The sequence below is a fragment of the Blastococcus goldschmidtiae genome, from assembly GCF_031845325.1.
Classification (GTDB): domain Bacteria; phylum Actinomycetota; class Actinomycetes; order Mycobacteriales; family Geodermatophilaceae; genus Blastococcus; species Blastococcus goldschmidtiae.
Map to the genome: position 1 here is coordinate 1 of NZ_JAVREI010000017.1, position 55,898 is coordinate 55,898.

The following is a 55,898-nucleotide window of genomic DNA, read 5'->3' on the forward strand; positions in this document are numbered from 1 at the left end:
GCGCAGGGCTCGTGGATGCGGGCCGGGTGGAGATCCGTCCCCGCGGGGCGCCGCCTGGCGTCGGGGAAGAGCGTCAGGTGGTGCCCCGCGGGGCCGGGAGGTCGCCGGGGCCGGATCCGCCGGGAGGCGGAGCCGGTCGCACCCGCCGGAGCGGGACTCTCGGGAGCGGGGACCCAGCAGCGGGGAAGGCGGCTGGGGCCTGGACCCGGTCGAGCCGCGGGGAAGGCGGCTCGTTCGGGGGCTTCCGGGGCCCGGGTGGGGGCGGGTGGGGCGGCCTGGGATCACGACAAGGTCGGCATCCCCTCGCTCTCCAGGTCGGCGTACGCGGCCTCCAGCTCGGCCACGTAGGCCTCCCAGTTGGCGGCGTCCCAGATCTCGAAGCGGGTGTCCACGCCGACGACGACGACGTCGCGGTCCAGCCCGGCGTACTCGCGGAGGCTCGCGGGGATCGTGATGCGGCCGGTCTTGTCCGGCTCGATCTCGACCATCGAGCCGAAGCTCATGCGGGCGGCCATGCGCGCCCGCGCGGTGTCCGACGGCGCCATCGCGGCCATCGCGGCGCTCTGCTCGGCGACGCGGGCCATGGTGAGGCCGTAGACGCAGCGCTCCTGGCCCTTCTTGATCACCATGCCGTCGGCCACCTGGTCGCGGAAGCGGACGGGGAGGGCGAGCCGGCCCTTCTCGTCGAGCCGCAGGGGGTAGCTGCCGACGAACACCGGATCACCCCCTGCATCTGTCCTCCACTGGCTCCGCAGCGACCCCTGAGCGGTCCCTGCCTCCCCACCAGGCGACACAGTAACCCACTAGCCCCCACCAGACACCACTCGACGCCGTGTCGTGGCCGGGCTCCCCACTCCCCTCCCGTCGCGTCGCTCAGCCCGCCCCCGACCGGGACGGACGCCCCCTCCGGAGCGCCCGCGGCCACGTACCGTGGGTGGCGTGACGGAGGCGACGCGCACGACCGGCGGAGTGAGCGATCCCCCCGTCGACGTCGCCGCGGCCGCGGGCCGCATCGCGGCGAACGTGGGCCGGGTCGTGCAGGGCAAGGACGCCGTCGTCCGGCTGGCCCTGGTGACGCTGCTCGCCGAGGGGCACCTGCTCGTGGAGGACGTGCCCGGCGTGGGCAAGACCACGTTGGCCAAGGCGCTGGCGGCGTCGATCGACGCGACGGTCCGCCGCATCCAGTTCACGCCCGACCTGCTGCCCAGCGACGTGACCGGCGTCGCCGTGTACGACCAGGAGTCGCGCGAGTTCGAGTTCAAGCCCGGCGCGATCTTCGCCAACGTCGTGGTGGCCGACGAGATCAACCGCGCCTCCCCCAAGACGCAGTCGGCGCTCCTGGAATGCATGGAGGAGCGTCAGGTCACCGTGGACGGCGTCAGCTACGAGCTGGCCCGTCCCTTCCTCGTCATGGCGACGCAGAACCCCCTGGAGATGGAGGGGACCTATCCGCTGCCCGAGGCGCAGCGCGACCGGTTCACGACGCGGGTGTCGATGGGCTACCCCGACCAGGACGCCGAGCTGGCCATGCTCGACGACCGCGCCACCACCGACCCCCTCGCCGGGCTGCTCCCCGTCGCCGACGCGGCCTCGGTGCGCGACCTGATCACCGCCGTCGGCGGGCTGCACGTCTCGGAGGCGGTCCGCCGCTACGTCGTCGACCTCGTCGGGAGCACCCGCCGCTCGCCCCACCTCCGCCTGGGCGCCTCTCCCCGGGCCGGCCTGCAGCTGCTGCGCGCCGCGCGGGCGTCGGCGGCTCTCGCCGGGCGCGACATGGTGCTCCCCGACGACGTCAAGGACCTGGCCGGCCCGGTGCTCGCCCATCGGCTGCTGCTGGCACCGTCCGCGGCCGGCGGCGGGCGCACCGCCGAGCACGTGGTCGCCGACCTGGTCGCCACGCTGCCGGTCCCGCGGGGGCGCTGACGCCGGTGCGCAGAGCCGGAGCGGCACGGACCGCGCTGACCCGCCGCGGTCGGTGGCTGCTCGCCGGCGGGGCGGCCCTGCTGCTCTCCGGCGCCCTGCTGGGAGAGCAGGCCGTGGCGCAGTTGGCCGTCTTCGTCCTCGCCCTGCCCGTGGTCTCGGCGCTGATGGTGGCGCGTGACCGCTTCCGCCCGACCGTCGTACGCACCGTGGCGCCGGTCAGGGTCCGGCGGGGCGAGAGCGCCGACGTCGCACTCGAGATCACCAGCGCCGGCCGCAGCACGGGAGCCACCTGGCTGCTCACCGAGCAGATGCCCCCCGCGGTCGGCCCCGACCAGCAGTTCACCGTGACCCGGCTCACCACGGGGCGCCGGACCGCCCTGCGCTACCGGCTGGTCCCGCGGCGCCGCGGCCGCTACGCCCTCGGTCCGCTGCGGTCGCGGGTCGTGGACCCCTTCGGGCTGGTGGAGCGCAGCAACCCCGGCGCCGGCACCGAACCCCTGCTCGTCGTCCCCCGGGTGCAGCCACTGGGTGCGGCGGGGCCGCTCGACGGGCACGGCGGCGAGGGCTCGCGGCGATCCATCGCCGTGCACGGCGAGGACGACGTCAGCATCCGCGAGTACCGCCGCGGCGACGACCTGCGCAAGGTGCACTGGCGGGCCACCGCGCGCACCGGCGACCTGAAGGTCCGCCTCGAGGAACGCCCGTGGCGGGCACGGACGACCGTGCTCCTCGACGCCCGCAGGCCCGCGCACCTGATCGCCGCGCAGCACGACCCCGACCCGGCCGACAGCCTGGAGTGGGCCGTGGAGGCGACGGCCAGCATCGCCGTCGCGCTCGGCGGCCGCGGCCACGAGGTGCGGGTGGTCACCGAGAACGGCGAGCTCGAGGGCTCCGGCCGCGTGCCGGCCGGACCGCTCGGCGCCGCGCCCGAGGAGCTCCTCGACCGGCTGGCCACGCTCACGCCCTCGGCCGGCACCGAGCTGACCGCGGGGGTCGAGGTGCTGCGCCGCATCGCCGGCGACGGCCAGGTCGTCTGCGTCCTGGGCGCGGTCGGCCCCGACGACGTCACCGCGCTCGTGCGCGCCCGGTCCGGACCGTCGGCCGGTCTGGCCGTGCTGCTGGACCTCGGCAGCTTCCTGCCCGGCGTCCGGGGGCACCGCCCGGACCCCTCCGGAGCCTCCACGGCCCTGTCCGACCAGCGCGACGAGGCCGCCGGGGTCCTGCGCGCGGCCGGCTGGCGGGTGGCCGTCGCGCGCGCCGGCGATCCCGTCGCGCAGGCATGGGCCGCCCTCTCCGGCGGGCCGGTCGCGGAGCCGGCCCGATGAGGCGCACCGACGTCCGCACACCGGTGGCCGCCGCAGCCGCCACGGTGCTGGGGGCGCTCGCCCTCTCGCCGGTCCTGTCGTCGGGGACTTGGGTGCGCCCGGCCGTCGACGCCGTCCTCGTCGTGCTGCTGACCGGGCTGGCGCTGCGGTACGCCGGGCAGGCGATCGCCGCCCGCGCCTTCCCCCGGCGGCCGGTGCCCGCCCCGCTGGCGGCCCTCGGCACCGTGCTGGTGCCGGCGGGACAGCTGACCGCGCTGACCGGCTACCTGATCGCCCGCTTCACCTCCCCCGGAGGGATCCGGGCCCTCGTCCCCACGCCGGACGGGATCGAGGCGCTGCTGGCGGTGCTGCGGGACGGTGCCGACGAGATCCGGGAGCAGACGGCCCCCGCCCTCCCGGTCGCCGCGCTGATGGCACTGATCGCCCTCTTCGTCGGGCTGGTCGCGGTGGTCGTCGACCTGCTCGCCGTCGGAGGGCGGCAAGCCGCCTTCGCCGGGCCGACACTGCTCGTGCTGTTCGGCGTGCCGGTGTTCACGCTCGGCGGCGACATCGGGCTGGTCCCCGTCGTCGGGCCCGCCGCCGGGCTGGCGCTGCTGCTGTGGGCAGACCAGTCCCGCCAGCTGGACGGCGCCGCGCGCAGGAGCGGCCGGCACCACGCCGGTGGCGGCACGGCGGTGCGCATCGGCCTGGTGGCGGTGCTGATCGGCGTGCTCGGGGGCGGGATGGTCCCGACGCTGGCGGAGGGATCCCTGTCCGGCGGGCCCGGCGGAGCCGGATCGACGGGGACGGCGCTGGACCCGGTGGCGAGCATGGTCGGGGAGCTGACGCGGAACAACCCCGTCGACCTCCTGCGGGTCGAGACCCCGGTGCCGGATCCCGGCTACCTGCGCTCGGTCACCGTCGACCGGTACGACGCCGACGCCGGCTGGTCGCCGGGCGCCTCGGGAGCCCTGCTGCCGCTGGACGCCCAGCTGCCCGTCACCCACGACCAGACGACCGGCCGGCCGCTCACGGCGAGGATCGAGGCGCTCGGGCACGACGACCGGTTCCTCCCGGTCCCCGTCGCGCCGCTGGCGGTGCAGCTGCGTGACGACGGGAACCGCTGGCGCTTCGACCCCCTCTCCGGGACCGTCGTGGGGTCCGACGTCACGAGCGAGGACCGGGTCTACGAGGTGACCGCCTCGGAGGTGCGCCCGACGCCCGAGCAGCTGGCCGCGACTCCGCCGCTGCGTCCCGGCGACCTCCAGGAGCGCTTCCTCGCTCTCCCGCCGCTCGATCCGCGCGTCACGGCCCAGGTGGACGAGCTGGTGGCCGGGGTCGAGGGCGGATACGCGCGCGTCCGGGCGATCCTGGATTTCCTGACCGACCCGGCCAGCGGCTTCGACTACGCCCTCTCCACTCCCCCGGGCACCAGCGGTGACGACCTGGTCGACTTCCTGACCGAGCGCCGGGGGTACTGCGAGCAGTACGCCGGGGCGATGGCGGTCATGGTCCGCGCGGCCGGGATGCCGGCCCGGGTCGCGCTGGGCTACACCCCGGGCACCGTGCAGGACGACGGCAGCCGGCTGATCACCAGCGACGACGCGCACGCCTGGGTGGAGGTCTACTTCTCCGGCCTGGGCTGGGTGCCCTTCGATCCCACGCCGATCGACGTCGACCGCCGGGCCGACCTTCCGTGGGCGCCCCGGGTGGTCGCCGAGGAGCTGCCGGAACTGGAGCCCGACCTGTCGGCGCTGCCCCCCGACCTGGCCCTGCTGGACCCGGTGTCCCCCCTGGGCCCGGACCTCGGCTCCACCGACCCGACGGCCACCGACGCGGCGCCCGCGGACGAAACGTCCTTCCCTGCCCGCGCCGGTCTGGTCCTCCTGCTCGCGGCGGTGGCCGGGCTGCCGGCGGGGCTGCGGCTGCTCCAGCGGCGCCGCCGGCTGGCGCTCGGGACGGCGGGCGCGCTGTGGGACGAGCTGACCGCGACCGCCGACGACCTCGGCGTCCCGCGCGATCCGTCCTGGACGCCTCGGGAGGCCGGCCAGGCGCTGGCGGAGCGGACGGCCGGCTCCGAGGGCGCGGAGGCGATCCAGCGCCTGGCACGGGCCGAGGAGGTGTCGAGCTACGGGCCGGGTCCCGACGTCCAGGACGACGGTCTGGTCGCGGCGCTGCGCACCGCCCGGCGGCAGCTGGTCGAGGGGGCCGGCCGGCGGACCCGGTTGCGGGCGGCGTTCTTGCCGACGTCGCTGCCCGGCGCGGTGCGGGCGGCGCTGCCGGGCTGGGCGGTCCGTCGCCCGGTGCTGCCCGGGCCGTGGCGCGGGAGCCGCCGGGCCTGAGCCGGTCGGGCGTCCCGGAAACACCGCCCTGAACGCGCGCAGCCGCCGTCCCGGAGGACGACGGCTGCGTGTGCTGCGGGCTGCAGCTGAGGGCTACTGGTCGTAGCGGCGGCGGAACCGCTCCTCGAGCCGGCTCTTCAGCGGCTGGCGCCCGCCCCGGCTGCTGCGGCTGCCGCGGGCGGGCCCGGACGGGTTGCGACCGCTCGTCGGAGCGGGGCCGGGCTCGACCGCCCCGGTGGCGACCTTGTAGTTCAGGACGGCGAGCGCCGCGCCGCCGAAGGCGACGAGGGAGCCCAGCGCGCCGATGAGCCACTCCTGCGCGACGGCGCCGCCGACGAGGATCGCGAAGCCGACGACGACGAGGACGGCGCCGATCTGCAGTCGTCGGCGGGACTTCTGCCGACGGTCACCGGTGCGTACGGAGGAGGCGAACTTGGGATCGTCATCGACGAGGGCGCGCTCGATCTGCTCCAGCAGCCGTTGTTCGTGCTCGGAGAGCGGCACGTCGACCTCCAGGTGGGCGGAGCCATTGCCGTCGGAGGCTCCCGCCGACGGTGACTTCGAGGATACGAGCCCTTTGCGGGGCGCGAAAGCTGACGATACGGCGAGCCGCGGGCGAACCGCCGGTGGTCATCCCTCCGGGTATTCGACGGCTGATCGGCCGTGAAGGTTCCCCGCACTCCCGGGCAGCCGTTCGCCGGGTGCCGGACCGGTTCCGGAGGGCCGTCGCGCCCGCCCCGGACGCCCGTCGCGGTGCAGCAGCGTGGCCGGGCGGACCGCACCCGCGCCGAACCGGCGGGCGGCGCGGTCGGCGGCCAGCTCGGCGTCGCGGCGGCCGTGCTCGCGGGCGCCGAGCTCCAGCTGCTGGGGCGCCGACACGGCCTCCACCAGCCGTTCGGCGCGCACCCCCACCAGCCGGATGCGGGCCCGGTCGAGGCCGAGCGCGTCGAAGAGCGCCCGGGCGGTGTCGTAGAGCTCCTGCCCGACGTCGGTCGGGACGTCGAGGGTGCGGCTGCGGGTGATCGTGGCGAAGTCGGCGAAGCGGACCTTGATGCTCACCGTGCGGGCCAGCCACCCGCCCGAGCGCAGCCGGCCCGCCGTCCGCTCGGACAGCAGCAGCAGCTCGCGGTGGATGACCTCCGGGTCGTCGACATCGGTGCCGAAGGTCTCCTCGTGACCGGTCGACTTCTCCGGCTCGTCGGGGACCACCCGGCGCGGGTCGCGCCCCCACGCCAGCTCGTGCAGGTGGGCGCCGGCGGCGGGCCCCAGGGCCCGCTGCAGCGTCCGGGCCGGCACGTGCGCGAGGTCCCCCACCGTGCGCATGCCCAGCCGCAGCAGCTGCTCCTCCGTCTTCGGGCCCACGCCCCACAGCGCCCCGACCGGCAGCGGGTGCAGGAAGTCCATGACCTCGGCCGGGCGGACGATCCGCATCCCGTCGGGCTTGGCCGAGGTCGAGGCGAGCTTGGCGACGAACTTGCTGCCCGCCACGCCGACCGAGCAGGTGATGCCCTGCTCGTCGAAGACGCGGGCGCGGAGGTATTCGCCGATCTCGGCGGCGTCACCCAGCCGACGGCCGGCGCCGGCGACGTCGAGGAACGCCTCGTCCAGGCTCACCGGCTCCACCAGCGGGGTGATCGAGCGGAACAGGGCCATCACCGACCGGGAGACCTCGCCGTAGAGCGCCAGGTCGCCGGGGAGCACCGTCGCCGTCGGGCACAGCCGCAGCGCACGGGCGGTGGGCATGGCCGCGTGCACGCCGTAGCGCCGTGCCTCGTACGTGGCCGAGGTGACCACGCCCCGGTTGCCCGCCCCACCCACGATGACCGGGGTCCCGGCCAGCTCCGGCCGGCGTCGCACCTCGACGCTGGCGAAGAACGCGTCCATGTCGACGTGCAGGACCGTGCAGCCCCCGGCGCGGCCGGCCTCCGTACCCACCGACCCTCCTCGCACGTCGACCCCCGATCGAACGAATGTTCGATCCGAGGTCGACGATAGCGGGTGGCCGGCACGTCAGCCGGCGGCGACCCGCTGACGCTCGGCGTCCGTGCGGCTCGGCCACATCTTGGCGCCCAGGACCCCGCCGAGTGCCGCGGCGGTGATCCCCAGCCCCAGGCCCAGGACCGCCCAGGCGGCTGCGTCGGTGGCCACCTGGGTCGCCTGGCCGGCCGCGACGTCGGGCAGGTCGGCCTGCTCGATGCCCGTGACGTCGTTGACCACGCCGGCGAACGAGCCGAGCAGGGCGCCGCCCCCGAACAGCGTCAGGAACAGGATCGACACGACCGACAGGGCCCAGACGAGGATGCCGTGCAGCAGCCCGTCGCTGAAGCCGCGCCACACCGCACTGGCACCGGCGGTCAGGCCGCCGAGGAACAGTGCGATCAGCCCGTTGATCGCGCTGAACCAGTCGGCGTTGTTGCCGGCACTGCCCCCGGGGCCGACCTCCCACCACTCGAGGGCCAGCGTGGCCAGCTGGAGCAGCATGAACGTCGGGACGGCGACGATCAGCCCCGCCCAGACCGGCCCCCACCGGACCCGGTCCTGCCGGGGCGGTGCGGCCCTCATCGGCGTCACCGCGGAGGCTCCCTCGGCCGGTCTCCCGACGGCGATCCCGTCGTGGGTGGTGTCCTCGTGGGTGGTGTCCTCGTGGGCGGTGCGCTCGTGGGCGACGTTGTCCTCGAACGTGGTGTCGGTCCGCGTACGGCTCTCGGTCATGGCTCCACTCCTCCGGATGCGTTCAGCTGACTCGTCTCGTGCAGGACCTCTCTCGCGCAGGGCTGTGGTGTTCCCACCTGCAGGAGGGGGGTTCCCCTGCCGGGCGGCGGTATCGCCCGCTCCATCGATCCGTGACCTGATCGTCATGTACTCGTGCAGGTGTCAGAGCGCCGGGCAGGAGGTACTGCCTGACCAGGGCCGCTGTCCGGCGGCAGGGGAACGAGACGAAGCGGAGGAGCCCATGGCTCTGGACGACATGACCAGCGGCGACGGCGGGGCCGACGGCGGCGCCGACGGCGGCGCGCACGGTCCGGCCGACGGCGCCGCGGGCGCGGCCGACCACGGAGCTGCCGGCACCCCCGGCGGTCACGACGGCGGTGCCGATGGCGGTGCCGATGGCGGTGCTGACGGCGGTGCCGACGGCGGTGCCGACGGCGGTGCTGACGGCGGCGGTTCGGACGGCGGCGCGGACGGCGGTGCCGACGGCGGCGCGGACGGCTCGGCCTGAGCGAGGACCCCGCCCCGCAGGGCCGGGCCGAGCAGCCGCTCCGCCCGGCCCTGCGGCGGTGCACGAACACCGACCCCGAGGTCTTCGCCCGGGATCACTGGGGCCGGCACCCGCTGCTGACCCGCGCCGCGGACACCGGGAACACCTTCACCGACCTGCTCGACCTCACCGCGGTCGACGAGCTGCTCTCCCGCCGCGGGTTGCGCACCCCGTTCCTGCGCATCGCCAAGGACGGTCAGGTCGTCGACGCCGCGCGCTTCACGACCTCCGGCGGCGCCGGCGCGGAGATCGCCGACCAGGTCAGCTCCGATGCCGTGCTCCGGCTGTTCGCCGACGGCAGCACCGTGGTCCTGCAGGGCCTGCACCGGCTCTGGCCGCCGCTGATCGAGTTCGCCGACCAGCTGGCCGCCGACCTCGGTCACCCGACGCAGGTCAACGCCTACGTCACCCCGCCGTCCTCCCGCGGGTTCGACCCGCACTACGACGTGCACGACGTGTTCGTGCTGCAGGTGGCCGGCCAGAAGCACTGGACCATCCACGAGCCGGTGCTGCCCGACCCGCTGCGCACCCAGGTGTGGACCGACCGCCGCGAGGAGGTGACCGCCGCCGCGACGCGCGAGCCGGTGATCGACGCCGTCCTGGAGCCCGGCGACGTCCTCTACCTCCCCCGCGGCTTCCTGCACTCGGCCGCCGCCCTCGGCGAGATCAGCGCGCACCTGACCGTCGGCATCCACTCGGTGACCCGCTGGGGCGCGGCCGAGTCGGCGCTCGACCTGGTGCGGGTCCTGGCCGCCGAGGATCCCGGACTGCGCGGCTCGCTCCCGCTGGGCGTCGACCTCGCCGACCCCGACGCCCTGCGCGAGGACCTGTCCGCCGTCATCGCGGGCCTGCGCGACTGGCTGGACCGGGTGGATCCCGTGGAGGTGGCCGAGCGGCTGCGGGCCCGCACCTGGGCGCAGGTGCGCCCGGAACCCGTCGCGCCGCTGGCCCAGTCGGCCGCGGCCGCCGCGATCACACCCGACACCGTTCTCCAGCTGCGCAGGCGGCTGCGGTGCGCGCTGCGCGACGCGGACGACGGCGGGGTGACGCTGCTGGGCGGACGGCGGTCGCACGCCTTCCCGGCATCGGCCCGCCCGGCGCTGATTGAGCTCCTGGCCGTCGGCGAGCTCACGGTGGGCGATCTGCCCGGCCTGGAGCAGGACGAGCGGATCGCGCTGGCCCGCCGGCTCGTCACCGAATCGGTCGCGGTGGTCCCGGACGCCGCAGTACCCGGGCCGTGACTCCCGCAGCCCCACCGCCCGCGGACGACTTCTGCCGCGTCGAGGTCCCTCCCCGGCCGGCGGGGCGCCTGGACCCCACGCGCTGCTCGGTCCAGGCGCTGACCCGGGGTGACTCGGGCATCGCGACGGCCTCCCCCGTGCAGCGGTGGCTGCTGGTCGAGCAGCCGGGCCCGTGGGGTCGTGACGCGCTGTCGCAGTCGCGGTTCGACCCGGGCGTGGCCCCGCTGCTGGCCGAGCGGGCCCGCCAGGAGGACGTCCGGGTGCTGCTCGTGCGTCGTCCCGGTGACCGGCTGGCCGACGCCGGGGGCCGCTGGGCGTACGCCGACAGCCGGCCCGGCCGGGAGGGGCTGTGGTGGTCGGTGCGGACCTCGGACGCCGACCTGCTCACCGCCGCCTGGGACGGGTCGGTCGGCGAGCCGACCGACCGCCCCACGTACCTGGTGTGCACGCACGGCGGGCACGACGCCTGCTGCGCGCTCCGCGGCCGGCCGCTGGCCCGCGCCATGCCCGCACCGGGCCCCGCCGACGTGTGGGAGTGCAGCCACCTGGGCGGCGACCGGTTCGCGGCCAACGTCGTCGTCCTTCCCCATGGCTTCTACTACGGCCAGGTGCCGGGCGACGGCGCGCTGCTGGTGGCGGCCCACGAGCGGGGCCAGGTGGCGCTGGCGTGGCTGCGCGGCCGCGCGGGGTTGCCGGCGCACGTGCAGGCGGCCCAGCACGGCGCGCGCGAGGAGCTGGGGCTGCTGGGCATCGACGACCTGGCTCCCCTGGGCGCCACCCGGCTGCCGGCGGCCGAGCGGGACGCCGAGCGGTGGGAGGTGACGCTGGCCGGTCCCGGGGGCCCCGTCACCGTCGTCGTCGAGAGCCGGCCCTCGCCCGAGGCCGTGCACCTGACCTGCTCCGCGGCGCGGCCCGGCCGGGTGCGCACCTGGCACCGACTGTCGGTCAGCCCGGCGCCCGGCGGCTGACCGGCGCGGCCGCCGGCGTCAGGTCAGGGACGAGCCGCGCGCGGCCAGCAGCGGGATGGCCAGCTCGGTCGCCGTGAGCGAGCCGTGGAAGGCGGTCAGCCGGCTGGGGCCGGGCTCGCGCTCGGACGCCGTGAGCGCCCAGGTCCCGCGGGCCAGCGCGACGACGTCCCCGATCCGGGCCGCCATCCCCGGGTCGACGGCGCCGAAGACCCCGCTGGCGACCGCCTCGTCGCGGGAGACGACCCAGACGCGCTCCCCGAGCACCCCCCGCCACCGGTCCAGCACGTCGGCGGCAGCCCCCGGGACGGCGTGCACGTACCGGGCGCGCGGTTCACCGGCCAGCAGGCGGACGCCGTCGGCGAGGCCGGGCACCGCGTCCAGGTCCAGCCGGGTCCCCGGCGGCACGTCGAGCATCCCGTGGTCGGCGGTCACCAGCAGGGCGGCGTCGCCGGGCAGCCCGGCCACGATCTGCTCGACCATGCGGTCGACGAGCTGGAGCTGCGCCCGCCAGCTGCCGGAGTCCACCCCGCGGACGTGCCCGGTGAGATCGAGGTCGGCGAAGTAGCCGTAGACGAGTGCCCGCGGGGTGGCGTGCAGCGCCCGCAGGACCAGGGCGGCGAGGTCACCGGCGCCGACGGTGCCGGTGTAGGTGGCGCCGCCGTACGCCGCCCGGCTCAGGCCGCTGCCGGTGTAGGCGTACGGGGCGACGACGGTGGTGGGCACCCCGGCGGCCGCAGCCCGCGCGAAGACCGTGGGCTGCGGCGCCCAGGAGCCGGGGTCGGGGTCGTCGCGCCACTTGGTGTGGTCGAGGGTGCGGTCCTCGCCCGGGACGTCGGTGACGAAGCCGAGGATCCCGTGGCTGCCGGGCGGCAGGCCGGTGCCGAGGGTGGTGAGGCTGACCGGTGTCGTGCTCGGGCACGGCGCGGACAGGTCGCCGGCCGGAGCGGCCAGCCCCGCCAGCGTGGGGGCGAGCTCGGCGTGCCGGCGGACGAGGTCGGCGCCGAGCCCGTCGATCAGCAGCACGGCCACCCGGCGGGCGCCGGCGAGCGCGGTGGTCAGCCCCAGCGGGTCGGGAGGCAGGTCGCCCCGGTCCAGGGGGACGCCGAGCGCCGCCGCCACGCCGGGCAGCACGTCGGCCAGGGTGGCGGCGCCGTAGTCGGGGCGCTGCAGGTCCGGTGGCAGCAGCTCCATCGGGGCCATCAGGGCGCGGAGGCGAGGACGTGCAGGCCGGTGGCCACGTCGCGGTAGGGCGAGGTGCCGGCCAGCGCCAGCTCGAGGGCGCGCACCGCGTCCTGGTCGGCGCCGGAGGAGGCGTCGAGCAGGTCCGCGACGACCGAGACGCCGCGCCACGGGCCGGGCCGCAGACCGGCGCCCTCGACGAGCGCGAGCAGATCGGCCGGGGTGAACCGGCGCCGTGCCGTGGGGCGGGCGCGGGCGGCCGCGGGATCCCGGTCCTCGAGCAGGGCCAGCGCCTCGACGGGGTGCCCGGCGACGGCGCGGGCCAGGACGGCGCCGGCGCGGTTGGCCGCCGCGACGCTCACCTGGCCGCCGGGGCGCAAGGCGCCGGCGATCTCCCGGAGGGTGACGGCGGGGTCGTCGACGACCTCCAGGACGAAGTGGCAGAGGGCGAGGTCGTAGCCGCCGTCGTCGGGGGTGAGCGTGGCGAGGACCTCGCCGAGCAGGTCGCCGTCGCCCTGCACGCCGCGGACCCGGTCACCCACGCCCGCCGTGGCGGCACGCCGGCCGAGGGTGGCCAGCGCGTCGGCGCTGGGGTCGACGACGGTGACCTGGTGGCCGAGCCGCGCGAGCGGGACGGCGAACATGCCGCTGCCGCCCCCGACGTCGAGCACCCGCAGCGGGGTGCCGGCGCCGGTGACCGGGTCCAGGGCCGCCCAGACGGCCGCCCCGCGGGGCGGGAGCTGCTCGGCGGGCGACGGAGCGGACGGAATCGGCACCTGCCGGAGCCTAGTGGCGGCCTCTCCCGGGCACCGCTGCGAGCCTGCGAGTGGCGGGGAGGAGGAGGTGTTCCTCAGGCGGGGACGCTGTCGGCGGCGCGCCTGATCTCGGCGAGATCGATCCGGCGCATCTGCAGCATCGCCTCGGTGGCCCGGTGGGCCCGGGCCGGGTCGGGGTCACCGAGCAGGCTCATGAGCTCGGTGGGTATGGCCTGCCAGGAGACGCCGAAACGGTCCTTGAGCCAGCCGCACATGCTCTCCTCGCCACCGCCCGCGAGCAGCCCGTGCCAGTAGTGGTCGGCCTCCTCCTGATCGGCGCACATGATCTGGAAGGAGACGGCCTCGGTGAACCGGAACTGCGGCCCGCCGTTGAGCCCCGTGTACCGCTGGCCGTCGAGCGTGAAGTTCACGGTCACGACGTCGCCCTCCGTCATCGGCGGGGGCAGGTCGGGCCCGTAGCGGGTGACCTCGTCGACGTGCGAGTTCGGGAAGACCGAGGTGTAGAGCGCCGCGGCCTCCTCGGCCTGGCCGTCGAACCACAGGCACGGGATCTGCGTGGGCATGGTGGGTCCTCTCTCGCGTCCTGGTCGCTGTCAGGTGCTGGGACCCCGGCGCGCACCCGATCTCATCGGCCGGCCGGAGGAATCGAGGTGCCGGTCCGAGCGGGCCCGCCCTACCGTGCCGGGGTGCGCGCCGCCCCGGAGGTCGTCCTCGCCTGGCGGGGCCCGGTGACCGACGGCGAGATGGTGGACCTCGTCGCGTCCCACGGCGGGGCCCCGGTGGCCGGCTGGTGGGACCGGATCCGCCCGCACAGCCTCGGCTGGGTGACGGCCCGGGCGGGCGGGACCCTCCTCGGCTTCGTGAACGTGGCCTGGGACGGCGGTGACCACGCCTTCCTCCTGGACACGAAGACCCGGGGTGGTCACCAGCGCGAGGGGATCGGCGCGATGGTCGTGCGCGCCGCGGTCGAGCGGGCGAGGGAGGCGGGGTGCGAGTGGCTGCACGTGGACTTCCGGCCGGAGCTGCAGTCGTTCTACCTCGACGCCTGCGGGTTCCGGAGGACCGACGCCGGGCTGATCCACCTGCCCGGCACGGCGCTCAGCCGGTGATCCACCGCTGCCAGTGGGGGCGGACGAGGCCGGCGAGGACCGCGTAGCCGTCGGTCCCGGGATGGGCGCCGTCGCCGGCGGCGACCTCCGCCGTCCAGGTGGGGTCGGCGGCCAGGGCGGTGACGACGGCGACGTACGGCACCCCCCGGCGGGCGCAGGCCTGCGCGAAGCGGTTGTCCAGCTCCGCGATCCGCTCGTTCTGGGCGGCGTCGGCGACCGCCGGCGGGCCGACCACGAGCAGCGGCCACCGTGCGTGGGCCGCACCGGTGAGGATCTCCTCGAGCGCCGCGACCGACCGGTCGGGCGCCAGCCGGGGGGCGCCGTGCTCCTCGGTGGTGTCGTTGACCCCGGCGGAGAGGACGATCCGCGCCTCCCACTCCCCTCCCGCCAGGCGGGGACGGCACTCGGCGGCCCAGCGACCGGCGATCTCGGCGGTGGTCTGCCGCCGGACGCCGAGGACGTAGCTGGTCAGCGCGAGGCCGTCGCGCGCGCTGCCGGCGGTCAGCCGGCCGGCCCAGCCGAGCTGCTCGGGGTCGCCGACGCCGGCCACGAAGGAATCGCCGATGAAGCAGATCCGCAGGTCCCGGGGCACGTCGCCATCCTGCCGCGTGCTGCACGCGTCCCCCCCGACGCCTGCGGGGCCGGTGCCGGGCCGCTGCGGCAGCTCCCGGCCCCCTGCTCACCGCTCGGTCGTTTGCCGGTGCGGGGTCAGCGGGCAGACCTGCTCCGACAGGTACCGCACCGACCGAGGAGTCGCCATGACCAGGTCCACCCGCATCCGCCCGCTGCGCGCCACGGCGGCCGCGTTCTTCATCGCCGCCGCATCGCTGACCACCGTGGCCTGCGGGGACGACGTCGTCGATGACGGGGTCGAGCAGGAGGTCGAGGAAGGCGTCGACGACGCCGAGCAGGAGATCGACGAGGGTGTCGACGGCGAGGACGAGGAGGGCTGACCTCGGGGCCGAGCACGTGCAGCACGAGCTCGGCTCCGCGGGCAGCGGCCTGCCCCGTCGCTCAGTGCCCGGAGCTGCCCGGGCTGGAGTGCCAGAGCTTGCGCGGTGGGGCGGCCGCCGCCCGCCGCCCTGCCGTGGTGGCGTCCTCCCCCGCCGGCTTGATGTCGGCGTAGGGCGACATCCGGAAACCCGTCGGGTGGACGAGTACCGGCTTGACCACCACCGGCCGCGAGGCACGTGAGGCCGCGGCCCCGGCGATCGCCTGCTCCGTGTACTCCCCCGGCGCCGCCATCAGCTCGCGGACCGCTTCGAGTCCGCCGGCCTCCCACGCCTCGTGCAGCGCCGGCAGCTCCCATGCTCCGGTGGCCCGGATCGAGACGCCGCGCGGCCCGGTCCGCCGCAGCACCCCCCGGACCACCAGCAGCCACGAGTGGAACACCGTCGCTGCGTAGGGCCCCTGCACGTCCTCGAAGAAGGTGGAGTCGGTGCAGCCCGACCCGTCGTCGAGGGTCACGAACACCACCCGCCGCCCCGACCGGATCGGCGGGGTCTGCGTCGCCACCTTCACCCCGGCGACCAGCAGCTCCGAGCCGCTGCGGCAGCCGAGCAGGTCGCCGGCCGGCACCGCTCCGAGCGCGGCGAGGAACGGCTTGTAGAAATCGACGACGTGCCGGCTGGCGTCCAGGCCGAGCACCTCGAGCTCGGCGCGCACCAGTTCGGCGTCGGTGAACTCCGGCAGCCCGCTCCCCTCGGCCCAGCCGGGGCCGGCGCCGAGCCCGCCGGCGCCCTCCTCCTGCCCCGGCACGTCCTCGAGCGGGAACAGGCCCTCCTGCCCGGCGTCCTCCAGCCCTAGGAGGTCCAGGCTCAGCTGCCCGGCGGAGCTCGCCCGTGCACCGCTGCGGCTCCACCGGTCCAGCTCGCCGATCTGCAGCAGCAGGTCGCGGCGGGTCAGCTGGCGGCGACGGTGCGCGGGCCGGCGCGACTCGCGGTCGCGCATGCCGAAGCCGTAGAGCGAGTCGAACCCGCCGGCGAGCACCAGCCGCTCCACCACCGGGCGGGACACCGATGCCCTCGACCAGAAGTCGGTCAGCGACCGGTAGGGCTGCCCGGTGACGATGCGGGCGACCTCGTCGTCGGAGATCCCCTTCACGTCGGCCAGCGTCAGCCGGATGCCGTACCGGGAGGGGTCGGGCATCGCCGTCGGCATCCACTCCGGTCGCCGCCACCCCCCGGCCCCGCTCGTCGCCGGGGTTTCGTCACACCCCTCTTCCCGGTCGAGGCGCTCGACCCGGTAGGTCGCGCCCGAGGCGTTCACGTCGAGCCCGAGCACCCGGATGCCGAAGTTGCGGGCGTCGTCGAGGATCAGCCGCTTCGGGTACATGCCGGGGTCGTGGGTGAGCACCCCGGCCAGGAACGCCGCCGGGTGGTGGGTCTTGAGCCAGGCCGACTGGTAGGTGGGCAGCGCGAACGCCGCCGCGTGGGCCTTGCAGAAACCGAAGGAGCCGAAGGCGACCAGCACCTGCCAGACCTGCTCGGCGACCTCGGCCGGGTAGCCGGTGTCCAGCACGCGGGGCATGAACCAGGCCCGCACCTCGGGATGGGCGTCCTTCTCCCCCAGCGCCCGGCGCACCTCGTCGGCCTCGGCCAGCGTGCAGCCGGTCATCCGGGAGACCACCTGCAGCACCTGCTCGTGGAAGACCACCACGCCGGCGGTCTCCTCGAGCGCGAACGCGAGGTCGGGGTGCGGGTAGACCGCGTCGCGCCAGCCGTTCCGGGCCATGAGGAACGGGGTGACCATGTCGCTCTTCACCGGCCCGGGCCGGAAGAGCGAGATGTCGATGATGATGTCCTCGAAGGTTTGCGGCCCGAACTTGCCGACCAGCTCGCGCTGACCCGGCGACTCGATCTGGAACATGCCGAGGGTCCGGGTGCTGCGGATCAGCTCGAAGGTCGTCGGGTCGTCCCGCGGGACGGCGTCGATGTCGACCTGCTCGTGGTCCACCCGTTGCACTTCGGAGAGCGCGTGCGCGATCGCCGACTGCATGCGGATGCCCAGCAGGTCGAGCTTGAGCAGTCCGAGCTCCTCGACGTCGTCCTTGTCGAACTGGCTCATCGGATAGCCGAGGTAGCTGCTCTCGACGGGTGTGCGGTCGAGCAGGGTGGCGTCGGACAGCAGCACGCCGCACGGGTGCAGCGCGATGTGCCGGGGCAGCCCGTCGAGCCGGGCGACCAGGTCGAACAGCAGGTCGAGATCCCCCGAACCCCCGGCCCGCTTGGAGCCGTACCGGCTGGCGCGCAGCTCGGGCAGGTCGCGCAGCGCGGCGTGCACCTGGTTGGCCCGGATGTGCGGGAAGGCCTTGGCGACGGCGTCGATCTCGGCCTGCGGAAGGCTCAGCGCGGCGCCGACGTCGCGGATCGCGTGCCGCACCCGGTAGGTGTCCATCATCGAGATGCAGCTGACCCGGTCGGCGCCGAAGCGGTCGAGGACGGCGTCGTAGACCTCCATCCGCCGCGCGGACTCCACGTCGATGTCGATGTCGGGCAGCTGGTGGCGCAGTGGCGAGAGGAACCGCTCCATCAGCAGGCCGTAGCGGATCGGGTCGACGTCGGAGATGCCGAGCAGGTAGGTGACCAGGCTGCCGGCACCCGAGCCGCGCGCCGCCGCCCGAACCCTCAAGCTCTTGATGAGGTCGACCACGTCGGCGACGGTGAGGAAGTAGGAGGGGTAGCCGAGGGAGTCGATCACCGCGAGCTCCTCGTCGAGCCGGGTGCGCACCCGCTCCGACGGCGCCATCCCGCGCCGGCCCAGTCCGGCCTCGCAGCGGGCCCGCAGCACCTGCGAGGAAGTCATCCCCCGCTCGGCGGACGTGGTGACGACGTCGAGCTCGGGATAGCGGACGCTGCCGATGCCGAGGTCGTCCCGCGGATCGACGGCGCACTGCTCGGCCAGCCGCGCGGTGCGCTCGAGCAGTCGCAGGGCGGCGTCCCGGTCGGGGCCGACGAGGTCCTCGGCGACCTGCGCCATCTCCTTGCCCGACTTCAGGTAGCCCTCGGCGGTGCGCCGGTCGACGTGCCGCAGGTCGAGCGGGACGAGCCGGCGTGCGGCGTCGAGGACGTCGGCGGTCGGCGCGTCCAGGGCGTCGACGTACCGGACCGCGTTGCTGAGCACCACCGGCACGCCCTGCTCGGCGGCGAACCGGAGCATCGCCTGCGCCCGCTGCCGGTCGCCCCGGCCGCGGTGGTGCACGACCTCCAGGGCGAGGTCCGTCCCGAAGACCGCTCGCCAGGTGTCCAACTGCGTGGCCGCGAGGTCGGTGCGGCCGGCGACCAGCGCCCGCCCCACCGGGGAGTCGGGACCGAGCAGGGCGACCAGCCCGGTGGCGTGCTCGGCGGCCATGGCCAGCGAGCTCACCGGCTCACCGCGGGTGCCGCGCAGGTGGGTGCTGCTGGTGAGCCGGCACAGCGACGACCAGCCGGCGCCGTCCCGGGCCAGGAAGGTGGTGCGCGGCAGCCGGAGGTCGACCGCCGCCCCGCCCCGGGCCGGCGCCCGGCGGGTGCCCGGCGGGGTGGATGCGTGCAACCGGGGCGCCCGCGCGCCGGATGCCGCGCCGCCGAGGGCGTGCGCGAGCGCCGGGGGCACGGTGGTGTCCAGCGCGGGGGCGACGGCGAGGTCGACCCCGAAGATCGGCCGGATCCCCGCCGTACGGCAGGCCAGGGCGAACTTGACCGCCCCGTAGAGGCCGTCGCGGTCGGTGAGGGCGAGGGCATCCATCCCGTGCTCGGCGGCGCGCGCCACCAGGTCGGCGGGGTGGTTGGCCCCGAACCGCATGGAGTAGCCCGACGCGACGTGCAGGTGGACGAAGGGGTCGCTCACGTCGTCGCCTCGCTGGCGCTCGTCGACTTCGTTCGCGGGACTGCTGTGCTCCCGGGTGAGCTCGCGAGCTCGCTCACCTCCGCGGCTCGGACGAGGTGCCGCCGACGACCCGGGGGCGCGGGTAGGTGGGCTCGGCGCGGACGCCCAGGCACCTCTCCACGACCGCGAGGAAGGTGCCGACGTCCCGGACGAGGTCGTCGGCCTCGCGCTCGCTCACCGCGGAGGACAGCCCCGCCTCGGCGGCGGCCCTCTTCGCCGCGCCGGCAGCGAAGAACGTCGCCCACTCCCCCAGTTCCGGGGCGACCTGCTCGAGCAGCACCCAGGCGCTGCGCGGCCGGCGGCGTCCACCCTCGGGCCGGGTCCGGGCGGCCAGCACGGCAGCCGCGCCCCGCAGCGCCCCGAGGTGCGCGGTGGCATAGCGCTGCCGGACGTCGGCGCAGCCGGCGGCCTCGGCCAGCCCGCGGTGCGCCTGGTCCAGCAGCGTGACGGCGGCGGCGGGCAGCGCCGGGGGCAGGGGCAGCTGATCGGCCATCAGGGGTCGCGCGCCCATCAGTCGTGCACCCGGACGAGCCACCAGCGGTTTGCCGCGGCGTCCCAGGACAGGTCGAAGACGCCGGCGAAGTCCGTCCGCGAGCGCCCGGCCCGCACCGCCTCCACCCGCCACACCTCGCGCGGTGCGACGAGATCGGCCGACGCTCCCCCGCCCCCGGAGTCGCGCTGCCACCAGGGAGAGGTCTCCACCCACGAGTCGAGCAGCTCCCCCACGAGGTAACGGGACTGCCCGCGCCAGAACTGCAGCGGACCGAGTGCGCCCCGCTCCACCTGCACCTCCTCGCCGACCCGATCGACGGCCTCACCGAGCACCCGGCTCATGACGGACCTCCCCAACGTCTCCAGCGCCCCGCCGTCCGCACCACCCCGTGGGGAAGGCCGGGGATCAGTGCGAACGGCGTCTCCTCGTTCGAACGCGTGTTCGAACGAGGACCAGTAGACCGGAGCCCGGAGACGTCGTCAAGACGGCTGTCGCGTGTCACGCGTCCGTGCGGCGGGAGGGGTTCCGCACGACGCCGGGACCGGTGGCAGGATCAGCGCATGCCCTCGCCCGCGCACCCCCGGGCCGCCGCGGTCGGCCGGCTGCTGCAGGAAGCGGGCGCGACCGGCCGGGTGCGCGTGCTCCCGGCCGAGGTCCGCACCGCCGCGGCGGCGGCCGCCGAGCTCGGCGTGCCGGTGGGCGCGATCGCCAACAGCCTGGTCTTCGTCGCCGCCGGGCAGCCCCTGCTCGTCCTGACCAGCGGCGCGCACCGGGTCGACGAGTCCAAGGTGGCCACCCTGCTCGGCGTCGGCTCCGTCTCCCGCGCGCCGACCGAGCTGGTCCGCCGGGTGACCGGCCAGCCCATCGGCGGCGTCGCCCCGATCGGCCACCCCGAGCCCCTGGGCACCCTCGTCGACGTGGAGCTCGCCCGTCACGAGCAGGTCTGGGCGGCCGCCGGCCACCCCGCCACGGTGTTCCCCACCACCTACGACGAGCTCCTCCGGCTCACCGCCGGCACCCCCGCCGAGGTCGGTGCGGACGCGGAGCACGCCGCGGAGGCGGTCGGTCCATGACCGACACCCGGCCCGACACCCGGATCGTCGAGCTGCCGATCCCCTGGCTGCGCGACCACATGCACGAGGCGCTGGCGATCTACGGCCTGGCCATGGGCTACGAGTCCGCGGTCGTGGCGGGCCGCTACGGCTACGCCATGCAGCACACCGACCGCCCCGGCTTCCGTGCCGTCGGCGCCTTCGCCGCCACGGCTGACGGCGAGCAGCTGGTCGGCTTCGGCTACGGCTACCGGATCGCCCCGGGCCAGTGGTGGCACGACCAGGTCCGCGCGGCCCTGGACCGGCGGACGGCGAAGAAGTGGCTGCCCGGCGCGTTCGAGGTCTGCGAGCTGCACGTGCACCCCGAGCACCAGAGCCGCGGACTGGGCCGGCAGCTGCTGCACGCGCTGGTGGCCGACGCGGACGCCCCGGTGGCCCTGCTCTCCACCCCCGATGCCGACACGAAGGCGTTCCGGCTCTACCACGCCGACGGCTTCGTCGATCTCGCCCGCGGCTACCACTTCCCGGGCGACCCCCGGCCGTTCGCCATCCTCGGCGTCCCGCTCCCCATGCATCCGCGCGACCCGCACCCGGCGAACAGCTGAGGTGACCTCCCTCCCCGACACCGCCGTCGACGTCGTCGTGATCGGCTCCGGTCACAACGGCCTGGTCGCGGCCTGCTACCTGGCGCGCGAGGGGCTGGCGGTCGAGGTCGTGGAGTCCGACGACGTGCTCGGCGGTGCGGTGTCGACCGTGGAGCGCTGGCCGGGCGTCCGGGTCGACCGCGGCTCGAGCGCGCACGTGATCATCCGGCACAGCGGCATCGTCGAGGAGCTCGACCTCGCCGCGTCCGGTCTCCGCTACCTGGACTGCGACCCGTGGGGATTCGCCCCCGCCCCGGCCCCCGGGGACCCCGGGCCGGACGGTCGGCCGCTGGTGTTCTCCGTCGACCTGGACGCGACCTGCGCCTCGATCGCGGCGGCCTGCGGCGAGGACGACGCCGCCGCCTACCGCGAGTTCGTCGCGGTCTGGGGCCCGCGCAGCCGCGCCGTCGTCGCCTCGTTCGGCCGCCGGCCCAGCGCCGGCGGCCTGGTCCGCTCCTTCTGGCCGCTCGGCGCACCCCGGGAGGGCCGGGCGCGCACGCCCGGCGGCGATCTCGCCGTCGACTTCCTCGGGTCCGGCGACGCCCTGCTGGACCGCTGGTTCCGCAGCGAGCGGCTCAAGGCGGCCCTCGCGTGGTTCGGCGCCCAGTCCGGGCCACCGATGTCCGAACCCGGCACCGCCGCCATGGTCGGCTGGGTCGCGCTGCTGCACGACGTCCCGCCCGGGCACCCCGTCGGCGGCTCCGGCGGGCTGACCGCGGCGCTGCGACGACGCCTGGAGGACGACGGCGGACGGGTGGTGCTCGGGGACGGCGCCGCCCGCCTGCTGGTCGACGACGACGGCACCGGCCCGCGGATCACCGGTGTCGAGACGGAGTCGGGACGCCGCATCTCCACGGGCACCGTGGTCGCCGCGTGCCACATCGGGGTCACCCGGCGCCTGGCCGGCGAGGACGCCCCGCCGACGCTGGCCGAGGCCGACCCGCCCGTGGGCAACGGCTTCGGGCTGGTGGTGCGGGCGCTCACCACCGCCCCGCCGAGCTATCCGGGCGCGACTTCCGAGGAGTCGCTACAGGGACTGCAACTGCTGTGCACCGACCGCGCCCAGCTGGCCGCCGCCCACGGCGACTGGGGCGCCGGGCGGGTCCCGCGCGAGCCGGTGCCGCTGGCGATGTCCTTCTCCGCCAGCGACGACACGCTCGCGCCGGCCGGTTCCCACGTCGTGACCATCTGGGGCCAGTGGTACCCCTACGCCCTGGCCGACGGTGCCGACTGGGATGCCCTCGCCGACGACGAGGCGCAGCGCCTGGTCGAGGCGGTCGACCGGTCCGCGCCCGGCTTCGCCGACTCGGTACAGCGGCTGTACGTCCAGACCCCGCTGGCCCTCGAGCGGGAGCTCTCCCTGCCCCGCGGCAACGTCATGCACGTCGAGATGGGGTTGGCCAGCATGTTCGGGTTCCGCCCCACGCCTGCGCTGTCCGGGTACCGGGTCCCCGGGCTGCCCGGGCTCTACCTGGCCGGCGCCTCCACGCACCCCGGCGGTGGGGTCTCCGGCAACTCCGGCCGCAGCGCGGCCCGGGTGGTGCTCGGCGACCGGTCGCGGGCCGCCCGCGCCCGCGCGGCGGCCGGCCGTGCCGTGCGGCGGGTCGCCGGCCGCGTCCGGGGCGCACGGTGACCGCGGTGGCCGAGGCCCCGGGGACGCCGGTCCTGCACGGATCGGGGGCGCGGCGGGCAGCACCCCTCGCGCTGGCGGCTGCGCTCGTGAGCACGGCGATCGCCTATCCGCTCACCAGCGGCGACACCCGGAACGCGGTCAGCTGGGCGATCGTGCTGCTGGGCGCGACGCTCTCGGTGCTGCACGCCTGGCTGAGCCGGGGACCGCGTACCGGCGTCGGCGTGCTGGCGCTCGTCGGCGTCGTCGCGGTGGGGTTCGAGAGCATCGGCCTGGCCACCGGCTTGCCCTACGGCAGCTACTCCTACAGCGACACCCTGGGCCCGACCCTGCTCGGCGTCCCGTTCCTCGTCCCGCTGGCCTGGCTGATGATGGCCTGGCCGAGCTGGCTGCTCGCCGTCCGGCTGGCCGGTCCGGTGCGCGCGGCGCGGCGGCGGCCGGCCCGCATCGCCTGGGCCGCGGCTCTCTTCGCCGCCTGGGACGTCGTCCTGGACCCGCAGATGGTGGACGCCGGCTACTGGACGTGGGCGGACCCCGATCCCGGGCTGCCGGGCATCGACACCGTGCCGCTGACCAACCTGGCCGGCTGGCTGCTGGCCGGGGCGGTCCTCATGACGCTGCTCGACGTCCTCGTCGAGCGCACCGCCGCTCCACCGGCCGTCGGCGACGCCGCCCCGCTCCTCGCGATGGCCTGGATGACGCTCGGTGGTGCGCTCGCGCACGCCGGCTGGCTGAAGCTGCCCGGGTCGGCCGCCTGGGGCGCCGTGCTGGGTGCCGCGGTGCTCCTCGTCCTCGTCGTCCAGCGGCCCCGGCACCGGTGAGCGGCCGGCTGCTGCGCGGGCTGGCGGCGCTGTCCGTCGCGGGCGCGGCGCACGCGGCGCTGAACGTCGCGCTGCTGCGCCGCCCCCCGGCCGCCCCGGCGCCGGTGGGCAGGACGGTGGCCCTGGTCGTCCCGGTGCGCGACGAGGCGGAGAACGTCCTCGACTGCCTCGCGGCGGCGCTGGACCAGCGCGGGGTCCCCGACCTCCGGGTGGTCGTCGTCGACGACGGGTCGACCGACGGCACCGCCGCCCTCGTCGCGGCACATCCCGACCCCCGCGTGCGGCTCTTCTCCGCCCGGCCGCCGGAGCCGGGCTGGCTCGGCAAGCCGAACGCGTGCGCGCAGGGCGCGGCCGAGACCGACGCCGACGTGCTGGTCTTCCTGGATGCCGACGTCCGCCTGATGCCCGACGCGGTCGCCGCGGCCGTCGCGGTGCTGGACGACGCCGGGCTGGACCTGGTCTCCCCCTGGCCACGGCAGCTGGCCGGCAGCGCGGCGGAGCGGCTGGTCCAGCCCCTGCAGCAGTGGCTGTGGACCACGCTCCTGCCGCTCCGGCTGGCCGAGCGCTCGGCGCGACCCTCCCTGGCGGCGGCCAACGGGCAGTTCCTCGTCGTGCGGCGCGCGGCCTACGAGCGGGCCGGCGGGCACGCCGCCGTCCGCGGCGAGGTCGTCGAGGACGTCGCCCTCCTGCGTGCCGTCAAGACGGCCGGTGGGCGCGGGGTCGTCGTCGACGGGTCGAACCTCGCCGTGTGCCGGATGTACGACGGCTGGGCGGGCGTGTGCGAGGGCTACGGCAAGTCGCTGTGGGCCGCGGTCGGAGGCTCGCCGGCCGCCGGGCTGGCCGCGGCCGGCGTGCTCACCGCGGTCTGGGTGCTGCCCGCGGCCGCGGCACTGCGCGGCTCCCGGGCCGGGCTGGTCGGCTACGCCGCCGGCGTGGCCGGGCGGGCCGTCAGCGCCGCCTCGACCGGCGGCCGGGTCTGGCCCGACGCGCTGGCCCACCCCGTGTCGATCCTGGCCCTGGACCTGCTCGTGCTGCGCTCGGTCGCCGGGCACCGGCGCGGGACGCTGCGCTGGCGCGGCCGTGGGGTGACCGCGCAGCCGCCCGCGCCGCCCGGCCGCGCTGCGGCGAGGATGGGCGGGTGACCCAGCCGGCATCGCGCGACCGCGTCCACTTCGACCCCGATGCCATGGACACCGGCGCCTTCTACCGGGTGCTGAACTCCGTCGTCGTCCCCCGGCCGATCGCCTGGGTCTGCACCCGGTCGGCATCCGGCGTGCACAACCTGGCGCCGCACTCCTTCTACACCGTCGCGTGCGTCGCGCCGCCGGTCGTGCAGTTCACCTCGGTGGGCCGCAAGGATTCGCTGCGCAACGCCGAGGCGACCGGCGAGTTCACCGTGAACCTCACGCCCGAGGCGCTGTTCGAGCAGGTCAACGCCACGGCCACCGACTTCCCGCCGGACCACAGCGAGGCCGAGCACACCGGTGTGCGGCTGGAGCCGGCCGAGACCGTGGACGCGATGCGGGTGGCCGACTCCCCCGTGTCGATCGAGTGCATCCTGCACGGCACCGTCCGGCTCGGGGACAGCACCGTGGTGTTCGGCCGGGTGCGGCACATCAGCGTCTGGGCCGAGGCGGTGCGCGACGGCCGGCCGCGCATCGAGCACCTGCGGCCGCTGGCGCGGCTGGGCGGCAACGAGTGGTCGACCCTCGGTGAGGTGCGCGAGATCCCGCGCATCCCCTACCGGGCCTGGGCCGCGGACCCCAGCATCGGCGAGCGCCTGCGCGACGACCAGGAGTAACGTCCCCACCCCTGGTGGACGGCGTCGAGGAGCTCCCTGACGGGATCCTTGCCCCGACCACCCGGGATTGCGCCCTGCTGGGAATCGACGGCGTCGGTCCAACCGCGGATCATCGAAGCCGCCGAGGCCAGCGACGCCCGGGCGTCCGACGGCGGCTGAACATCCGGCTCCCGGCGGGTGTTCGGTCCTCCCTCAGTGCCGTGCCGCGCGAGAACGGGGTCGTCGCCGTTGCACGGTCACCCGCAGGGAGGCGTCGGCGCGCCGACCTTGACCGCGCGCAGCTCGTGGGTGCTCGGCGTGATGTGCAGGAGGATGTCGTTGGGCTGCTGCCAGGTCAGCGCGGTGTCGGCTGCCGCACCGAGCAGGGCGCGGGCCAGCATCCGGCCGATCATCTCGTGAGAGACCACCAGGGGTCGGCGGGCGCCAGAGGCGGCGATGACGGACAGGGCGACCGAAGCCCGCCGGTCGGCGTCGGCATAGCTCTCACCACCAGGAAAGGCCCACCGGTAGAGGTTCTGCCGCCTGGCGGCCAGCGCCCCCGGGAAACGGGCGTCGATCTGCGTTCGGGTCAGGCCCGCCAGCTCGCCGTGGTGCACCTCGGCCAGCTCGGCCAGCACCGTCACCGGCAGGTCGAGCCGGAGCCCGGCCGCTGCAGCCGTGTCCAGCGCCCGGCCCAGTGGGCTGGAGAACACCCCGTCGATGGGCAGAGCGGCCACGGCTTGGGCCGTCGCTGCGGCCTGCGCCTGCCCCAGTGCCGTCAGCGGAGAGTCCAACTGGCCCTGTCGACGACCCGCCGCGTTCCACTCCGTCTGCCCGTGGCGAGCCAGGACGACTACCTCGAACGCCGGCGCAGCCATCCCCCGAGCCTCCCTGCGGCATCCTTCGCGCCGCGTACGCGCCGGTCCGTCAGGCCGGCAGGTGCGCGGCGATCTCGTCGGCGGCCTCGGTGCCGAACGCCTCGGCGAACCGGCTCAGGAAGCTCTCCCGCGGCAGGTCGTACTCCTGCGTGCCCACGACCTCGACGGCGGCGGTGGCGACGGCCGAGCCGAGCTGGGTGGCCCGCTCCAGGCTCAGACCCCACATGCGGCCGGCGATGAACCCGGCGCGCAGGGCGTCGCCGCCACCGGTCGGCTCGACGGGCCTGGTCTCCGGGACGGCGATGACCTCGATCGGCTCGGCCCCGGCCTGGCGGACGAGCACGCCGTCCTTGGCGCGGGTGGTGATCCACGTGCCGACCCGTCCGAGCACCTCGTCGGCGCCCCAGCCGGTCTTCTGCTGCAGCAGGTGCGACTCGTACTCGTTCGTGAACAGCAGGTCGGCGCCGTCGACGAGGTCGCGGATCATCGCGCCGTCGGCCCACGCCAGCTGCTGGCTCGGGTCGGCGACGAAGGCGTACCCGCGCGTCCGGCACTCGTCGGTGTGCCGGACCATCGCCGTGGGGTCGTTCGGGCCGACGACGACGAGGTCGGGCTCGCCGACGCGGTGGGCGACCGGCGCCAGCTCGATCTGCGAGGCCTCGGCCATGGCGCCCGAGTAGAACGACGCGATCTGGTTGTTGGCGGCGTCGGTGGTGCAGACGAACCGGGCGGTGTGCTTGAGCTCGGACCAGTGCACGCTCGCGGTGTCGACGCCGTGCCGGCCGAGCCAGGCCTCGTAGTCGGCGAAGTCGTTGCCGACGGCCCCGACGAGCACCGGTGCCAGGCCGAGCAGGCCCATCCCGTAGGCCATGTTGGCGCCCGCGCCACCGCGGTGCTGGACGAGGTCGTCGACCAGGAAGGAGAGCGAGACGTTCTCCATCTGGCCCTCGACGAACTGCTCGGTGAACTTCCCCGGGAAGGTCATGAGGTGGTCGGTGGCGATGGACCCGGTGACGAGGACGGGCACGGCTGCTCCTGGGGGGTGTGGCTCCGGAGGGGCGCGGGCGCCCGGCTCGCGAGCGGGCCTGGGTGACGGAGGGGGGAACGGGGGAGGTCGAGCGCACACCCTAGGCGGCGCGCGGCGGAACGGGAGTGCCTAGGTACCCCGCCGGCGACGGCCGCCCCTCGCTCAGCCCCGGCCGGCGCCGCCCGGCCCGGCCAGTTCCGAGCGCAGCCACCAGCCCAGCTGGGCCGTCGCCAGCACACCCAGGAGCGCACCCACTGCCGCTCCCGCCGTGACCGTGAGCACGTCCCCGCCGATGCCGCCCAGCTCCAGGCCGGAGACGACACCGGCGCCGCCGAGGGTGAAGGCGGCCATGACGACGCGGGCGGGCCGCTCCCACAGCGAGATCGGACCGGTGCGGTCCACGCCCGCCTGACCGGCGCGGGCACGCACGTAGTCGGGCAGCCAGCACATCGCCCCGAAGGCGACGGCGAGCCAGCCGGGAGCGCCGGCCGTCCACAGCGCGACGGCGTAGGCCACCTCCGTCAGCCGGTCCACCACGGAGTCCAGGACGAACCCGCGCTGGGACGCCCGTCCGGCACCGATGGCCAGCGCCCCGTCCAGGCTGTCGAGCAGGCCGGAGAGACCGACGAGCAGTCCGGCGGCGACGAGCCAGGCACCCCCGGCAGCGGCGGGCGGGATGCAGGCCGCGGCGACCAGGAGCCCCGCGACGGTCGCGACCAGGGGCGGCAGCCCGGCGAGCGGCCGGGCGAGGGCGTGGGCCAGGCTCAGCCACCCCCGCACCAGCGGGGACGTCGTGTCGCTGCCGCCGTGCCACCGCGACCAGGCGAGCAGGTACTCCTCGCGGTCGAGCATCCCGCACCTCCCCGTGCCCGGCGCCCAGGGGGCGCCTCCGCTCCGGAGGATAGGGCCGGTCCGCGGCGGGGCCGCCGCACACCTCACGCGTGCCGGAGCCCCGTCCGGGTTACCGCACGGGACATGGCAGCCCAGATCAGTGACGCCGTCGTCGTCGACGTCCTCCGCCGGGTCGACCGGCTGGCCACCCCGCTGGTGACCCGGCTGGGGCGCCCGCCCTCGCTCCCCCAGGCCGAGCGGGACCGGTGGTGGGCCGACCGCGTGTCCCGCATCGCGGCCGCCGTCTCCGCCGCACCGCGCTTCGCCGGCAAGCTCGCCGACCTGCTCCCGCTGCAGAACACGGTGGGCACCGCGGTGCAGTCGCTCGTCGTGCTCGGCGTCGCCGGGGAGTACGGCGTCACCGCCCCCGCGGAGCGGGTCTCGCTGCTGGCCCGCGTGCTGCTCGACCGCCGGCTGGCACCGGCCGCCGTGGAGCCGCTGCTGGCCGGGACCGACGGCGCCTACCGGGAGGCGGCCTTCGGCGCCGCCCAGGACCGCAAGGGCGCCCGCGGCGCCGTGCGCACGGTCTGGCGCGTCGCCCGGCTGCTCAGCCGCGTCGACGACGCCCTCGACGCCCGGCCCAAGGGCAGGTGGCGCCACCGGATGCTCTCCAACATCCCGGTCGTGGGCGTGGCCGGTGGCTACGCCGCGGAGCGGGAGGGGCTGCGCCGCGCGGCCGCCGAGGCCGCGGCGGCGCTCGCGAGCCGGGTCAGCGAGCGGTGACCGGCTCGGACGCCGAACCCACCAGGTTGGCGTGCACCTCCCGCGTCGCCGTCGACCGGTTCATGGTGATGAAGTGGATGCCGGGCACGCCCTCGTCCAGCAGCGTGCGGCACAGCCCGGTGGCCACCTCGACGCCGTAGGCCCGGACGGCCGCCTTGTCCTCGGGGCGGTCGCCGTCGAGGGCCTCGAACCGGGCGGCGAGGTCGGCGGGGAACGCCTGGCCGGACAGCTGGACGATGCGCTTGATCTGCTTCGCGTTCGTGACCGGCATGACCCCGGCGATGATCGGCACCTCGCAGCCCCGGTCGGTCACGCGGTCCCGCATCCGGAGGTAGTCCTCGGCCCGGAAGAACATCTGCGTGATGGCGAAATCGGCGCCGGCCCGGCACTTGGCCACGAACATGTCGACGTCGGTGTCGAAGTCCGGCGAGCGGGGGTGCCGCTCCGGGAAGGCGGCGACGCCGACGGAGAAGTCACCCATCGACTTGATCAGCTCGACCAGCTCGGCGGCGTAGGACAGCCCCTCCGGGTGGGCCACCCAGTCGGCCTGCGGGTCCGCACCCGGCGGGTCCCCGCGCAGCGCGATGATGTTGCGGACCCCGGCGGCGGCCAGCCGGCTGACCACGTGCCGCAGCTCGGCGATGCTGTGGTCGACCGCGGTCAGGTGCGCCAGCGGCGTCATCGTCGTCTCGGTCGCGATCCGCTCGGTGACCGACACCGTGCCCTCGCGCGTGCTCCCCCCGGCGCCGTAGGTCACCGAGACGAACGAGGGATGGAGCCGCTCGAGCTCGCGCAGCGCGCTCCACAGCTGCTGCTCGCCCTCGGGTGTCTTCGGCGGGAAGAACTCGAAGGACCACGTCGGCCGCTCCGAGGCCAGCAGCTCACGCACGGTCTGGGTCACGGGCATCGAGGGTACGGACGACGGCGGACTCCCTGCCCACCGACCGCATCCGGATGCGCCCGTGGCGACGAAGAGGCAGCAGCGGACGACCCGGGAAGGCGGACACCCATGAACGGCAGCACTCTCCCAGCCCTCGCCGGAGCAGCCCGTCCGGCGCTGCACGGCGATACTGACCTGGTGAGCATCGGGATCCCGCAGCGGACGGCTGCCGTCCATCCGTCGCCGTCGCTGCCCGCCGCCGACCTCGACCGGCTGCATGCCGCGGTGACCGCGTCGCTGACCGAGTTCCTCGACCGGCAGCGCACCACGCTGGCCGGGATGGCCGCCGGCCTGGTGCCGGTCGTCGACGAGGTCGCCGCCCTGGCCGCCGGCGGCAAGCGGCTGCGCCCCTCCTTCGCCTACTGGGGCTGGCGGGGGGCGCGCGACACCGGTCCGGGCGCCGGTGAGGACGACGCCGCGGTGCTCCGCGCGGTCTCCGCCCTGGAATTCGTGCACGCCAGCGCCCTGGTGCACGACGACGTCATGGACGGCGCCGTCACCCGCCGCGGGCGCCCGGCCACCCACGTCGGCTTCGCCGCGCGGCACGCCGCTGACGGCCTCAACGGCGACGGCGAGCTGTTCGGCACCGGCGCGGCGATCCTCGTCGGCGACCTCGCGCTGGTCTGGTCCGACGAGCTGCTCCGCTGCTCCGGCATCTCGGAGGGCGCGCTGAGCCGGGCACGGGCGGTCTGGGACACGATGCGCACGGAGGTCACCGCGGGGCAGTACCTCGACCTGCTCCGCGCCGCCGGCGGGCTGCCGGGTGCCGAAGGCGCGCTCACCGTCGCGCGCTACAAGAGCGCCGGCTACACCGTGCAGCGGCCACTGCAGCTCGGCGTGGCCATCGCCGGCGCCGGCCCCAGGGTCGTGGAGGCGACCACCGCCATCGGCCTGCCGCTGGGCGAGGCGTTCCAGCTGCGCGACGACGTCCTCGGCGTGTTCGGCGACCCGGCCGTCACGGGCAAGTCCGCCGACGACGACCTCCGCGAGGGCAAGCAGACCCTGCTGATCGCGCTGGCCGAGGAGGCCGCCGATGCGGCCGGCCGCCGGCTGCTCGACGAACTGCTCGGCAACGCCGGGGCGCGCGAGGAGGACTTCCAGGCCCTGCGCGGGCTCATCGAGCGCACCGGCGCCCGCGACCGCGTGGAGGAGCGGATCGCCACGAGCACCGCCCGGGCGCGCCGGGCCATCGCCGACGCCCCCCTGGCCGACGACGCCAAGGCCGCCCTCGACGCACTCGCCGTCGCCGCGACCACGCGCGCCGCCTGACGTGCGGACCGTTCCTGGAGCCACCGACCGCGTCGTCGTGGTCGGTGCCGGCCTGGCCGGCCTGGCGACCGCGCTGCGCCTGCGCGGCGCCGGCCGCGAGGTGACCGTCGTCGAGCGCGGAGCGGGTCCCGGCGGGCGTGCCGGGCGGATCGAGTCCGGCGGCTACGCCCTGGACACCGGACCCTCGGTGTTCACCGCTCCCGAGGTCCTGGCCGACACCCTCGCGGCGGTGGGCGAGAAGCTCGCCGACCGGCTGACGCTCACCCCGCTGGAGACCAGCTACCGGGCCCAGTTCGCCGACGGCAGCTCGCTGGACGTGCACGCCGCGCCGGATGCCTTCGCCGCCGAGGTGGCCCGCGTCTGCGGGCAGGCCGAGGCCGATGCCCTGCGCCGCTACCTCGCCGACCTCGCGGAGCTGTACCGCCTGCAGCTGACCACCTTCATCGACCGCAACCTCGACTCCCCGCTCGACCTGCTGGGCCCCGAGCTGGTCCAGCTCGCCCGTCGCGGGGGCTTCGGCCGGCTGTCCTCGCACGTCGGGAGGTACTTCGCCGACGACCGGCTCCGGCGGCTGTTCAGCTTCCAGGCGCTCTACGCCGGCGTCTCCCCGTTCCGCGCCATCGCCGCCTACGCCGTCATCGCGCAGCTCGACATCGGCGCCGGGGTCTGGCACCCCGAGGGCGGCATCGCGGCGGTGCCCCGGGCGCTGGCCGACGCGGCCGCCGACGCCGGCGTGCAGTTCCGCTACGGGGCGGAGGTCACCGCGCTGCCGACGTCGGGACGACGGGTCAGCGGCGTGCGCCTGGGCGACGGCGAGGTGCTGCCCGCCGACGCCGTCGTCGTCACCGCCGACGAGCCGTGGCGGCTGGTACCCGGCGTGCCGGCTCCGCGCCGCCCCGTCTGGTCGCCGTCGTGCGTGGCGCTGCACGTCGGTGTGCGCAGCGAGCTGCCCGGCCAGGCCCACCACACGATCAGCTTCGGCGCGGCCTGGCGGCAGGTGTTCGACGAGCTGACCCGCGACGGCCGGCCGATGACCGATCCCAGCCTGCTGATCAGCATGCCCTCGGTGACCGACCGCACACTGGCACCCGAGGGCGGTCAGGTGGTCAGCGTCGTGGCGCCCACTCCCAACCTCGACCCGCGCAGCGGCGGCAACCCGCGCCTGGACTGGGCGACGCTGGGCCCGCGCTACCGCGAGGAGCTGCTGGCCACCCTGGACGCCCGCGGCTGGACGGGGATCGCCGACGCGATCGAGGTGGAGCACATGGACACCCCGCTCACCTGGGCCGGGCAGGGCATGGCCGCGGGCACCCCGTTCGCGCTGGCGCACACCTTCGGCCAGACCGGTCCGTTCCGGCCCAGCACGCTCCCCCGCCGCGGTCCGGAGAACGTCGTGCTCGCCGGCTCGTCGGTGCAGCCAGGGGTGGGCGTGCCGATGGTGCTGATCAGCGGCCGGCTGGCCGCCGAGCGGATCACCGGGCCGGTCCCGCGATGAGTCTGCTCCGGCCACCCGGGACCCAGACCGCCCGGCAGCAGCAGCTCGCCGAGGCCTATGCGCACTGCGCCGCGATCGCAGCACGGCACGGCAAGAGCTACCACCTGGCCACCCGGCTGCTGACCCCCGACCGGCGCCCGGCCGTGCACGCGCTGTACGCCGCCGCCCGCACCGCCGATGACCTGGTGGACCTGCCCGGCCCCGACCCCGAGGGCGACCTCGCCGAGTGGTCGCGGGCGGTCCTCGCCGAGCTGGAGGCCGGCTGGTCGGAGGACCCGGTGCGGCTGGCGCTGGTGCACACCTACCGCCGCTACGCCATCCCCGTCGAGCACCTGGTGGACTTCCTCGCCGCGATGAGCAGCGACCTCGACGTCGACGGCTACGCCGACCTGGCCGCCCTCGACCGGTACATGTGGGGCTCCGCCTCGGTGATCGGCCTGCAGGTCCTGCCAGTCCTGGGCACCGCCCCCGGGGTGGCCCGCGAGGAGGCCGCGCCGCACGCCATCGCCCTCGGCGAGGCCTTCCAGCTGACCAACTTCCTGCGCGACGTCGCCGAGGACGTCGACCGCGGGCGGGTGTACCTGCCCGCCGACCTCATGGCCGCGCACGGCGTCACCCGCGAGCAGCTCGCCGAGCGGCGGCACACCCCCGGCTTCGAGGCGCTCATGCGCGAGATGGTGGCGATCACCCGTCGCCGCTACGACGACGCGGCCGGCGGCACCCCGCTGCTGGCGCCGGAGTCGCGCGACTGCGTGCGGGCGGCCACCGCGCTGTACGGCGGGATCCTGGGCGAGATCGAGCGGGCGGGCTACCGGGTGCTCGACGGCCGGGTGTCGGTGTCCAAGCCGCGCCGCCTGGCGGTGTTCGCCCGCCGGTTGACCGCCGCCCAGCTGGCCAGGGTGAGGGTGACCATGGCGAAGCCGAAGAGCAGGTCCTCGACCGGCGCGTAGGCGATCCGCGGCCCCCAGATGGTGCGCTCGTCGTAGACGACGACGTCCAGGCCGGTGAGCACGCCGTTCATGAGCAGCTGGAAGGACACGATGATCGCGTAGGCGGTCCAGAAGACCTTCCGGGTGACCATGCGGGTGCGGTAGACGACCAGGTCCACGACCAGGACGGCCAGGACGGCGACGACCGCCAGGACGCTGTAGCTCATGCGTCGGCCTCCTCGGCGGGATAGCCGGCGTCCCAGCCGGTCACCCGGCGCACCGCCTCCAGCGCCAGCACCGAGCACAGCGGGACGACGACGAAGAACAGCGCCTCCTCCAGGGGGATGCCGCCGGGCAGCCGCACGTCGAGAGTCCGCGTGGCCGAGTAGTCCCAGTGCCCCTGCGCGATCGCGTAGAGCACCCACACGAGGAAGACCGCCAGCTCCGGCACGATCGCCAGCAGGAACCGCCGCCAGCGGGCGTAGACCCGCACCCGCAGCACCAGCTCCAGGGGTGCGGTCACCACCAGGCACCCGACGAGCAGCCCGAGGTAGGTCAGCTGCTCCACGGCACGACCTTCCGCGCCGGGGCCGGCCGCGGATGCACCCGGGTCAGAACGCCAGGGCCTGGGCCCGGCGGGTGACCTCGGTGTGCCGGTCGTCGCGCAGCGCCTGCACCGGCGTCCCGGGGAGCGTGTCGTCCTCGCGGAACAGCCACTCGAAGGCCTGCTCGTCGGTGAAGCCACCGTCCTGGAGGACGGTCAGCAGCCCCGGCAGGTGCTTGAGGATCACGCCGTCCTGGACGAAGGCGGCGGGGATCTTGCCGTTGCCGCTGCCGGGGACGGCCATCAGCTTCCGGTCACGCAGCAGCTGCCGGACCCGGTTCGGCGAGGTGCCCAGGAGCTGGGCGACCTCCGCGGGGGTGAACGTGTCCATAAGGTGCGAGCCTATGGCGCCTCCACGACCCGCTGACAGCCCGGTGCCGGGACAACGACGCCGCGCCGTCGGGGAGCCGACCTCCGAGGCCATGCCCTCCGAAAGCCTGGGCCCCGAGCCGCCCTTCCTCGACCTGGACCGGCTCGAGGACGCCGCGCGCGAGCTGCTGCCCGCGGACGTCTTCGACTACTACGCCGGCGGCGCGGAGACCGAGACGACGCTGCGCGAGGCACCTGACGCCTGGCGGTCGTGGCGGCTGCGCCCGCGCGTCCTGCGCGGGGTCACCTCCGTCCCGCTGGCGACCGAGGTGCTGGGCGCCCCGGTCAGCTCCCCCATCGGCGTCGCGCCGTGGGCCTACCAGGGCATGGCCCATCCCGACGGCGAGCTCGCCACCGCCCGCGGTGCGGCAGCCGCCGGCTCGCTGATGACCCTCTCGACCAGCGCCACGCACACCCTCGAGGAGGTCGCGACGGAGATCCCCGGCTCGCCCCGGTGGTTCCAGCTCTACCGGCTGCACTCGGGCCGGCACACCGACGACCTCGCCCGCCGAGCCGGGGACGCCGGCTACGCGGCGCTCGTGCTCACCGTCGACCTGCCGCTGCTCGGCCGCCGCCACCGCGACCTCCGGCACGACTTCGCCCTGCCGGCCGGCCTGCGGATGGCCAACCACCCGGCCGACGGGGACCGGCCCACGCTGCAGGACCTGGCGACGGCGACGTGGACCTTCGACGACATCGCCCGCTTCGGTGAGCTCTCCGGCCTGCCCGTGGTGGTCAAGGGCGTGCTCCGCGGCGACGACGCCGTCCGGTGCGTGCGGGCGGGCGCCTCGGCCGTCTGGGTGTCGACGCACGGCGGGCGGCAGGTCGACCCGGCCGTCCCCAGCGCGCACGCCCTCCCGGAGGTGGTCGAGGCGGTGGGCGAGGAGGTGGAGGTCTACGCCGACGGCGGCGTACGGACCGGCTCCGACGTGCTCACCGCCCTCGCCCTGGGCGCGCGGGCGGTCTTCGTCGCCCGGCCCACCATCTGGGGGCTGGCCACCGGCGGCGCCGACGGCGTGGCCGGTGTCCTCTCGGGCCTGGCCGAGGAGCTGGCGCACACCATGGCGCTGTGTGGCGTCGACGACGTCCGGTCGGTGCCCCGCGACACCGTCGTCCCCGCGCGATAACCTCGACCCGGGCCGTGACTGGCGCACAGAGGTGGGCAACCACCGGGGAGCGGTCCGCGAGATCCCTGCCGCGCGCCTGGGCGCCCCCTGTTGACGACGCCGGCCAGGAGACCCCCATGACCACCGTGCCTTCCACCCACGCCACCGCCTTCGACGCCGCCACGGCCTCGGACGCCTACCGCAGCGCGCTGTCGGTGATCGGTGCGGTCGAGCCGCGGGTCGCCGCCGCGATCAGCCAGGAGCTCACCGACCAGCGCGAGTCGCTCAAGCTCATCGCCAGCGAGAACTACGCCAGCCCCGCCGTGCTGCTGACCATGGGCAACTGGTTCAGCGACAAGTACGCCGAGGGCACCGTGGGGCACCGCTTCTACGCGGGCTGCCAGAACGTCGACACCGTCGAGTCCCTCGCCGCCGAGCACGCCCGCGAGCTGTTCGGCGCGCCCTACGCCTACGTCCAGCCGCACTCCGGCATCGACGCCAACCTGGTCGCCTTCTGGGCCGTGCTCGCCCAGCGGGTGGAGCTCCCGGCGCTCGAGCAGGCCGGCGTCCGGCACGTCAACGACCTCACCGACGCCGACTGGGCCACCCTGCGCCGCGCCCTGGGCGACCAGCGCATGCTCGGCATGTCCCTGGACGCCGGCGGGCACCTCACCCACGGCTTCCGCCCGAACATCAGCGGCAAGATGTTCGAGCAGTCCTCCTACGGCACCGACCCGGCCACCGAACTGCTCGACTACGACGCCGTCCGCGCCCGGGCCCGGGAGTTCAAGCCGCTGATCATGATGGCGGGCTACTCGGCCTACCCGCGCCGGGTGAACTTCGCGACGATGCGCGAGATCGCCGACGAGGTGGGCGCCACCTTCGTCGTCGACATGGCGCACTTCGCCGGCCTGGTGGCGGGCAAGGTGCTCACCGGCGACTTCGACCCGGTGCCGCACGCCCACGTCGTCACCAGCACCAGCCACAAGTCGCTGCGCGGCCCGCGGGGCGGGTTCGTGCTGGCCCAGCCCGAGTTCGCCGACGCCGTCGACCGCGGCTGCCCCATGGTGCTGGGCGGCCCGCTGCCGCACGTGATGGCCGCCAAGGCCGTCGCCTTCGCCGAGGCCCGTCAGCCCGCGTTCGCCGGCTACGCGCAGGCCGTCGCCGACAACGCGCAGAGCCTGGCCGAGGGGCTCACCGGCCGGGGCGCCCGGCTGGTCACCGGCGGCACCGACAACCACCTCGTGCTGCTCGACGTCACCGCCTTCGGGCTCACCGGGCGGCAGGCCGAGTCCGCGCTGCTGGACGCCGGCATCGTCACCAACCGCAACGCCATCCCGGCCGACCCGAACGGCGCCTGGTACACCTCCGGCGTCCGGCTGGGCACCCCGGCGCTGACCACGCGCGGGTTCGGCGCGGCCGAGTTCGACCGGACGGCGGAGCTGATCGTCGACGTCCTGCGCGGCGCCACCCCCACCGCCACGCGCGACGGCGGCGTCTCCAAGGCGAAGTACGTGCTGACCGACGGCCTCGCCGACCGGACGCGCGCGGCCACCGCCGAGCTGCTCAGCGCCCACCCGCTGTACCCGGGCCTCGACCTGGCCTGAGCCGTTGCCGGGATCGGGGACCCTGATCGTGACGCGTCCTCCCGCACGTCCCGCGGTGCGGGAGGACGCTCGATGATCAGGGTCCCCGATCCCCGCACCCCTCCCCCTGGGGCCGGTGTGACAGGAGATCCCGGCCCACCGGCCGACCTCCCGCGTGTGGGGCCCGGTCGACCGTCGGCGCTCCTACACTCGGTCGGGTGGACACCGTCGTGACCGACCCCGTGGTCGGCCTCGTTCTCGAGGGGCGCTACCGCCTCGAGGAACGGGTGGCCCGCGGCGGCATGTCCACCGTCTACTCGGCCACCGATCTGCGGCTGCACAAGACCGTCGCGGTCAAGGTCATGGCCGAGCACCTGGCCCACGACCCCACCTTCGTCGACCGGTTCACCCGCGAGGCGCGGGCCGCCGCGATGCTCAGCCACCCGAACGTCGTCGGCGTGAGCGACCAGGGCAGCGACCAGGGCCTGGTGTTCCTCGTCATGGAGCTGGTCCGCGGGCGCACGCTGCGCGACCTGCTCACCGCACGCGGCCGGCTGACCGTGGGCGAGGCGTTCGCCGTCCTGGAGCCGGTGCTGTCCGGGCTCACCGCCGCCCACCGGGCGGGCATCGTGCACCGGGACATCAAGCCGGAGAACGTGCTCATCGGCATCGACGGCGTGGTGAAGGTCGCCGACTTCGGGCTGGCGCGCGCCGTCGTCGGCAGCGGGCAGACCAGCCAGACCGGCGGCGTGCTCATCGGCACCGTGGCCTACCTCTCCCCCGAGCAGCTCGAGCGCGGCCGCGCCGATGCGCGCAGCGACATCTACGCCGCCGGCATCGTGCTCTACGAGATGCTCACCGGGCACCCGCCGTACGGCGGTGACACGCCTCTCGCGGTCGCCTACCAGCACGTGCACCACGACGTGCCCGCGCCGTCGGCCGAGGTGCCCGGACTGCCCTGGCTGGTCGACGAGCTGGTCGGCCGCGGCACCCGTCGCGACCCGGCCGGCCGGCCGATCGACGCCGGCGCCTTCCTCGCCGAGCTGCTCGCCGTCCGCAAGGACCTCGGCATCGAGGCGGTCCCGGTGCCCACCGGGCGCAGTACCGCCGGCCCCGGCACGCTCCGCCCCACCAACCGCCCGACCCGCCCGCGCCACCCCAGCGACCCGGGCACCGCCGTCCTCGGTGCCCAGCGCAGCGGCCGCACCAGCACCCTCCCGGGCATGGGCGCCGGCCCGACCACGGACGTCGGCGGACGCCGCCCCGGGGTGGACCGCGCGCGCCCCGGCGTGCCGCAGCACATCCGTCGCCGCCGTGCCCGCTTCGCCGTCGCCCTCGTGCTGCTCCTGGCCGTCACCATCGGCGCCGTCGGCTGGTGGCTGGGCAGCGGCCGGTGGACCGACGTGCCCGACCTGGTCGGCAAGTCCCGCGAAGCGGCCGTGGACCTGCTGCAGGAGGCAGGCCTCGACCCCGAGCCGGTGGTGGAGCAGTTCAGCGAAACCATCCCCGCCGGCACCGTGATCTCCATCGACCCTGCGGCCGGCGGCGAGGCCATCCGGGGCACCGACGTCGAGGTCGTGGTGTCCAAGGGGCAGGAGCGCTACGTCGTCGCGGCGGACCTCGTCAGCCGCCCGGCCGACGAGGTCGAGGCGGAGCTGCAGGAGAGCGTCCCGGTGCAGATCACCCGCACCGAGGTCTTCGACGACGAGGTGGCCGCCGGCCTGGTGACCGGCTTCGACCCGCCCGTGGGCACCCCGCTGCAGCGCGAGCAGGTGCTCACCATGCTGGTCAGCAAGGGGCACGCGCCGGAGGCGGTGCCGGACGTGACCGGCCAGACGCCCGAGCAGGCGACCGCCAACCTGCGGGCACTGGGCTTCGAGGTGTCGCGGGGCGAGGACGGCCGCAGCGCCGAGGTCGACAAGGGCGAGGTCATGGCCGTCACCCCGGCGCCGGGCAGGCAGGCGCCCTACCGGAGCACCGTGACGATCCAGGTCTCGGCCGGTGTCCCGCTGGTGGAGGTGCCCGACGTCGTGGGCATGAGCGAGGCCGAGGCGACCGCTGCACTGCAGGCAGTGGGCCTGCAGGCCGAGTCCACCCGGTTCTTCGGCGACCGCGTCTTCCGGCAGAGCGTGAAGCCCGGCGAGACCGTCGAGCAGGGCACCACGGTCACGATCCTCCTGACCTTCGGATAGGCCGCCCCCACAGTGAGCACCTCCCGGCGCGTGCCCCCGATCGGCGCGCACATCCAGATCAAGGGCGGCCTGGCCAAGGGCGGCCTCCCCTACACCGACGCCGTCGGCGCCGCCGCCGTGCAGGTGTTCGTCGGCAACCCCCGGGGCTGGAAGCTCACCCCGGGCGACCCGGCCCAGGACGCGCTGTTCACGGCCGGGTGCAGCGAGCGCGGGATCCCGTCGTTCATCCACACCCCGTTCCTCGTCAACGTCGGATCGCCCACCGCGGCGACCGTCGAGCAGTCCCTCGCCTCCATCGCGCACAACCTGCGGCGCGGTGCGCAGCTGGGCTGCCAGGGCGTCGTCGTGCACGCCGGCTCCGCCGTCGGGGAGGACCGCTACGAGCAGGCCCTGGGGCAGCTGCGCGAACGGCTGCTGCCGGTGCTCGAGGCGGCGGATCCGGACGGGCCGCGGCTGCTGATCGAGCCGACCGCCGGCGGCGGCAAGGCGCTGGCGGCCACCGTCGAGGAGCTCGGCCCGTACTTCGCCGCGCTCGAGAACCACCCGCTGGTCGGCGTCTGCTTCGACACCTGCCACATCTGGGCGGCCGGGCACGACCTGGTGGCGCCGGGCGGCATGACCGCGACCCTGGACCTGCTGGAGGCCACCGTGGGCCCGGGCCGGCTCGGGCTGGTGCACGCCAACGACTCCCTCGACGGGTGCGGGTCCAAGCGCGACCGGCACACCACGATCGGCGAGGGCTCGATCGGCGTCGCGCCGTTCGCGGAGCTGCTCGCCCACCCCTCGACGGCCGGCGTCCCCGTCGTCGTCGAGACGCCCAGCCTCAAGGACGGCGATCCGTGCGGTGGCCACGCCGCCGACATCAAACTGCTCAACTCCCTCATCCCGGACTGACGCGGGGTCCCCCGGCCCATGATCACTCCGCACTGAGGGCTGTCGCGCGTGCGGATGGGGCAGCCACCTGTGCGTGATGATCTTGCCTGTGGACGGCGCCTGAGTCCCTGGCCGCGGTCGACGATCGTTCTCGACCGTGGCACTTCCCCATGGCGACGTCTTCCGCGGCAGCGACGCCCTCCGGTGCGGCTCCATCACCCGGTCACAGCTGCGCGGATCGCGGTGGCGACGGCTTCGCCAGGATGTCCACTGCGACGCCCGCCTGCACATCACGCACGAGCTCATGACGCGGGCCGTCGCCCTTGCCGCACCGCGGAAGGCCGTGTTCGCCGGTGCAACGGCGGCGTCGTGGTGGAGCATGCGCGGCCCCCTCGCCGGCCCGGACGACCCCGTGGAACTGATCCTCCCGCCCGTGGTGCGGTGGAACCCCGGGCCAGGGGTCGTGGTCCGGCAGGCAGGCCTGTCGCACGACGTGGTGACCGACGGCCGCCTGCGGTACACCGACCGGACCCGGACGGCCCTCGACCTCATCCGCCGTGGCCCGCTGGACGACGCCGTCGTGCTCCTCGACCGCCTCGTCCACCACCGGGTGGCATTCCTCGGCGACGTGCGAGCGGCGGCCACCCGGCTCCCCCGCTGCCGAGGAAGCGCCCAGGCTCGGCAGGTGGCGGGGCTCGCCGATGGCTTGGCCCAGTCGCCTCCGGAGACCCGTCTGCGGTTGCTGATCCACCGGAGCTCGCTGCCGGTGCCCGTTGCCCAGCTCGAGATCCGGCACGACCGGCGCTTCGTGGCACGGGTCGACTTCGCGTTCCCGGAGCAGAAGCTGGCCGTCGAGTACGACGGCGCCTGGCACGGAGAACCGTCACAGCTCAGCAAGGACCGCGCCCGCATGAACCGCTTGATGGCCGCCGGGTGGCGGGTCCTCTTCGTCACCGCCGCGGACATGCGGGACCCCGGAGCGCTCCTCGCCCGGATAGCGGCTGCGCTGACCGCATGATCAGCACGCACACGAGGCTGCCCGCGTCGTCGTTCCGACCACCACCAGCACGTGGTGATCACGCATCAGCGGGTCAGCGGGTCAGCGGTCGAGGAGCTCCGTCAGGACGTCGGCGGCGCGGTCGATGCCCGCGCGGTCGACGTCCAGGTGCGTGACCAGGCGGAGCTTGCGGGCGCTGACCTGCGAGACGAGCACATCCTGGGCCTTGGCCGCCTCGGCGACGACCGGTGCGTTGACGTCGTCCAGCACGACCATGTTGGTCTCCACCGACGCGGGGTCCACGCCCATGCGCTTGCCGAGGAGCTGCGCGTGCTCGTGGTCCTCGTGCAGCCGCGGCAGGTGGTGGTCCAGCGCGTACAGGCACGCCGCGGCCAGCACACCGACCTGGCGCATCCCGCCGCCCAGCCGCTTGCGCCAGAGCCGGCCGGTCGCGATCCGCTCCGCCGAGCCGAGCAGCACCGAGCCGACCGGCGTCCCCAGGCCCTTGGAGAAGCAGACCGATGCGGTGTCGGCCAGCCGGCCGTAGGTCGCCAGGTCGACGCCGGAGGCGACGGAGGCGTTCCAGATGCGCGCGCCGTCCAGGTGCACGGCGACGCCGGCCTGCCGGGACCAGTTCCACAGCGCCTGCAGCTGGTCGAGCGGCTGGACCAGCCCGCCGCCGCGGTTGTGGGTGTTCTCCACCGCGATCGCCGCGGTGGCCGTCAGGTGCCAGTTGTCCCGGGGCCGGACCTGCTCGATGAGCTGAGCGGCGTCCAGCCGACCCCCGTCCGAGACGACGGTGCGCGTCGAGATCCCGAAGATCGCCGCCGCAGCACCCATCTCGTAGGTGACCACGTGCGCGTCGGCGTCGCAGAGCACCTCCTGGCCCGGCTCGCAGACCAGGCGCATGCCGATCTGGTTGCCCATCGTCCCGCTCGGCACGAACAGCGCCGCCTCGGCGCCGAACAGGTCCGCGACGCGCTCCTCGAGCGCGGTCGTCGTCGGGTCCTCGGCGTAGACGTCGTCCCCGACCTCCGCCTCGGCCATGGCCCGCCGCATCCCGGCGGTCGGCTTGGTGACCGTGTCGGAACGGAGGTCGACGACCTCGGCAGGGGGCGGTGGGGTGGGCATCATCAACCCCGCAGCATCTCCGCGACCAGGAACGCCAGCTCCAGCGACTGCCCGGTGTTCAGCCGCGGGTCGCAGGCGGTCTCGTACCGGCTGTTGAGGTCCGCGTCGCTGATCTCCATGGCCCCGCCGAGGCACTCGGTGACGTCCTCGCCGGTCAGCTCCACGTGGATGCCGCCGGGCCAGGTGCCCAGCCCGCGGTGCACGTCGAAGAAGCCGAGCACCTCGTCGACGACGCGGTCGAAGTGGCGGGTCTTGTAGCCGCTGGGCGACTCGTGGGTGTTGCCGTGCATCGGGTCGCACTGCCACACGACCTCGTGCCCGCTGGCGGTGACCTTCTCCACGATGGCCGGCAGCACGTCGCGGATCTTGCCGTTGCCCATCCGGCTGATCAGCGTCAGCCGGCCGGGCACGCCGTCGGGGTCGAGCCGCTCGACGAGCTCGGTCGCCTGCTCCGGCGTCGTCGTCGGACCGATCTTGACCCCGATCGGGTTGGCCAGCTTCGACACGAACTCGATGTGCGCGCCGTCCATCTGCCGGGTGCGCTCCCCCACCCACACGAAGTGGGCGGAGAGCGCGTACGGGCGGCCCTCGTGCATGCGCAGCAGCGCCCGCTCGTAGTCGAGGATCAGCGCTTCGTGGGAGTTGTACAGCTCGACGGCGCGCAGGGCCTCGGAGTCGACGCCGCAGGCCTTCATGAACGCCAGCGCCCGGTCGATCTCGCGGGCGATGACCTCGTACCGCACCCCGGCCGGCGAGCTGGCGACGAAGTCCTGGTTCCAGTTGTGCACGGCGTGCAGGTCGGCCAGGCCGCCCTTGGCGTAGGCGCGGATCATGTTCATCGCCGCCGCGGAGTTCGCGTAGGCCCGCACCAGCCGGTACGGGTCGGGGATGCGCTTCTCCAGCACCGGCTCGAGGTCGTTGACCATGTCGCCGCGGTAGGAGGGCAGCCCGAGCGCGTCGGTGTCCGACGAGCGCGGCTTGGCGTACTGACCGGCCACCCGGCCGACCTTCACCACCGGGACGCTGGCCCCGTAGGTGAGGACGACGGCCATCTGCAGCAGCGTCCGCGTGGTGGCCTGCAGGTGCGGCTCGGTGTTGAGGTCGAAGGTCTCCGCGCAGTCGCCGCCCTGGAGCAGGAACGCCTTGCCGCGGGCCACGTCGGCGAGCTGGGCGCGCAGGGCGTCCACCTCACTCGGCGCGACGATCGGCGGCACGGTCGACAGGGTGCCGAGCACCGCGTCGAGCGCCGGGCGGTCGGGCCACGCCGGCTGCTGGGCGGCGGGCAGCTCCCGCCACCGGTCGAGACCGGGTACCTGCTCGGCGCTGACGGGGGAACTCACGCCTCTGAGGGTACGGCGCTCGCCCGATCCGCCCGAGAGAGACGCCTCACCCGAAGAACACCTCGGCTTCGGCGTAGCGCTCCGGGGGCACGAGCTTGAGCTGGGCGGTGGCCTCGCTCAGCCGCACGCGGACGATGTCGGTGCCCCGCAGCGCCACCATGATCCCCGACTGCCCGTCGTGTGCGGCGTCGATCGCCGCCAGCCCGAAGCGGGTGGCCAGCACGCGGTCGAAGGGCGACGGCGTGCCGCCGCGCTGTACGTGCCCCAGCACGACCGCCCGCGCCTCGCGGCCGGTGCGCTCCTCCAGGACCGCGGCCAGCGCCGCCCCGATCCCGCCGAGGCGGACGTGGCCGAACGCGTCCTTCTCCCCCGCGGCGAGCATCAGGCCGCCGTCCTTCGGGGCCGCCCCCTCGGAGACGACGACGATCGGCGAGAACCCCGACTCGAACCGCGAGACGCAGTGGGCGACGACGGCGTCGACGTCGAAGGGCTTCTCCGGGATGAGGACGACGTTGGCGCCACCGGCCATGCCCGCGTGCAGGGCGATCCAGCCGGCATGCCGCCCCATCACCTCGACCACCAGCGTGCGGTGGTGGCTGTCGCCGGTGGTGTGCAGCCGGTCGATCGCCTCCATGGCGACCCCCACGGCGGTGTCGAAGCCGAAGGTGTAGTCGGTGGCGTCGAGGTCGTTGTCGATCGTCTTCGGCACACCGACGACGGCCACGCCCGCCTCGGCCAGCCGGGTGGCGACCCCGAGCGTGTCCTCGCCGCCGATGGGGATCAGCGCGTCGATGCCCAGCCGGTCGAGCGTGGCCAGCACGCGTTCGGGCCCGCCCTCCACCGCGTAGGGGTTGGTGCGCGAGGTGCCCAGCACCGTGCCGCCACGCGGGAGGATCCCGCGCACGGCGGCGAGGTCGAGCGGCACCGTGTCGCCCTCGAGCACCCCGCGCCAGCCGTCCCGGAAGCCGACGATCTCGTCGCCGTGCCGGCCGATGCCCTTGCGGACCACCGCCCGGATGACCGCGTTGAGGCCGGGGCAGTCGCCGCCCCCGGTCAGGATGCCGATGCGCACGCGTACCTCCGGGAAGCAGTCGGCCCGCTAGGGGGTTGTCGCCGGTCATGATGCCGCAGGGAGAGCCCGCGAAGGACCGCACGCGCACGATCGCGGTGACCGGCGCGACCGGAGCGGTGGGCGGTCGCGTGGCGGCCCGGCTCTCCGCGGCCGGAGCGACCCTGCGGCTGGTGGTCCGCGATCCCTCGCGTGCGCCGCGGCTACCCGGCGCCGACGTCGTCGCGGTCCCTGGTGGCTATGCCGACGGCGCCGGGTTGCGGACGGCGCTGACCGGCGTCGACACCCTGTACCTCGTGTCGGCGGCCGAGGCCGAGGACCGGTTGCAGCAGCACCTCACCGCCGTGGAGGCCGCCGCCGCGGGGGTGCGGCGCATCGTCTACACCTCGTTCGTCGGCGCCGACCGGCCGGAGCCGACGTTCACGCTGGTGCGCCACCACAGCGCCACCGAGGAGGCCATCCGCGCCACGGGGGTCCGGCACACGATCCTGCGGCACAGCATGTACGCCGACTTCGTCCCCTTCTTCGCCGTGACCGAGGGCGACCGCGCGGTGATCGCCGCACCTGCCGGGGAGGGCCGGACCGGATTCGTGTCCCGCGACGACCTGGCCGACGTCGGCACCGCGGTCCTGCTGCGCGACGACCACGAGCTGGACGGCGAGGCGCTCGAGGTCACCGGTCCCGAGGCGCTCACCCTGGCCGAGGCCGCGGCGGTGCTGGCCGAGGTGACCGGCCGGCCCGCGGAGTACCGCCGGCAGACCGAGTCGCAGGCCTGGGAGACCCGCCGGCCCTCCGGTCACCCCGACTGGGAGATCGAGGGGTGGGTGAGCAGCTACCTGGCCATCGCCGCCGGTGAGCTGGCGACCGTCACCGACGTCGTCCTCCGGCTGACCGGCCACCCGGCGCGCACGGTCGCCGAGCAGCTGCGCGCGCACCCCGACGACTGGGCGCACCTGCGGGGCTGAGCGTCAGCCGGTGGCCATCGACCAGGTCGTGGGGCCGTCGGGGCCGAGCTCCACCTCGGCGCGGACCGAGAAGCCGTGCGCCTCGTAGAAGGGCACGTTGGCCGGGTTCATCGTGTCCAGGCAGGCGACCAGACCGGCGGCCCGCACCGCGGCCAGCCCCCGGTCCAGGAGCTCGCCGCCGATGCCCTGCCGGGCGGCGTCCGGGGAGACGCCGAGCAGGTGCAGGTACGCGTGCGGCTCCGGCGGCCGGAACGCAGCGAGCGTGCCCATCGCCACGCCGACCTCCTGCGCCCGCGCGGGTCCCATGAACGCCGCGAGCAGCCCGCCCATCGAGGGCAGCTCCTCCGGCCCGGCCCCGCCGTCCGCACCGGGCCCCGGCCACCGCCACATGGCCACCGCCACCGGCCCGGTGCGCGACGCGACGTCGACCCGCCCGTCGGCGAGGTAGTGCTCGGCCAGCAGCCCGAACATCGCGGCGCACGCGTGCGGCCGGACCTCGGCGTCCGGGAAGAACCACACCATCAGCGGGTCGTCCGCGAAGGCGCGGGCCAGCACGGTGCGCGCCTGGACGGCGCTGATCTCTGCCACGACGTGCAGCGTTCCGGATGTCCCTCCGGCGCACCACTGCGGCGGGCGCCGACCGCACCCGCCATCGCGAGACCGGGAGGTCACGGCTCGGTCAGAGGGCACCGCGGCGCGCGGGGCCGTCCATCCCCCGCCTGGCGGAGACCCGGTTGTAGACGACCAGGACGAGCACGGCGCCCAGGACCGACCCGATGATCCCGGCGGGGCTGAAGCCGCGGTCACGGAAGCCGCCGAAGAGCAGCCCCAGGACGAGTCCGCCGACCACGGAGCCACTCACGCCGAGGAGCAGTGTCCCCGCAAGACTCATGGGGTCCTTGCCGGGCACCAGTGCCCGGGCCAGGAAACCGGCGACGAGACCGACGACGAGCAGCCAGATCAGTGAGAGCACGCGAACCTCCGAGAGAACGGTCGACGGGACGTCCGGAGACATGTCCTCGCAGGCGGGCGGGCAGCCGGAAGGGAACGGGCAGGATTCCGGGCGCCGGTGCTGCCGGGCCCCGGCCAAGGTGGAGCGTGCAGGGGGCCGCTCAGCCGCCGGCCGCCACCCGGGCCGGCTCACGAGGACAGGCGGAGCGGGACGTCCAGGTGCCGCAGGAGGCGCGTGACGGCCGGCGAGGCGGCGACGACCACCACGTCGGGCCCGAGCACCGGCTCCAGCCCGTGGGTGTCGGCAAAGGGCACCCGTCCCAGGTCCACCTCGATCGGTCCGGAGGAACTCGCCCGGACGTGCGCGAGAAGGGCCTCGAGGAGGTCCTTCCCGGCGAGGTCCAGCTCACCGGACACGACCACGAGCGGTTGCGATCCGATCCGGTGGATCTCCAGCGCCAATCCCCCACTCCCACCGGACGCCGCGGAGTGCGCCGGCAGCGGGGCGCCGGCTCGGAGGCGATGCGGCCGAAGGGCGATCCGTGTCATCCCCCGACGCCAGGTGGGGGACGGGGCGCCACGGCAGGTGCCGGCACGGACGACTGTCCGACCCCTTTCCTGCCGGGTCCCGGCAGCGGCGCCGGCCGGTCGGCCGGCGCCCGGTGCGGACCCGTCGGCCGGCCTCAGCCCCGTGCCGCCTCCATGGCCCGCCAGCGCGCCAGGTTGTAGCGGGCGTCGACCAGCGCGTCGTGCGTTCCCTCCGGCTTGGGCGGCAGCGGCGGCTGCCCGCCGTCGTCCCAGCGCTGGCGGAGCTCGCGGGTGAACCGCGGGATGGACCGCGGCAGGGCGGGCATCGCGCCCCACAGCTGGGCCAGCGCGACGTGGTCGTAGGCGGCGAACCACGCCCAGAGCTCGATCTCCTCGCCCGGGCCGGTGAGAAAAGCCAGCAGATCCTCGCGGATGCGCTCGCGGCTGCGCCACGCCCTGTCCGCCGGAGGGGGCAGCTGGTCGAGCACGTTGCGCCGCACCCACGGGATGGCCTTGCGCTCGTCGAACTGGGTGCTGACGGCGTAGAACTCCCGCCCCGTCTCGTCGACCACCCCGATGGAGACGAGGTCGATGGTGGTGCCGTCCTCGATGAACTCGGTGTCGTAGAAGAAGCGCCGCACGCTCATGCGCCGGTCACCGTGTCGCCGTCGTGCGGCGGGGCCGGCTCGTTCCAGCTGTCGCGCACGGCCACCGCCTCCACCTCGACGAGCTGGTCGGGATGGCCGAGCACGGTCACGCCGACCAGGGTGCTGGGCGCGTCGTGGTCGCCGAGGGCCTCCCGCACCACCTGCCAGGCAGCGAGGAGGTCGTCGCGCTCGGTGGTCGCCACGTACACCGTCGTCTTCAGGACGTCGGGGAGCCCCGCACCGGCGGCCTCCAGCGCCGTCGTCAGGTTGGTCATCACCTGCCGTGCCTGGCCGGCGACGTCGCCCACGGCCACCGTGGCACCGTCGGCGTCCAGGGGGCAGGCGCCGGCGGTGAAGACCATGCGGCCGGGGTCGGTGACGGCGGCGTACGCGTACGGCGCCGTGGGGCTCAGCGTCGGCGGGCGGACGAGCTCGATGCCTGTGGTCACGGCGTCGATCATGGGTCACCGGCGGGGCGGTGTCGTCCGGAGCGGTGTGCCCGGCCCCCGGCTCAGGCGTTAGGTTCGCCGCCATGCCGGTCTTGGCCATCGATGCAGGAACCACCGGGGTGACGGCGCTGGTCGTCGGCGAGGACGGCGACGTCCTCTCCCGCGGCTACCGCGAGTTCGCCCAGCTCTTCCCCCGCCCGGGATGGGTCGAGCACGAACCCGACGACATCTGGACGGCGACGGTCGCAGCCTGCCGCGAGGCGCTGGCCGGCACCGAGGACTCACCGACCTGCATCGGGATCACCGACCAGCGGGAGACCGCCGTCGTCTGGGAGCGGCGCACGTTGCACTCCCCCCGCCCGGCGATCGTCTGGCAGGACCGCCGCACCACCGGCATCTGCGACCGGCTGCGGGGCGACGAGGAACGCGTCTCCCGGCTGACGGGCTTGCGCCTGGACCCGTACTTCACCGGCACCAAGTACGCCTGGCTCGCCGAGCACGAGCCCCGGCTCTGGTCCGACGTGCGCGGCGGCGCGCTGGCGCTGGGCACGGTCGACTCCTACCTGATCGCCCGCCTCACCGGCGGCGCCGCGCACGTCACCGACCCCAGCAACGCCAGCCGCACGCTGCTGTTCGACCTGGAGAAGGGCGCCTGGTCCGACGAGCTGTGCGAGCTGTTCGACGTCCCCCGGTCGGCGCTGCCCGAGCTGGTCCCCAACTCCGGCGTCGTCGGCACCACCGACCCCGACTCCTTCCTGGGGCTGTCCCTGCCGATCGCCGGCATGGCCGGTGACCAGCAGGCGGCGCTGTTCGGGCAGGCGTGCTTCTCCCCCGGCATGAGCAAGTGCACCTACGGCACCGGCTCGTTCGTCCTCACCAACACCGGCTCGACGCCGGTGCGCTCGGACGCCGGCCTGCTGACGACCGTGGCCTGGGACCTCGGGCAGGGTCTGGTCTACGCGCTCGAGGGCGCCATCTTCGTGACCGGTGCCGCGGTGCAGTGGCTGCGCGACGGGCTCGGGCTCATCGACTCCGCGGCCGAGATCGAGGGGCTGGCGCGCACCGTGCCCGACTCCGGCGACGTCGTCTTCGTGCCCGCGCTGACCGGCATGGGCGCGCCGCACTGGGACCCGCACGCCCGCGGCGCGATCCTCGGCATCACCCGCGGGACCACCCGGGCGCACATCGCACGGGCCACGCTCGAGGCGCTCGCCTTCGAGGTGCGCGACGTCGTCGACGTGATGGTCGACGAGGCCGGCCTCTCGGTGCCGGAGCTCTCGGCCGACGGCGGCGCCAGCGCCAACGACCTGCTGCTGCAGCTGCAGGCCGACCAGCTCGGCGTGCCGGTGCGTCGTCCGAAGATCACCGAGACGACGGCGCTGGGCGCGGCGTTCCTCGCCGGGCTCGGCACCGGGGTGTGGGGCTCCACCGACGAGCTGGCGCAGACCTGGGCGCTGGACCGCCGGTTCGAACCGACCCACGGCCTCCGGGACGACGGCCGGCACGACCGCTGGAAGGACGCCGTCGGCCGCGCCGGCTCCTGGACCAGCTGAAAGCGGACCTCCCCGGCGGGGCCCTGCAGGGAGGCCGGAACGGCTATGCGCGGCGGTCGCCGACGGAGTTCGTGCCGAACTCGCGGCCGTCCAGCGCGGCGATGTCCTGCTCGAGCTGCGGCACCTGCGTGGCCGCGGCCCTCATGACGATCTTCTCCGCGATCGTGCCCGTGACGAACTGACGGAGCGCCGCGACCGTGCCGACCGAGCGCGGCACGAACACCCGGCGGCCCCGGGTCTCGAGGTTCTCCACCAGCGCCGCAGCAGCCGCCTCGACCGAGGTGAACGCGCCCAGCGGCCCGGGCAGCTGCGCGCGGACGGCCTTGAAGGTGGGCAGCGCGGCCTCGGTGTCGCGCACCATGTCGGTGTCGATCCAGGTCGGGTGCGCACTGCCGACGGTCACCCCGCGGTGCGCCACCTCCAGCCGCAGCACGTCCCCGAAGCGCTCGACGCCGGCCTTGGACGCGCAGTAGGCGCTCATGCCCGGCAGCACCGTGAAGGCCGCGGCGGAGCTGACCAGCAGCACGTGCCCCTTGCGCTTCGCGATCTCCGGCAGCGCCGCGTGCGCGGTCAGCATCGTGCCGGTCAGGTTGACCTCGATCGTTCGGGCCAGCGCGTGGGCCGACGACTTCATCACCGTGGTCAGGGGCGCGATGCCCGCGTTGGCGACCACGACGTCCAGCCCGCCGAAGGTGTCCACCGTCCGCTGCACGGCTGCCTTCAGCGCCTCGGGGTCGGTGACGTCGGCCTCCACCCACAGGTGCTCCGGCCCGAGCTCGTCCGCGACGCGGGCCAGCTCGTCCGGCTCGAGGCCGACCAGTGCGACGCGGGCGCCGCGTCCGGCGGCCTTGCGCGCGAGGGCGGCGCCGATGCCGCGCGCCGCGCCGGTGATCAGCACCGACTTCCCGGTCAGGGACGTGCGGCTGCGCTGCGTGCGGAAGGCCATCGTCGGCTCCTCGGGATCCGGGCGCTCGTGTTGAGCACTGCTCAGTAGTCGTTGTAACTTGTTGAGCGTTGCTCAGCAAGCCGGAGCGACACAGGCAGAAGAAGGAGCCGATCGGTGACCAGCACGCTCGAGACCCAGTCCACGCCCACCGGAGAGCCCTCCGGGCACGTCCGCGACGTCGGCGTGGCGATCATCGGATCGGGCTTCGCCGGCCTGTGCATGGCGATCGCCCTGAAGCGACGGGGCGAGACCGACCTCGTCCTCCTGGAGCGGGCGCACGACGTCGGCGGCACCTGGCGGGACAACACCTATCCGGGTGCGGCCTGCGACGTGCAGTCCAACCTCTACTCGTTCTCCTTCGCGCTGAACCCCGACTGGGGGCGCTCCTACTCCGAGCAGCCCGAAATCCAGGCCTACCTGCAGCGGGTCGCGAAGGACTTCGACGTCCGCCGGCACTGCGTCTTCGGCGCCGAGGTCACCGCGGCCCGGTGGGACGACGCGGCGCGTCGCTGGCTGGTCTCGACGACCGCCGGTGAGTTCCGGGCCCGCATCCTCGTCTCCGCCGCCGGCGCGCTGGCCGACCCCACCTATCCCGACATCCCCGGCCTGGACACCTTCACCGGCACCGTCATGCACTCCGCGCGCTGGGACGCCTCGCACGACCTCGCGGGCGAGAAGGTCGCCGTCATCGGCACCGGCGCCTCGGCCATCCAGGTGGTCCCGGCGATCCAGCCGGTCGTGGAGAGCATCACCGTGTACCAGCGCACCCCCGCGTGGGTCGTGCCCCGCACCGACCACCCGGTCAAGCCGCTCGTGCAGCGCCTCTACCGGCGCGTGCCCGGCTTCCAGAAGGCCGTCCGCGCCGGCCTCTACCTGTTCCGCGAGTTCCTCGTCATCGGGCTGGCCAAGCGGCGGCGATTCCTCAAGCCGGTGGCCAAGCTGGCCAAGGCGCACCTCGAGCGCCAGGTGCGGGACCCGAAGCTGCGGAAGGCTCTCACCCCGGACTACACGATCGGCTGCAAGCGCATCCTGATCAGCAACGACTACTTCCCCGCCGTCGCGGCGCCCAACGCCGAGCTCGTCACCGCCGGCATCAGCGAGGTCCACCCGCGCTCGATCGTGAGCAGGGACGGCGTCGAGCGGCCCACGGACACGATCGTGCTGGCCACCGGTTTCCACGTGACCGACCTGCCGATCGCGGAGAAGATCCGCGGCCGCGACGGACGCAGCCTGGCCGAGGTCTGGGTGGACGGCATGCTGAGCAACCGCAGCGCCACCGTCGCCGGCTTCCCCAACATGTTCCTGCTGGTCGGGCCGAACGTCGGCGTCGGCCACACGTCGATGGTCTACATGATCGAGTCGCAGGTGAACTACGTCGACGACGCCCTGCAGACGATGGACGCCGAGTCCCTGGAGGTCCTGGAGACCACCCGCGAGGCGCAGGAGGCCTACCGCGCGCTGATCGCCGAGAAGTCGAAGGGCACGGTGTGGCTCGGCGGTGGCTGCTCCAGCTGGTACCTCGACGAGCACGGGCACAACACCACCCTGTGGCCGGACTTCACCTTCCGGTTCCGCAAGCTCACGAGGAAGCTCGACCGCGAGAACTACGTCGGCGTCCCGGCCGGCGCCCCGGCGAGCACGCCGGAGGTGGCGGCATGAGCGCGGGCACCGTGCTCCGTCGCGTCGCCGCCGTCCGCACCGGCGACGGCGCGCTGATCCACGCCGTCGTCGACGGGTCCGACGACGCACCGGTCACCCTCGTCCTGGCTCACGGCTGGACGCTGGCGCAGGCGTCGTGGGACGACGTCGCACAGCTCCTGACCCCGGAGGTCGCCGCCGGCGAGCTGCGGGTGATCCGCTACGACCAGCGCGGCCACGGCCGGTCGACGTGGGGCCGCTACGCGAAGGACGTCGGCGAGCTCTCGATCGACCAGCTCGGCGCCGACCTCGGCGACCTGCTCGACCAGCTCGTCCCGACCGGTCCGGTGGTGCTGGGCGGGCACTCCATGGGCGGCATGACCATCATGTGCCTGGCCGCGGCCCGGCCCGAACTGTTCACCGAGCGCGTGCGGGGTGTGGCCCTGGTGTCGACGTCGGCCGGCGACCTCGCCCCGTCCGGCGAGAAGCTCGCCGAGCGGCTGCAGCTCAAGCTGGCCCCCGGCATGGTGACCGCCGCGATCGGCGGCGCGCGGGCCGTCGATCGGATCCGTCAGCTGGTACCGCCGTCGCACCCCCGGCACCGGAAGATCGTCCGCGAGCTGCTGTACGGGGCCGACGCGACCGACGAGATGGTCATCGCGGGAGCCGAGATCATGCACGCCTCGACCGTGCGGGCCTTCGCCGCGTTCTACCCGGCGCTGGGCGAGCACGACAAGCGCAGCGAGCTGAAGGCGCTGACGGGGGTGCCGGTGGAGGTCCTCGTCGGCGACAGCGACAAACTGACGCCCCAGCGGCACAGCCGGCAGCTGGCCGAGGCGCTGCCGGGTGCGGCGCTGCACGTGGCGGAGCGCACGGGGCACATGCTGATCCAGGAACGGCCGCGCCTGGTGGCCGACGCGATCGAGCGGCTGCTGGCCGCCGCGACCGCCGGCCGGCACGCCGCCTGACCGCCCGGTGATGGCGGCGTCCTCCACGCCCGGCCCACCCCGGCTGCGCCGCACCGCGGGTGACCGCCGGGCGCAGCTGGTCCGGATCGGCCTCGAGCTGCTGCCGACCACCCCGGTGCAGGAGCTGACCATCGACGAGGTGGCCCGCCGGGCGGGCATCAGCCGCAGCCTGCTGTTTCACTACTTCGCGTCCAAGCGCGAGTACTACACCGCGGTCACCCGGGCGGCGGCCGACTTCATGCTCGACCACCTCCTGCCCCCTCCCGGCACGTCGCCGGAGGAGCAGGTCACCGGGATGCTGGACCGCTACGTCGGGTGGGTGGAGACCTTCCGGGAGAGCCACCTGGCGTTCGTGCGGGGCGCGAGCGGCGGCGACCCGTGGGTCGCCGAGGTCTACCAGGAGACGCGGGACCGCCTGGTCGAGGTCGCGCTGACCGCGCTGGAGCTGCCCGACGACGCCCGGCGCCGGCAGCTGGTGCTCGCCTGGTTCGCCTTCACCGAGGACCTCGTCGGCTCCTGGGCCGACGAGCCGACGATGAGCCGGCCCGAACTACTCGAGCTGCTGCGCGACGTCCTGGACCGATTGGTCCGATAGTCTCGGCCCGTGCTGATCATCCGCACCTGGTGGCAGCCGTCGTCCCGGCGGCTGTGACCTGACGCGTCCCGAGCTGCCCCTCGACGGCAGCTCGGCGGCGCACCACCCGTCGGGGACGGCGGTGGGGTGGCTCTCCTTCCCGAGGAGATCCCATGACACCCCCACTCACCCTGGCTGCGGACCAGAACTCCTTCGCTCGCGTGCAGGCGCGCAGCGCCGAGCTGGAGCGCTCGATCGCCGCGGCACCGGAGTCGTTCCGCGTCCTCACCGGCGATCGCCCGACCGGTCCGCTGCACCTCGGCCACTACTTCGGCACCCTGCTCAACCGGGTCCGCCTGCAACAGGCTGGCGTGGAGGTTCTGGTCCTGGTCGCCGACTACCAGGTGATCACCGATCGCGACCGCGGCGAGGACCTGCCCGAGGTGGTGACCGAGCTGGTTCTCGACCAACTGGCTGCGGGCCTCGACCCGGAGCGCACCACCTTCTTCTGCCACAGCGCCGTCCCCGCCCTCAACCAGCTGCTGCTGCCCTTGCTCAGCCTGGTGACCGTCGCGGAGCTGCACCGGAATCCCACAGTGAAGGCGGAGACGGCGGCCACCGGCGACCGGCCCATGTCGGGGCTGATGCTCACCTATCCGCTGCACCAGGCGGCCGACATCCTCTTCTGCGGGGCGAACCTGGTCCCGGTGGGACGCGACCAATTACCGCACCTCGAGCTGACCAGGACGGTCGCCCGCCGGTTCGCCCACCGCTACGCCCCGGTATTCGTCCAGCCCGAGGCACTGCTGGGCGACGCCCCGCTCCTCCTCGGTACCGACGGCACGAAGATGAGCAAGAGTCGGGGCAACGCGGTCTCGCTCCGCGCCGACGAGGACACGACGGCACAACTGTTCCGCCGCGCCGTCACCGATTCCGAACGGACCATCACCTACGAGCCGCAGCGCCGGCGCGAGGTGTCCGGCCTGGTGCTGCTCGGCGCGCTGTGCCGAGGCGAGGCGCCGGAGGACTTCGCCGCGGCCATCGGAGGCGGTGGCGCGACCGGCCTCAAAACGGCGGTGACCGAAGCGGTGAACGAGCGGCTGCGTCCCCTCCGCGCCCGCCGGGCGGAGCTCGCCGCGGACCCGACGATCGTCCGGGAGGTGCTGCGGCGGGGCAATGCGGTCGCGAACGAGATCGCCGGGCACACCCTGGACCGGGTGCGCACGGCCATGGGGATGCGCTACTGACGCCGCCGTCGCACGCGGCCGGGAATCAGCCCGCCAGGGACGTGGGGGCGCGGTCCGCGGCCTCGGTCACCGGCGGCTGGAGGGTGGCGACGGCGTCCGCCGCGCTCGAGCTGCCCGCCGTCATCGATTTCTTCACCGTGGCGCCGTAGACGTCGACGTACTCCTGCCCGGACAGCGTCATGATCTCGTACATGATCTCGTCGGTGATCGACCGCTCGACGAAGCGGTCACCGGCCAGGCCCTCGTAGCGGGTGAAGTCCAGCGGCTGGCCGAAGCGCACCGTCACCCGCATGACCTTCTTGCCGAACGGCAGCTTTCTCGCGGAGTAGCACATGGCCACCGGGACGACGGGCACACCGGTCTCCAGCGCCATCCGCGCGACGCCGATCTTCCCGCGGAAGAGCCGCCCGTCCGGCGAGCGCGTGCCCTCCGGGTAGATGCCCAGCAGCTTGCCGTCCCGAAGGATGCGCAGCCCGGTCTGGATGGCGTCCTCGGCGGCCGACGCGCTGGTGCGGTCGATGGGCACCTGCCCGGCACCGGAGAAGAAGGAGCGCTGGAGGAAGCCCTTCACGCCCGTGCCGGTGAAGTACTCCGCCTTCGCGAGGAAGGTGACCCGCCGCCTGACC

General features: G+C 74.9%; 56 protein-coding genes, 1 pseudogene and 1 riboswitch (1 of these 58 running past the window's edge). Of the genes and pseudogenes, 29 read left to right on the forward strand and 28 right to left on the reverse strand.

Annotated elements, in window-relative coordinates; translation table 11 throughout:
• Positions 1–281: 281 nt before the first annotated feature.
• Positions 282–716 (reverse strand): division/cell wall cluster transcriptional repressor MraZ, encoded by a 435-nt coding sequence (gene mraZ / locus RM425_RS18235; protein ID WP_116452767.1) that lies wholly within the window; start codon positions 714–716, stop codon positions 282–284.
• 223 nt (positions 717–939) lie between these two features.
• Between mraZ and RM425_RS18240 the strand changes: the two genes are divergently transcribed.
• The 3 genes from RM425_RS18240 to RM425_RS18250 are packed head-to-tail and all read left to right on the forward strand — an operon-like array spanning position 940 to position 5,569.
• On the forward strand, positions 940–1,923 hold the full coding sequence (locus RM425_RS18240) for an AAA family ATPase (RefSeq protein ID WP_311346644.1): 984 nt from the start codon (positions 940–942) through the stop codon (positions 1,921–1,923).
• Positions 1,924–1,928: 5 nt separating this feature from the next.
• Complete coding sequence (locus tag RM425_RS18245; protein WP_311346645.1) at positions 1,929–3,248, forward strand: DUF58 domain-containing protein; 1,320 nt, start codon at positions 1,929–1,931, stop codon at positions 3,246–3,248.
• Positions 3,245–5,569 (forward strand): transglutaminase TgpA family protein, encoded by a 2,325-nt coding sequence (locus RM425_RS18250; RefSeq protein ID WP_311346646.1) that lies wholly within the window; start codon positions 3,245–3,247, stop codon positions 5,567–5,569. The genes RM425_RS18245 and RM425_RS18250 overlap by 4 nt, the downstream gene beginning before the upstream one ends.
• 93 nt (positions 5,570–5,662) lie before the next feature.
• Here the strand turns inward: RM425_RS18250 and RM425_RS18255 are convergent, their stop codons facing one another.
• From RM425_RS18255 to RM425_RS18265, 3 genes are all read right to left on the reverse strand, one after another.
• Entirely contained in the window at positions 5,663–6,073 is a 411-nt protein-coding gene (locus RM425_RS18255) for a DUF3040 domain-containing protein (RefSeq protein WP_311346647.1), read from the reverse strand.
• 126 nt (positions 6,074–6,199) lie between these two features.
• Positions 6,200–7,504: a DNA polymerase IV gene (gene dinB, locus RM425_RS18260; protein ID WP_311346648.1), complete on the reverse strand. Its 1,305-nt coding sequence runs from the start codon at positions 7,502–7,504 to the stop codon at positions 6,200–6,202.
• Positions 7,505–7,579: 75 nt separating this feature from the next.
• Positions 7,580–8,281 carry a permease gene (locus tag RM425_RS18265; RefSeq protein WP_311346649.1) on the reverse strand — a complete coding sequence of 234 codons (702 nt, stop codon included), beginning with the start codon at positions 8,279–8,281 and terminating at the stop codon, positions 7,580–7,582.
• Positions 8,282–8,522: 241 nt separating this feature from the next.
• On the opposite strand from RM425_RS18265, the gene RM425_RS18270 reads away from it, so the two are divergent.
• The 3 genes from RM425_RS18270 (at position 8,523) to RM425_RS18280 (ending at position 11,037) form a co-directional block, all read left to right on the forward strand.
• On the forward strand, positions 8,523–8,789 hold the full coding sequence (locus RM425_RS18270; protein ID WP_311346650.1) for a hypothetical protein: 267 nt from the start codon (positions 8,523–8,525) through the stop codon (positions 8,787–8,789).
• A 200-nt stretch (positions 8,790–8,989) separates the two neighbouring features.
• The gene (locus RM425_RS18275; RefSeq protein ID WP_311346651.1) at positions 8,990–10,069 is read left to right on the forward strand and encodes a cupin domain-containing protein; all 1,080 of its coding nucleotides are present in this window, start codon (positions 8,990–8,992) and stop codon (positions 10,067–10,069) included.
• The gene (locus RM425_RS18280; protein ID WP_311346652.1) at positions 10,066–11,037 is read left to right on the forward strand and encodes a sucrase ferredoxin; all 972 of its coding nucleotides are present in this window, start codon (positions 10,066–10,068) and stop codon (positions 11,035–11,037) included. The genes RM425_RS18275 and RM425_RS18280 overlap by 4 nt, the downstream gene beginning before the upstream one ends.
• A gap of 18 nt (positions 11,038–11,055) precedes the next feature.
• Here the strand turns inward: RM425_RS18280 and RM425_RS18285 are convergent, their stop codons facing one another.
• The 3 genes from RM425_RS18285 to RM425_RS18295 all read right to left on the reverse strand — a co-directional run bounded on the left by RM425_RS18285 (position 11,056) and on the right by RM425_RS18295 (position 13,555).
• Positions 11,056–12,237 carry an alkaline phosphatase family protein gene (locus RM425_RS18285; protein WP_311346653.1) on the reverse strand — a complete coding sequence of 394 codons (1,182 nt, stop codon included), beginning with the start codon at positions 12,235–12,237 and terminating at the stop codon, positions 11,056–11,058.
• Positions 12,237–12,992, reverse strand: a complete 756-nt coding sequence (locus RM425_RS18290; protein WP_311346654.1) for a class I SAM-dependent methyltransferase — start codon at positions 12,990–12,992, stop codon at positions 12,237–12,239. The genes RM425_RS18285 and RM425_RS18290 overlap by 1 nt, the downstream gene beginning before the upstream one ends.
• A gap of 74 nt (positions 12,993–13,066) precedes the next feature.
• Complete coding sequence (locus tag RM425_RS18295; RefSeq protein WP_311346655.1) at positions 13,067–13,555, reverse strand: VOC family protein; 489 nt, start codon at positions 13,553–13,555, stop codon at positions 13,067–13,069.
• A 123-nt stretch (positions 13,556–13,678) separates the two neighbouring features.
• Here RM425_RS18295 and RM425_RS18300 point away from each other — a divergent pair, with 123 nt between their 5' ends.
• Positions 13,679–14,101 (forward strand): GNAT family N-acetyltransferase, encoded by a 423-nt coding sequence (locus RM425_RS18300; RefSeq protein WP_311346656.1) that lies wholly within the window; start codon positions 13,679–13,681, stop codon positions 14,099–14,101.
• Here RM425_RS18300 and RM425_RS18305 read toward each other — a convergent pair.
• Positions 14,091–14,693, reverse strand: a complete 603-nt coding sequence (locus RM425_RS18305) for a GDSL-type esterase/lipase family protein (RefSeq protein WP_311346657.1) — start codon at positions 14,691–14,693, stop codon at positions 14,091–14,093. The two genes, RM425_RS18300 and RM425_RS18305, sit on opposite strands and share 11 nt — an antisense overlap.
• Positions 14,694–14,859: 166 nt before the next feature.
• Here RM425_RS18305 and RM425_RS18310 point away from each other — a divergent pair, with 166 nt between their 5' ends.
• Positions 14,860–15,054, forward strand: coding sequence for a hypothetical protein (locus RM425_RS18310; RefSeq protein ID WP_311346658.1), 195 nt, complete (start codon positions 14,860–14,862; stop codon positions 15,052–15,054).
• A gap of 61 nt (positions 15,055–15,115) precedes the next feature.
• Here RM425_RS18310 and RM425_RS18315 read toward each other — a convergent pair whose 3' ends face one another.
• The 3 genes from RM425_RS18315 to RM425_RS18325 all read right to left on the reverse strand — a co-directional run bounded on the left by RM425_RS18315 (position 15,116) and on the right by RM425_RS18325 (position 19,801).
• Positions 15,116–18,928: a DNA polymerase III subunit alpha gene (locus RM425_RS18315; protein WP_311346659.1), complete on the reverse strand. Its 3,813-nt coding sequence runs from the start codon at positions 18,926–18,928 to the stop codon at positions 15,116–15,118.
• A 73-nt stretch (positions 18,929–19,001) separates the two neighbouring features.
• The gene (locus tag RM425_RS18320; protein ID WP_311346660.1) at positions 19,002–19,478 is read right to left on the reverse strand and encodes an SAV_6107 family HEPN domain-containing protein; all 477 of its coding nucleotides are present in this window, start codon (positions 19,476–19,478) and stop codon (positions 19,002–19,004) included.
• Positions 19,478–19,801, reverse strand: coding sequence for a DUF6504 family protein (locus tag RM425_RS18325; RefSeq protein WP_311346661.1), 324 nt, complete (start codon positions 19,799–19,801; stop codon positions 19,478–19,480). Before RM425_RS18325 ends, RM425_RS18320 begins: the two co-directional genes overlap by 1 nt.
• Before the next feature lie 219 nt (positions 19,802–20,020).
• On the opposite strand from RM425_RS18325, the gene RM425_RS18330 reads away from it, so the two are divergent.
• Genes RM425_RS18330 through RM425_RS18355 form a run of 6 tightly spaced genes read left to right on the forward strand, consistent with a single transcriptional unit; the run spans position 20,021 to position 25,408 of the window.
• A complete protein-coding gene (locus RM425_RS18330) occupies positions 20,021–20,533 on the forward strand; it encodes a YbaK/EbsC family protein (RefSeq protein WP_311346662.1) in 513 nt (170 codons plus the stop codon).
• On the forward strand, positions 20,530–21,117 hold the full coding sequence (locus RM425_RS18335; protein WP_311346663.1) for a GNAT family N-acetyltransferase: 588 nt from the start codon (positions 20,530–20,532) through the stop codon (positions 21,115–21,117). Before RM425_RS18330 ends, RM425_RS18335 begins: the two co-directional genes overlap by 4 nt.
• Position 21,118: 1 nt before the next feature.
• A complete protein-coding gene (locus RM425_RS18340; RefSeq protein WP_311346664.1) occupies positions 21,119–22,789 on the forward strand; it encodes a phytoene desaturase family protein in 1,671 nt (556 codons plus the stop codon).
• A 5-nt stretch (positions 22,790–22,794) separates the two neighbouring features.
• Complete coding sequence (locus RM425_RS18345) at positions 22,795–23,607, forward strand: carotenoid biosynthesis protein (protein WP_311346665.1); 813 nt, start codon at positions 22,795–22,797, stop codon at positions 23,605–23,607.
• On the forward strand, positions 23,604–24,749 hold the full coding sequence (locus tag RM425_RS18350) for a glycosyltransferase (protein ID WP_311346666.1): 1,146 nt from the start codon (positions 23,604–23,606) through the stop codon (positions 24,747–24,749). Before RM425_RS18345 ends, RM425_RS18350 begins: the two co-directional genes overlap by 4 nt.
• Positions 24,746–25,408 (forward strand): flavin reductase family protein, encoded by a 663-nt coding sequence (locus tag RM425_RS18355; RefSeq protein ID WP_311346667.1) that lies wholly within the window; start codon positions 24,746–24,748, stop codon positions 25,406–25,408. The genes RM425_RS18350 and RM425_RS18355 overlap by 4 nt, the downstream gene beginning before the upstream one ends.
• Positions 25,409–25,644: 236 nt before the next feature.
• Here the strand turns inward: RM425_RS18355 and RM425_RS18360 are convergent, their stop codons facing one another.
• The 3 genes from RM425_RS18360 to RM425_RS18370 all read right to left on the reverse strand — a co-directional run bounded on the left by RM425_RS18360 (position 25,645) and on the right by RM425_RS18370 (position 28,144).
• Complete coding sequence (locus RM425_RS18360) at positions 25,645–26,265, reverse strand: histidine phosphatase family protein (RefSeq protein ID WP_311346668.1); 621 nt, start codon at positions 26,263–26,265, stop codon at positions 25,645–25,647.
• Positions 26,266–26,314: 49 nt separating this feature from the next.
• Positions 26,315–27,292 carry a carbohydrate kinase family protein gene (locus RM425_RS18365; protein WP_311346669.1) on the reverse strand — a complete coding sequence of 326 codons (978 nt, stop codon included), beginning with the start codon at positions 27,290–27,292 and terminating at the stop codon, positions 26,315–26,317.
• Positions 27,293–27,454: 162 nt separating this feature from the next.
• A complete protein-coding gene (locus RM425_RS18370) occupies positions 27,455–28,144 on the reverse strand; it encodes a CDP-alcohol phosphatidyltransferase family protein (RefSeq protein WP_311346670.1) in 690 nt (229 codons plus the stop codon).
• 123 nt (positions 28,145–28,267) lie between these two features.
• Here RM425_RS18370 and RM425_RS18375 point away from each other — a divergent pair, with 123 nt between their 5' ends.
• Positions 28,268–28,906: a hypothetical protein gene (locus RM425_RS18375; protein ID WP_311346671.1), complete on the forward strand. Its 639-nt coding sequence runs from the start codon at positions 28,268–28,270 to the stop codon at positions 28,904–28,906.
• On the opposite strand, the gene metF is transcribed toward RM425_RS18375, so the two are convergent.
• Positions 28,893–29,807: a methylenetetrahydrofolate reductase [NAD(P)H] gene (metF, locus tag RM425_RS18380; protein WP_396137068.1), complete on the reverse strand. Its 915-nt coding sequence runs from the start codon at positions 29,805–29,807 to the stop codon at positions 28,893–28,895. The two genes, RM425_RS18375 and metF, sit on opposite strands and share 14 nt — an antisense overlap.
• 177 nt (positions 29,808–29,984) lie before the next feature.
• On the opposite strand from metF, the gene RM425_RS18385 reads away from it, so the two are divergent.
• The 3 genes from RM425_RS18385 to RM425_RS18395 are packed head-to-tail and all read left to right on the forward strand — an operon-like array spanning position 29,985 to position 33,560.
• On the forward strand, positions 29,985–31,115 hold the full coding sequence (locus RM425_RS18385) for a polyprenyl synthetase family protein (RefSeq protein WP_311346673.1): 1,131 nt from the start codon (positions 29,985–29,987) through the stop codon (positions 31,113–31,115).
• 1 nt (position 31,116) lies between these two features.
• Entirely contained in the window at positions 31,117–32,610 is a 1,494-nt protein-coding gene (crtI, locus tag RM425_RS18390; RefSeq protein ID WP_311346674.1) for a phytoene desaturase family protein, read from the forward strand.
• Positions 32,607–33,560, forward strand: a complete 954-nt coding sequence (locus tag RM425_RS18395; RefSeq protein WP_311346675.1) for a phytoene/squalene synthase family protein — start codon at positions 32,607–32,609, stop codon at positions 33,558–33,560. The genes crtI and RM425_RS18395 overlap by 4 nt, the downstream gene beginning before the upstream one ends.
• Here the strand turns inward: RM425_RS18395 and RM425_RS18400 are convergent.
• The 3 genes and pseudogenes from RM425_RS18400 to RM425_RS18410 all read right to left on the reverse strand — a co-directional run.
• Positions 33,557–33,766: pseudogene (locus RM425_RS18400) on the reverse strand (lycopene cyclase domain-containing protein); the annotation flags it as partial. The gene RM425_RS18395 and the pseudogene RM425_RS18400 overlap by 4 nt on opposite strands.
• On the reverse strand, positions 33,763–34,107 hold the full coding sequence (locus tag RM425_RS18405; RefSeq protein WP_311346676.1) for a lycopene cyclase domain-containing protein: 345 nt from the start codon (positions 34,105–34,107) through the stop codon (positions 33,763–33,765). The pseudogene RM425_RS18400 and the gene RM425_RS18405, both read right to left, overlap by 4 nt.
• Before the next feature lie 43 nt (positions 34,108–34,150).
• Complete coding sequence (locus RM425_RS18410) at positions 34,151–34,474, reverse strand: Rv2175c family DNA-binding protein (protein WP_311346677.1); 324 nt, start codon at positions 34,472–34,474, stop codon at positions 34,151–34,153.
• Between the two features lie 91 nt (positions 34,475–34,565).
• On the opposite strand from RM425_RS18410, the gene RM425_RS18415 reads away from it, so the two are divergent.
• From RM425_RS18415 to RM425_RS18435, 5 genes are all read left to right on the forward strand, one after another.
• The gene (locus RM425_RS18415; protein WP_311346678.1) at positions 34,566–35,639 is read left to right on the forward strand and encodes an alpha-hydroxy acid oxidase; all 1,074 of its coding nucleotides are present in this window, start codon (positions 34,566–34,568) and stop codon (positions 35,637–35,639) included.
• A gap of 4 nt (positions 35,640–35,643) precedes the next feature.
• Positions 35,644–35,728: riboswitch (ZMP/ZTP riboswitch) on the forward strand.
• A 27-nt stretch (positions 35,729–35,755) separates the two neighbouring features.
• Entirely contained in the window at positions 35,756–37,225 is a 1,470-nt protein-coding gene (locus tag RM425_RS18420) for a glycine hydroxymethyltransferase (RefSeq protein ID WP_311346679.1), read from the forward strand.
• Positions 37,226–37,422: 197 nt separating this feature from the next.
• On the forward strand, positions 37,423–39,396 hold the full coding sequence (pknB, locus tag RM425_RS18425) for a Stk1 family PASTA domain-containing Ser/Thr kinase (protein WP_311346680.1): 1,974 nt from the start codon (positions 37,423–37,425) through the stop codon (positions 39,394–39,396).
• A gap of 12 nt (positions 39,397–39,408) precedes the next feature.
• The gene (locus RM425_RS18430) at positions 39,409–40,290 is read left to right on the forward strand and encodes a deoxyribonuclease IV (protein ID WP_311346681.1); all 882 of its coding nucleotides are present in this window, start codon (positions 39,409–39,411) and stop codon (positions 40,288–40,290) included.
• Positions 40,291–40,426: 136 nt separating this feature from the next.
• Positions 40,427–41,287: an endonuclease domain-containing protein gene (locus RM425_RS18435; protein WP_311346682.1), complete on the forward strand. Its 861-nt coding sequence runs from the start codon at positions 40,427–40,429 to the stop codon at positions 41,285–41,287.
• Between the two features lie 81 nt (positions 41,288–41,368).
• Here RM425_RS18435 and RM425_RS18440 read toward each other — a convergent pair whose 3' ends face one another.
• From RM425_RS18440 to RM425_RS18450, 3 genes are read right to left on the reverse strand one after another with little or no spacing between them, the layout of a single operon-like run.
• Positions 41,369–42,400, reverse strand: a complete 1,032-nt coding sequence (locus RM425_RS18440) for a threonine aldolase family protein (protein ID WP_311346731.1) — start codon at positions 42,398–42,400, stop codon at positions 41,369–41,371.
• The gene (locus RM425_RS18445; RefSeq protein ID WP_311346683.1) at positions 42,400–43,737 is read right to left on the reverse strand and encodes a class II 3-deoxy-7-phosphoheptulonate synthase; all 1,338 of its coding nucleotides are present in this window, start codon (positions 43,735–43,737) and stop codon (positions 42,400–42,402) included. Before RM425_RS18445 ends, RM425_RS18440 begins: the two co-directional genes overlap by 1 nt.
• Before the next feature lie 46 nt (positions 43,738–43,783).
• Positions 43,784–44,809, reverse strand: coding sequence for a 6-phosphofructokinase (locus tag RM425_RS18450; RefSeq protein WP_311346684.1), 1,026 nt, complete (start codon positions 44,807–44,809; stop codon positions 43,784–43,786).
• A 47-nt stretch (positions 44,810–44,856) separates the two neighbouring features.
• Between RM425_RS18450 and RM425_RS18455 the strand changes: the two genes are divergently transcribed.
• The gene (locus tag RM425_RS18455; RefSeq protein ID WP_311346685.1) at positions 44,857–45,771 is read left to right on the forward strand and encodes an NmrA family NAD(P)-binding protein; all 915 of its coding nucleotides are present in this window, start codon (positions 44,857–44,859) and stop codon (positions 45,769–45,771) included.
• Between the two features lie 3 nt (positions 45,772–45,774).
• Here RM425_RS18455 and RM425_RS18460 read toward each other — a convergent pair whose 3' ends face one another.
• The 5 genes from RM425_RS18460 to RM425_RS18480 all read right to left on the reverse strand — a co-directional run bounded on the left by RM425_RS18460 (position 45,775) and on the right by RM425_RS18480 (position 48,346).
• The gene (locus tag RM425_RS18460; RefSeq protein WP_311346686.1) at positions 45,775–46,359 is read right to left on the reverse strand and encodes a GNAT family N-acetyltransferase; all 585 of its coding nucleotides are present in this window, start codon (positions 46,357–46,359) and stop codon (positions 45,775–45,777) included.
• 91 nt (positions 46,360–46,450) lie between these two features.
• Positions 46,451–46,744: a GlsB/YeaQ/YmgE family stress response membrane protein gene (locus tag RM425_RS18465; protein ID WP_311346687.1), complete on the reverse strand. Its 294-nt coding sequence runs from the start codon at positions 46,742–46,744 to the stop codon at positions 46,451–46,453.
• Positions 46,745–46,911: 167 nt separating this feature from the next.
• On the reverse strand, positions 46,912–47,184 hold the full coding sequence (locus tag RM425_RS18470) for a hypothetical protein (RefSeq protein WP_311346688.1): 273 nt from the start codon (positions 47,182–47,184) through the stop codon (positions 46,912–46,914).
• Between the two features lie 221 nt (positions 47,185–47,405).
• Entirely contained in the window at positions 47,406–47,897 is a 492-nt protein-coding gene (locus RM425_RS18475) for a polyadenylate-specific 3'-exoribonuclease AS (RefSeq protein WP_396137069.1), read from the reverse strand.
• A complete protein-coding gene (locus RM425_RS18480) occupies positions 47,894–48,346 on the reverse strand; it encodes a RidA family protein (RefSeq protein ID WP_311346689.1) in 453 nt (150 codons plus the stop codon). Before RM425_RS18480 ends, RM425_RS18475 begins: the two co-directional genes overlap by 4 nt.
• Before the next feature lie 83 nt (positions 48,347–48,429).
• On the opposite strand from RM425_RS18480, the gene glpK reads away from it, so the two are divergent.
• The gene (glpK, locus tag RM425_RS18485; protein ID WP_311346690.1) at positions 48,430–49,899 is read left to right on the forward strand and encodes a glycerol kinase GlpK; all 1,470 of its coding nucleotides are present in this window, start codon (positions 48,430–48,432) and stop codon (positions 49,897–49,899) included.
• A 43-nt stretch (positions 49,900–49,942) separates the two neighbouring features.
• Here the strand turns inward: glpK and RM425_RS18490 are convergent, their stop codons facing one another.
• Positions 49,943–50,845 carry an SDR family oxidoreductase gene (locus tag RM425_RS18490; RefSeq protein ID WP_311346691.1) on the reverse strand — a complete coding sequence of 301 codons (903 nt, stop codon included), beginning with the start codon at positions 50,843–50,845 and terminating at the stop codon, positions 49,943–49,945.
• A 114-nt stretch (positions 50,846–50,959) separates the two neighbouring features.
• On the opposite strand from RM425_RS18490, the gene RM425_RS18495 reads away from it, so the two are divergent.
• From RM425_RS18495 to trpS, 4 genes are all read left to right on the forward strand, one after another.
• The gene (locus tag RM425_RS18495; RefSeq protein WP_311346692.1) at positions 50,960–52,504 is read left to right on the forward strand and encodes a flavin-containing monooxygenase; all 1,545 of its coding nucleotides are present in this window, start codon (positions 50,960–50,962) and stop codon (positions 52,502–52,504) included.
• Entirely contained in the window at positions 52,501–53,451 is a 951-nt protein-coding gene (locus tag RM425_RS18500) for an alpha/beta fold hydrolase (RefSeq protein ID WP_311346693.1), read from the forward strand. The genes RM425_RS18495 and RM425_RS18500 overlap by 4 nt, the downstream gene beginning before the upstream one ends.
• A 10-nt stretch (positions 53,452–53,461) precedes the next feature.
• Positions 53,462–54,046, forward strand: coding sequence for a TetR/AcrR family transcriptional regulator (locus tag RM425_RS18505; protein WP_311346694.1), 585 nt, complete (start codon positions 53,462–53,464; stop codon positions 54,044–54,046).
• 152 nt (positions 54,047–54,198) lie between these two features.
• On the forward strand, positions 54,199–55,272 hold the full coding sequence (gene trpS / locus RM425_RS18510) for a tryptophan--tRNA ligase (RefSeq protein WP_311346695.1): 1,074 nt from the start codon (positions 54,199–54,201) through the stop codon (positions 55,270–55,272).
• Positions 55,273–55,297: 25 nt separating this feature from the next.
• Here the strand turns inward: trpS and RM425_RS18515 are convergent, their stop codons facing one another.
• A protein-coding gene (locus RM425_RS18515) for a lysophospholipid acyltransferase family protein (RefSeq protein WP_311346696.1) crosses the window boundary here: on the reverse strand, positions 55,298–55,898 show its 3' portion. It continues 161 nt past the right edge of the window; the window shows 601 of its 762 coding nt (coding positions 162–762); its start codon lies off the right edge, out of view — the gene reads right to left on this strand; its stop codon occupies positions 55,298–55,300.

Coding starts and splice junctions, on each gene's coding strand:
- RM425_RS18320 (WP_311346660.1), bottom strand. CDS start 19,478: ATGGGCGCGCGACCCCTGATGGCCGATCAGCTGCCCCTGCCCCCGGCG.
- RM425_RS18410 (WP_311346677.1), bottom strand. CDS start 34,474: ATGGACACGTTCACCCCCGCGGAGGTCGCCCAGCTCCTGGGCACCTCG.
- RM425_RS18335 (WP_311346663.1), top strand. CDS start 20,530: ATGACCGACACCCGGCCCGACACCCGGATCGTCGAGCTGCCGATCCCC.
- RM425_RS18505 (WP_311346694.1), top strand. CDS start 53,462: ATGGCGGCGTCCTCCACGCCCGGCCCACCCCGGCTGCGCCGCACCGCG.
- RM425_RS18455 (WP_311346685.1), top strand. CDS start 44,857: ATGATGCCGCAGGGAGAGCCCGCGAAGGACCGCACGCGCACGATCGCG.
- RM425_RS18415 (WP_311346678.1), top strand. CDS start 34,566: ATGCCCTCCGAAAGCCTGGGCCCCGAGCCGCCCTTCCTCGACCTGGAC.
- RM425_RS18500 (WP_311346693.1), top strand. CDS start 52,501: ATGAGCGCGGGCACCGTGCTCCGTCGCGTCGCCGCCGTCCGCACCGGC.
- RM425_RS18370 (WP_311346670.1), bottom strand. CDS start 28,144: ATGCTCGACCGCGAGGAGTACCTGCTCGCCTGGTCGCGGTGGCACGGC.
- RM425_RS18420 (WP_311346679.1), top strand. CDS start 35,756: ATGACCACCGTGCCTTCCACCCACGCCACCGCCTTCGACGCCGCCACG.
- RM425_RS18295 (WP_311346655.1), bottom strand. CDS start 13,555: ATGCCCACGCAGATCCCGTGCCTGTGGTTCGACGGCCAGGCCGAGGAG.
- RM425_RS18250 (WP_311346646.1), top strand. CDS start 3,245: ATGAGGCGCACCGACGTCCGCACACCGGTGGCCGCCGCAGCCGCCACG.
- RM425_RS18490 (WP_311346691.1), bottom strand. CDS start 50,845: ATGGCCTTCCGCACGCAGCGCAGCCGCACGTCCCTGACCGGGAAGTCG.
- RM425_RS18270 (WP_311346650.1), top strand. CDS start 8,523: ATGGCTCTGGACGACATGACCAGCGGCGACGGCGGGGCCGACGGCGGC.
- RM425_RS18330 (WP_311346662.1), top strand. CDS start 20,021: ATGCCCTCGCCCGCGCACCCCCGGGCCGCCGCGGTCGGCCGGCTGCTG.
- RM425_RS18265 (WP_311346649.1), bottom strand. CDS start 8,281: ATGACCGAGAGCCGTACGCGGACCGACACCACGTTCGAGGACAACGTC.
- RM425_RS18325 (WP_311346661.1), bottom strand. CDS start 19,801: ATGAGCCGGGTGCTCGGTGAGGCCGTCGATCGGGTCGGCGAGGAGGTG.
- glpK (WP_311346690.1), top strand. CDS start 48,430: ATGCCGGTCTTGGCCATCGATGCAGGAACCACCGGGGTGACGGCGCTG.
- RM425_RS18360 (WP_311346668.1), bottom strand. CDS start 26,265: ATGGCTGCGCCGGCGTTCGAGGTAGTCGTCCTGGCTCGCCACGGGCAG.
- RM425_RS18375 (WP_311346671.1), top strand. CDS start 28,268: ATGGCAGCCCAGATCAGTGACGCCGTCGTCGTCGACGTCCTCCGCCGG.
- RM425_RS18475 (WP_396137069.1), bottom strand. CDS start 47,897: ATGAGCGTGCGGCGCTTCTTCTACGACACCGAGTTCATCGAGGACGGC.
- RM425_RS18310 (WP_311346658.1), top strand. CDS start 14,860: ATGACCAGGTCCACCCGCATCCGCCCGCTGCGCGCCACGGCGGCCGCG.
- RM425_RS18440 (WP_311346731.1), bottom strand. CDS start 42,400: ATGATGCCCACCCCACCGCCCCCTGCCGAGGTCGTCGACCTCCGTTCC.
- RM425_RS18395 (WP_311346675.1), top strand. CDS start 32,607: ATGAGTCTGCTCCGGCCACCCGGGACCCAGACCGCCCGGCAGCAGCAG.
- RM425_RS18285 (WP_311346653.1), bottom strand. CDS start 12,237: ATGGCCCCGATGGAGCTGCTGCCACCGGACCTGCAGCGCCCCGACTAC.
- trpS (WP_311346695.1), top strand. CDS start 54,199: ATGACACCCCCACTCACCCTGGCTGCGGACCAGAACTCCTTCGCTCGC.